A 55192-nucleotide genomic window follows, 5' to 3' on the forward strand; every position below is an offset into this window, starting at 1 on the left:
AGAAATACAAGGTCTCCGCGATGACGATCTCGCAGGACCTTGCCCGCGACGGCGCCGCCGACACGATCTTGCATGAGTTGAAGGAAGCGGGCCGCCATGTCGATGCACTGGTGAACAATGCGGGTTACGGCTTGCCGGGCACCTTCTTCAATACGAGCTGGAAGGAGCAGGCAGACTTCATCCGCGTGCTCTACACCGTGCCGATCGAGCTGACGCACAAGCTTTTGCCCGGCATGGCAGAGCGTGATTTTGGCCGTATTATCAATGTGGCGTCCCTTGCGGGCTATGCGCCAGGGTCGAGCGGCCACACCCTCTATGCCAGCGTGAAGGCGGGCCTGATCAAATTCTCCGAGAGCGTGCATGCAGAGGCGGAAACGGCAGGTCATGACATTCACTGCACTGCGCTTTGCCCCGGCTTCACCTGGACCGAATTTCACGATGTGAACGGCACGCGCGAGATGACCAATGAGTCGCCAGAGTGGATGTGGATGGAAGCGGCGCCTGTCGTGAAGGCAGGGCTCGAAGGCGTTGCGCGTGGTCAGCCGGTTGTCGTGCCGGGCATGGTGAACAAAGGTGTCGCGACACTGACGCGGATCCTGCCAGAGCCTGTTGGCCGGGCCATCATGAAAAAGCAGGGCAAACGCTTCCGGAAAGTGGATTAGGGCGAAAGCTCTGCAGCGATCCTGTCAGCGAGCAGGCGGCCTTCTCGGGTAAGCGATACTGTGGGCCCGTTTTGGCGGATCAGACCCGTCTCGATGAGGCTTTGAAGCGTAGTTGCGTCCGTCTCACTGCCTGTGATGCGGGCAATACGTTCCAAATCAAAACCCACATCCGCTCTTAGCCCGAGCGCGAGCAATTCTCGTGCATTGTCCAGTGGTGAAAGTTCGATGAGGGAGGAGCGATCAAGGGGTGTTTGCACGCTCAGCTGATAGTCAGCGGGACGTGCAGCGGCGTGGGTCGCAATGCGCGCGCCATCCACTGTCAGACGGCCATGCGCGCCCGGGCCGATGCCAATCCAGTCACCGCCGCGCCAGTAGGTGAGATTATGGCGTGACTGGTACTGCTTCGATGCCGCGTGATTTGAGACCTCATAGGCCGGCAGGCCATGCGCTTCGCTAATGTCCTGCGTCAGCTCATACAGGTCAGCCTGATCATCATCATCCATGGGGACAAGTTCCCCCCGCTTGGCGCGCTGGCCAAAGGCGGTTCGCTCCTCAATGGTCAGCTCATAGAGCGAAAGGTGAGGCGCGCCGAGCGACAGGGCCTCAGTCAGTTCCGTTTTCCAACTCGTCTGGGGTTGGCCCGGCCGCGCATAGATGAGATCGATCGACAGATTGTCGAAAACGGTGAGGGCTTCAGCGACCGACTGCTTCGCCATCGCCGCATCATGATCGCGACCAAGGAATGTGAGGGCCTCATCTTCGAGGGACTGGATGCCCAGCGAAAGGCGCGTGATGCCCGCCGCCTTCCAGCTTTCCAGAGCTGCGGGGCTGATATCGACCGGGTTCGCCTCCAGCGTGATTTCAACGTCTGCCGCAAGCCCGAAGCACCGGTCCGCCGTCTCGATCAAGGCCGCGATATCTTCAGGCGCCATCAGTGATGGCGTACCCCCACCCAGATAGACTGACCCCAATGCCGGATGCCCCGCGAGCAGGTCGGCATGGCGGCCAAGGTCGGCCAGCAGCGCCGCGTTCAGCGGGCCATTGTCCCGGTCTTTGGCCGCATAGACGTTGAAGTCGCAATAGGGGCAGATGCGCGAGCAATAGGGCCAGTGGATATAGAGCCCGAAACCATGCGCCGGGCCAAAGGGTGGGGCATCAGCCATTAAAGAAGGGAAGCTTTCAGCTTTGCGAAGGCATCGGCGCGGTGGCTCATGGCGTGTTTCTTTGCCGGGTCCATTTCGCCGAATGTCTCGGTCTCACCCTTTGCGACGAAGACCGGGTCAAAGCCGAAGCCTTTATCGCCCCGCGGCGGCCAGACCACCTCACCCTCGACCGTGCCTTCGAAGACTTCCTCATGCCCGTCGGGCCAGACGACGGCGAGCGTTGAGACAAAGCGCGCCGTTCTGTCCGTCGCGCCGCTTTCCTTCAGCAGCGTCTCCACCTTTTTCATGGCGATATAGAAATCGCGCGGTTCCCCCGCCCAGAGCGCCGTGTGCACGCCTGGCATGCCGCCAAGCGCGTCAACTTCGAGGCCGCTATCGTCTGAAAGGGCCGGCGCGCCAGTTGCCTTGCAGGCTGCGCGCGCCTTGATGAGGGCATTGCCTGAAAAGGTCTGTTCGGTCTCTTCCGGTTCGTCGAGTTCAAGCTCGATAGCCGAAACAACTTCCATGCCGACGGGTTCGAAAAGGTCCTTTAGTTCGCGGACCTTACCCTTGTTATGCGTCGCCGCGACGAGGCGGCCTTTCTCAAGTTTGCGAGTCATGCGTGGATGTGGCTCCGATCTTGCTTTCTGTGTGAACACGATTATCGTTTAACGGTAAATTCGCATGTGGCTGCCAGATAATGGTCGTTCAGCGGTATCTGAGGATTTGAAAGAGATATGACAATCCGCCAGCATAACTCCATGGCTGCGTTTCTTTCGGGACTGATGCAGGTCGTGATCTGGATCGCGATTCTGAGCGGCATCATCGCATTCATCCTGATCGGCGTCGGACTGATTGGCAGCCTGAATGGCGGCGTCATGCGCGTGCCCGGCATGGAGGCCTATGTCGAGGGCGTCGCACCGGGCCAGTTCATTGCCGGCCTTGCCGGGCTCGCCGTTTTCGCGCCGGGCATTATCTATGTCTGCATCCAGTTGCGTAGCATCCTCTCAACACTCGCCAATGGCGACCCCTTCGTGCCCGAGAATGGCCCGCGCCTCACGCGTATCGCTCTGGCAATCGGCGCGATCGAACTTGCGCGCTATCTGACCGTTATTCTCCTCAACGCTTTTGTCGACCTTGGCAGCGACCAGCCATTGAGGCTCAGCATCAACCTTGCCGCCTGGGCGGCAGTCATAGCGCTTTTCGTCCTGGCGCAGGTGTTCCGCGAAGGAACACGCCTGCGCGAGGAAGAGAAGATGACGATTTAGGAGGGCCTGACCCTATATGGCCATTCGCGTAACCCTTGACCGCGTTCTCCTTGAGCGCCGCATGTCCCTGACAGAGCTTTCTGACCGTGTTGGCGTGACCCTCGCCAATCTGTCGATCCTGAAGACCGGCAAGGCAAAGGCGGTTCGTTTCTCGACGCTTGAAGCCCTTTGCCGAGAGCTTGGATGCCAGCCCGGCGATATCCTCATCTTCGACGAGGAAGGCGACGGCGCCGCCGAGGACGAGGATGAAGAGGCGGCGTAGGCTCCGGACATGGCGCGGTTCGACCTGATCGCGACTTACATGATGGCGAACCGCAAGACCGGGACGCTTTATACCGGATCGACATCTGACCTGTGGACCCGGATCGGCCAGCACAAATCAGGTAAGGGTTCGGTCTTCACCGCAAAATATGGTTGCGACCGGCTTGTCTGGTGCGAATTCCATCAGGACATCTCAGCAGCTGTGCACCGCTAAAGGCGGCTAAAGGCATGGCCGAGGCAGTTGAAAATCAATCTGATTGAAGAGGTCAATCCGGACTGGAAGGACCTTACGATGACCCTTCCGTTCACGTGATGCTTTCCAGCTTTTGGCTTGCCACGGCTTGTCCGTGGCACCCAGCTTCTGACCTACCGGCTCGCGCAAATCAGAAGATGGACCCCTCGAACAAGCCGTGGGGAGGCAACCAAATTTGATACGACGCATTGCTTGGATCAGCACTATCGGGGACCCCATGATGCAATTTTATAGAGGTGCAGCCGTTCTTCTCACCGCCCTCACCCTCGCTGCATGTGGCGGCGGGGACCGTGAAGTTGGTGAGTTCAAGAATGACTGGCTCGGCAACGAGATCAAGATTGATCGCCTTCAGGACCCGAAAGTGCAGGGCATTACCTGCCATATCGCCTATTTCGACCGCGGCGTCTGGGACCGGATCGGCAAGGGCAACTGGTTCGAGGACCCGTCGAATTCCTCCATTTCCTGCCTGAAGACCGGCCCCGTCACCATCGGCCGGATCGATCTCGATCGCTCGGGCGAGGAAGTCTGGGACCGTGGACGCTCGCTCATCTTCAAGCAACTCGCTGTGCGCCGGATCTATGACCCTGAAAGCGACGCGATGATGTACGTCTCATTCTCACGCAAGCCGGTCGACGGCTCCGCCAAGATGAGCCTCTCCACCGTGCCCCTATGGGACGCCGATGTTACCTGGGAGGGCCGGGAGAAGCCTGTGGTAGAATAGGCAGCTGGTAAGGGCAGGTGCGTATGTATCTCGCCCGGAATTGAAGTTAGCTAGCCCGCATGACCTACCAGACACGCTCTGCTGAGGAGCGACGACGCGATATTCAGGCCCATGCCGCGAGCCTTGGCATCGATGACGCCTTCATCGAGACGCTTGTGGAAACCTTTTATGGGCGCGTGAGAGAGCACGAGCGCCTCGGGCCGATCTTCAATGGTGAGATTGATGACTGGCCGGACCACCTCGCAAAGCTGAAAGACTTCTGGGCGTCGGTGGCGATGAATGCGGGGCGCTATTCCGGCAAGCCCGTCCCAGCGCATATGAAGCTCGAGGGCGTCGGGCGCGAGGACTTCGGCGAATGGCTGGGCCTGTTCAAGCGCACGCTGGAGGAGATCGCGCCGCGGGCCGAGACCGTGGATTACTTCATGGTCCGCGCCGAACGGATCTCGCAAAGTTTGCAATTGGCAATGTTCGGGCTGGAGAGTCTGGAGCGGCGTTAGAGCCCCACCCTATCTTTCCCCTCAAGCGAGGAGGGGACCACGTTTCGCCAAAGGCTGGCGTGGGCAGAGTATCAAAACGCTGCGTGTTGCGCCCCCTCCCCGCAAAGTGGGGAGGGTCGGGGCGGGGTCTTGAGCCTAGCCGATCGCCTTGCGCTGGTGCTCGAAGAGTTCGGTGCAGCCCTTTTCGGCGAGTTCCAGAAGACGCTCGACTTCGGGGCGGGTCATCGGGCGCTCTTCGCCAGTGCCCTGGATCTCGATGAAGCCGCCATCGGAGCTCATCACGACGTTCATGTCGCCTTCGCCGCCGGAGTCTTCAGGGTAGTCGAGGTCGAGAACGGGGTGGTCCTTGAACAGGCCGACAGAGATGGCCGCCGCCTGCTTCTGGATCGGGTCGGTCTTGATGACGCCTTCCTCGCGCAGATACTTCATGGCGAGGGCCATGGCGACGAAGCCGCCGGTGATCGACGCAGTACGCGTGCCGCCGTCGGCTTGTATGACGTCGCAGTCGATGGTGAGCTGGTTTTCGCCAAGCGCGCTCAGATCCACGACAGAGCGCAGCGAGCGACCGATGAGGCGCTGGATTTCCTGCGTGCGGCCGGACTGCTTGCCCGCGGCGGCTTCACGGCGGCCGCGCGTATGCGTGGCGCGCGGTAGCATGCCGTATTCGCCGGTGACCCAGCCTTTGCCCTGACCGCGCAGCCATGGCGGGACATTGTCCTGCCAGCTAGCGGTGCAGAGCACATGCGTGTGGCCGAACTTTGCAAGGCATGAGCCTTCGGCATAGCGGGTCACATTGGTTTCAAGCACGATGTCGCGAAGCTGGTCAGCGGCGCGGCCGGATGGGCGGATAAGGTCAGCCATCAGAGATCTCCTTCTTTCACCGGCGGGTGAAGCGACTCCAGATTGGCTTGTCCACCCCTGTTGATGGCTTCGGCGGTTTCCTGCTGCGATGCGCGCGTGATCGGGTACTTCCAGATGAGCAGCGCGGCGAGGAAGTAGGAGATGACCGGCACCGCGACGAAGACGACCATCAGGCCGGTGACGGTGCCAGCAGAGTTTGCGCCAGACGGGTTAAACCCGACAAGCACGCCAAGCAGGATGTACGGGATGCCGATGGCGAAGCTCGCGCCAGTCTTATAGGCGCCGGACATCAGCGAATAGAACAGCCCCGACCGGTTTGCGCCGCCGCGCACCTCTTCAGCCTCGACCAGGTCTGCCATCATGGAGCGCACCAGGATGAAGGGTGAGCCATAGCCAAAGCCTGAAATCATTGCGGCGATGAAGAGGAGGACCGGGCCGCCGCCCATCAGCGAGAGCGGGAAGTAGGAGATGTAGGTCAGCGCCGACCAGAGGCAGACATAGCGCATGGCGATGTACTTCTCGGTCCGCTTGGACAGCCAGACCCAGAAAGGCATGGCGACAAAGCCCGCAATAAAGTGCGCCATCAGGATGAGCGGCGCGAGATTGACGACGCCAAAGCCCCATTGGGCGGCGAACAGAAAGGTGCCAGCCGTGCCCGCAATAGCGATACCGATGAAGATCTCGGTCGCGAGCAGGCGCCAGAGCGTCTGCTGGCGAAGTGCCTCCAGAATGGCGCTTGGAGCAAAGCTCGCCTTTGGTTGCGACGGGTCTGGCTTCGGGTCCGGCACCATGAGGCAGGCCGCGCCGACAGTCAGCGGCAGCGCAATGACGAGGATCCAGCCCATGATCGCGATCTGGTCGCTACGGTCGACATCACCCGTCTGGGCCAGAAGGGTCGGCAGGCCCAGCATCATCAACATGGTGGAGATGGTGAAAAGCTCTCGCCACATAAAGAGGCGCGAGCGGTCATCATAGGAGCGCGCAACGGACGGCGCCCACGCCTGGTGGGGCGTCGTGATCATCGTCGTGCCGATATAGAAGATGAAGAGGATGATGCCGAGGAAGAGCGGCGAGACCGGCGGTCCAATCGGGTTGTAGAGCAGGTAAACCGCAGGGAGCAGGATCGGCACGGCTATCAGTAGCCAGTGGCGAATCTTTCCGTGCCGGCTTGGCTTGGTGTCGACCAGCCAGCCCATGACGGGGTCTGAAAACAGGTCCCAGAAACGCAGGATCATGAAAATGATGCCGACGGTGGCCGTACCAAGGCCCATCTGGTCTGCGTAAAAGGGAGCGATAAATACGGCCATTGGCAGGCCGACCGCCCCGAAGGGGATTCCGACCGAACCGTAAGCAATCACTTGTGAGGTAGACAGTTTCGCTGGCACACTGGACATGGATCAGACTGAAACCCATTTGCAGCGCGCGTCCAAGAGAAAAACAACCGATTAAACTCACGATTGCAAACCCCGGAAATTCGCGCAAATGACCGAGAATTTCAAACCAACCGGCCTGTTACAGAGCCTCGATGAGCGCTCCCGATCGATCTTTCGGGAGATCGTCGAAACCTATCTGGAAACCGGTGAGCCTGTTGGCTCTCGTACCCTCTCGAAGAGCGGGATTGGCCTGTCGCCAGCCTCCATCCGCAATGTCATGTCGGACCTGACAGAGCTTGGGCTTCTGGACAGTCCCCACATCTCTGCTGGCCGCATGCCGACCCATATCGGACTACGCCTATTCGTCGATGGTTTCCTCGAAATCGGTGAGCCGGTCGAGAATGATCGCGGCGCCATCGAGGATCGCCTGCGCGCCAGTGGCCGCGACTTGCAGGGCGTCCTGAAGGAAGCGTCCTCGCTGCTTTCCGGGCTTGCGGGCGGGGCAGGGCTGGTGACCTCTCCGACACGTGAGCGGCCTGTCCGCCATGTTGAATTCGTGCCGCTGGCGACGGGTGAAGCGCTCTGTATTCTCGTCGACGAGCTGGGCGAAGTGGAGAACCGGCTGGTGCCTGTGCCGAAGGGACTGCCGGTCACGACGCTGATCGAGGCCGGAAACTACCTCGCTGCGCGCATGAAAGGGCGCACCCTTCGTGAAGCTGCAGCAGCGATCCGGAGTGAAATCGCAGAACGACGCGCAGAACTTGATGCCGCGGCGACCTCGCTGGTGGAGAAAGGTCTCGCAGAATGGGGCGGCGAGGTCCCGGGCGAGGAGCGTGCACTGATTGTGCACGGGCGCGCTAATCTCCTCTCTGATTCGCGCGCGGCCGAGGACATGGAGCAGGTCCGCCAGCTTTTCGATATCCTTGACCGCCAAAAAGGCCTTCTGGACGTGCTGGACTCGACCCGCGAGGCTGAAGGCGTTCGCCTTTTCATCGGGGCTGAAAACAGGCTTTTTCCGTTATCGGGTTCAAGCCTGATTGTTGCCCCCTATATGAACGCCTCAAGACAGGTTATCGGCGCACTCGGCGTGATCGGTCCGACCCGGCTTAATTATGCAAGGGTTATCCCGATGGTTGACTATACCGCGCGTATGGTCAGCCAGATACTCGGCGAGCGTCAGAAGTGAAGAACAAACGGAAGCGAACATGACTGAAGATCAGAAGCGTCCACCAGAAGCGGTAGAAACTGAAAACCTCGATGCAGGCTCCCCGGAGTCAGAGGTGCTGGAAGAGGCTGCAGAAGCCCAGAACCGTGAACCGGACGCTGAAACCCGAATTGCTGAGCTGGAAGGCGAGGTCACGGCCCTGAAGGACCAGGTGCTGCGCGCCCATGCGGAAATGGAAAACGTCCGCAAGCGGTCCCAGAAGGAAATCGTCGATGCACGCACCTATGCGGTCGAAAAGTTCGCAGGCGACCTTCTCAGCGTGTCTGACAATCTTGCGCGCGCGCTGGCGGCCCTGCCGGATGACGAACGCGAAGCGCTGACCGAGGCAGGGCAGAACCTGCTGGGCGGTGTGGAGATGACGCAGAAGGAGCTGCACGCAAAGCTCGCCAAACATGGTGTGACTGCGATTGACGCAGAGCCGGGCGCCACCTTCGACCCGAACAAGCACGAAGCCGTCAGCCAGATCCCGTCGCAACACCCATCCGGTACGATTGCCGAAACCTTCCAGTCAGGTTGGAAGATCGGGGACCGCACACTGCGTGCAGCAATTGTAGCGGTTAGCTCGGGCCCGGCGAACTAGGCGTTATAAGGACCGGGTTCGACATTGGAGACCTGGTCCTTGCTTGCCACCCTGCGCCAGGCATCTTCGTGCAGCATATAAGCGACCGTCTGTACGGCAGGCTCTATAAGGCCAATGCCCAGTGAGATGGCGAGGTTGCCTGTCAGTGCATAGGCAACGGACACCGCGACTGTCAGGTGCATGACGCTGTAAGTCATCGTTTTCACGACGGCACGGGGCAAACGGGGCAACAAGCTGGACATGCCAGATGAAATAGGCAGCGCCAGCTAAAGTTCCAGACTATTATTCGTGATGAATGCATAAAGAATTTCAATATCTAGCAGAGGTTGGCTCACTCAAATGTGATCCAGCCTCTTGAGCCAGCAAAAGGCCTTCCCATATCGCAGCGGTAGGACGTGTTTGCCAATGATGGCAGGCACACATCTCAACCCGTAGAGCCGCTGTTTCGGGGTGCTGCCTCGACAGGCCCTGAAAAACGAAATGGCGGCGGCTGAAAGAAGAGAGAGTAGAAATGGGAAAGATTATCGGTATCGACCTCGGCACCACGAACAGCTGTGTTGCCGTCATGGATGGCAAGGAAGCCAAGGTCATTGAGAATGCAGAAGGCGCACGCACGACCCCGTCCGTGGTTGCTTTCACCGAAGGCGGCGAACGCCTCATCGGTATGCCGGCGCGCCGTCAGGCCGTCACCAACCCTGATTTCACCTTCTATGCGATCAAGCGCCTGATCGGCCGTCAATTCGACGACCCGACCGCGCAGAAGGACAAGGCGATTTCGCCATTCGAGATCGTCAAGGGCAAGGGCGGCGACGCCTGGGTGAAGGGCCGCGACAAGGAATACGCGCCGCAGGAAATCTCTGCCTTCATCCTGACCAAGATGAAGGAAACCGCTGAGAACTATCTCGGCGAGACGGTGACCCAGGCGGTCATCACGGTTCCAGCCTACTTCAACGACGCCCAGCGTCAGGCCACCAAAGACGCCGGCAAGATCGCAGGCCTTGAAGTCCTGCGCATCATTAACGAGCCGACGGCTGCAGCGCTCGCTTACGGTCTCGACAAGGAAGAGAACAAGACGATTGCCGTCTATGACCTTGGCGGTGGTACGTTCGACGTGTCGCTCCTCGAGATTGGCGACGGTGTCTTCGAAGTGCTGTCGACCAATGGTGACACCTTCCTCGGCGGTGAAGACTTCGACCTTCGTATCGTCGATTTCCTCGTCAGCGAGTTCAAGAAGGATCAGGGCATTGACCTCTCCAAGGACAAGCTCGCCCTTCAGCGTCTGAAAGAAGAAGCCGAGAAGGCGAAGAAGGAACTGTCGTCTGCATCGCAGTACGAAGTGAACCTGCCATTCATCACGGCCGACCAGTCCGGTCCAAAGCACCTCAACATCAAGCTGAGCCGTGCAAAATATGAGGGCCTCGTCGAGGACCTCGTGAAGCGCACGATCGAGCCTTGTAAGAAGGCGCTGGCCGATGCTGGCAAGTCGACCTCCGACATCGACGAAGTCGTGCTCGTTGGCGGTATGACCCGGATGCCAGCCGTGCAGGCTGCCGTGAAGGACTTCTTCGGCAAGGAGCCACATAAGGGTGTGAACCCTGACGAGGTTGTTGCCATCGGTGCAGCCATTCAGGGCGGCGTCCTTCAGGGCGACGTGAAGGATGTTGTCCTTCTCGACGTGACCCCGCTGTCGCTTGGTATCGAAACTCTGGGCGGTGTCTTCACGCGCCTGATCGACCGCAACACCACGATCCCGACCAAGAAGTCGCAAACCTTCTCGACCGCTGAAGACAATCAGCCGGCCGTGACGATCCGCGTCTTCCAGGGTGAGCGTGAGATGGCTGCCGACAACAAGATCCTTGGCCAGTTCAACCTCGAAGGCCTGCCAGCTGCCCCGCGCGGCGTCCCGCAGATCGAGGTGACGTTCGACATCGACGCCAACGGCATCGTGAACGTGTCCGCCAAGGACAAGGCGACCAACAAAGAGCAGAAGATCACCATTCAGGCGAATGGCGGCCTTTCCGACGACGAAATCAACTCGATGATGAAGGACGCAGAGTCCAACGCCGAGGCTGACAAGAAGCGCCGCGAACTGGTCGAAGCCAAGAACGGCGCCGAAGCTCTGGTCCACCAGACCGAGAAGCAACTCGCTGAGCATGGCGACAAGGTCGGCACCGAGGTGAAGGCTGAAATCGAGAAAGCCTCTGAGGAGCTGAAGAAGGCTGCCGAAGGCGAGAACCTCGAAGACATCCAGGCCAAGCACCAGGCGCTGATGACCGCTGCCATGAAGCTGGGCGAGGCAATCTATGCCAGCCAGCAGGAAGAAGCGGCTGAAAGCGATGCAAAAGCTGATGCAGCTTCGAGCGACGATGACGTCGTCGATGCTGACTTCGAAGAGGTGGACGACGACCGCAAGTCGGCCTAAACCCACCCTCATCTGACACTGAAGCGCCCCGCAAAACACTTGCGGGGCGTTTTGCTATCACAAGACAGGGCGGCACTGCCGAGGCGTATCGTCCCGAGAATGGGAAGCAGCAATGGAACAGCTTACCGAACTTGGTTTTGTCCAGTCACTTCAGGAGTTCTGGGCGCAGGTCGAGAGTGTGCTGAACACAGGGTTTCTGGGACAGCCCATCGGGCGCGGCGTTCTCGCCATTGTCATTCTGCTGATTGCCTTCTTTGCGCGTGGGCTCATCGCAAAGCTTATCGTTGCCACGCTCGGCAAGATGGCGGGCGAAACAAAAACAGAGTTCGACGACAAACTGGTGGAGGCGCTGAAGGCGCCGATCTCTCTGCTTCCTGTCGCGGCCGGTATCTTCTTTGCCGCGCAGGCAATGGGCGCAGAGGGCGACGTCGACACTTTCTTCATCTCGCTGACCCAGTCGGTCATCATCTTTGCGATCTTCTGGGCGCTCTACCGTGTCGTGAAGCCGCTCCTGAAGCTCGCTGGACGCGTGCAGCAGGTGTTGGGCGACACCTTCATTGGCTGGGTGACGCGGATACTGCAGGGCGTCATCGTTTTCATTGGCGGCGCGGCAATCCTGAATGTCTGGGGCATTCCAGTCATTCCATTCCTTGCTTCGCTCTCGCTTCTATCTGTGGCCGTCGCGCTCGGTGCGCAGGACCTCTTCAAGAACCTCATCGCTGGCATGACGATCATCGCAGAGCAGCGCCTTGCCAAGGGCGACTGGGTCTTCGTCGATGGTGTGGTCGAAGGCACAGTGGAGGATGTCGGCTTTCGCTCCACCACGGTGCGCCGTTTCGACAAGGCGCCTGTATATGTGCCGAACGCCAAGCTGGCCGATAATCCGCTGGTCAACTTCTCGCGCATGACGCATCGCCGGATCTACTGGAAGATCGGGCTAGAATACCGCACCGACAGCGAGACGCTGAACAAGATCCGCGGCGCCATCGCTGACTATATCGAGAAGACTGACGATTTTGCACCAGCCTCCGATGTGTCGACGTTCGTGCATGTCGATGAGTTTGGTGATTCCGCCGTGAACCTGATGGTCTATTGTTTTACCAAGACGACGACTTGGGGCGAATGGCTCGCCATCAAGGAACAGCTTGCCTTCTTCATCAAGAAGACGGTCGAGGAGCATGAAGCGAGCTTCGCCTTCCCGAGCCGCTCTCTCTATTTCGAGAAGCTGCCTGACGGCTTCGCGCCCGAAACCTTCAATCCGCCCGGCGAGGATGAAGATGGAGATGGCGAGGATAACAACGATGTCCCGTCCAAGAACCGCAGCAAGAGCGTGAAAGCCTCCGCAAAGGGGCGCTGCCGCTCCACCAGGGGCCCGCAACCGAAAGGAAGGGCTGTCGACGGTGAAGGCGGGGACAAGGGCGCTGAGGCTGGCGATGACGGTGAAGCCGAGTGAGCCTCCCCTCCCTTGAGGCAGACTGCAGCCAGTGCGCCGCGCTCTGCTGCGTGCTGCTTCCTTTCGACAAGTCTGAGGCCTTCGCCTTCGACAAGGCCGGGGGCGAGCCATGCAAACACCTCGACGGGTGCAATGCCTGCCGTATTCATGAGCAGCTATCGGAGCGCGGGTTCAAAGGCTGTGTCGCTTTTGACTGTCACGGCGCCGGTCAGCGCGTTGTTCAGGAGGTATTCGCGGGCAGAAGCTGGCGGGACGATCCAACGCTCATGACGCGGATGGGGCGGGCCTTCCACACGATGCGTCGCATACATGAATTGCTCTTGCTGCTACGTGAAGCTGCCAGGCTGCCCCTGAGCGCGGCTCAGAAAGGCGAACACGCCGCACTGGTGAGTGCGCTCGTTCCGGAAAGTGACTGGACGGAGGAAAGCCTGGAAGCCTTTGACATCCGTACGGTCGAGGAGGAGGTCCGCCAGTTTCTGACTGGCCTTCGGGACATCGCGGCTGCCTAGTCTTGATCGTGGCCGCGTGCAGCGTGTCGCACCAGCGGAACATGTCTGTAGGGCTGGGAATTCTAGCTTCTGTCTGACCTACAGGAGCCCCAAAATGACCGACGCCTATACCGATCTCGACCAGATTTTCCTCGCCGGTAAATGGCGCAAGGGTTCCGGCAAGACGCTGACGAACAAGAACCCTTTCACAGGCGAAACCATCTTCGAGATGAAAGCGGCAACAGCGGATGATGTCGATGAAGCCTGTAAGGCGGCCAAGGCAGCGCAGAAAGAATGGGCCGCGCTGCCGCCGTCCGCGCGGTCGGCCAAGATGTCAGCGCTCGCTGACGCGCTTGAGGCGCGCCGCGAGGAGGTCATGGGCTGGATCACGCGGGAAATTGGCGGCACGCAGGTGAAAGCCGCGCTAGAGGTGCAACTCGTCCTCGGCGTCCTGCGCGAAGCAGCCGTTCTGCCCTTCATGGTCGAAGGCCGCATCCTGCCAGAGGACATCCCCGGCAAAGAGTCCCGGTCCTACCGCCAGCCTGTCGGCGTCATCGCCCTCATCAGCCCTTGGAACTTTCCGCTACAACTTACCGCCCGTACGCTTGCGCCGGCGCTGGCAGTCGGCAATGTCGTGGTGCTGAAACCCGCTAGCGATTCAATTGTCACCGGCGGGACAATCTTCGCCAAGCTGCTGGAAGAAGCTGGGTTTCCAGAAGGCCTCGTCAGCGTCCTTCCCGGCGGTGGCTCTGATGTTGGTACAGCGCTGATCGAGCATGAAATACCGCGTCTTGTTTCCTTCACGGGTTCTACGCCGGTTGGCCGGGGCATCGCTGAAACGGTCGCGAAATCGACCATCCTGAAGCCGCTTGAGCTGGAGCTTGGCGGCAATGGACCGATTGTCGTTCTGGACGACGCAGATATCGGTGCGGCTGTCGATGCCGCGATCTGGGGCAAGTTCATGCATGCCGGACAGATCTGCATGGCGATCAATCGCATTATCGTCGACGACAGCATTTTTGATGAGTTCACGGACAAATTCGTGGCACGCGCCAAGGCGTTGAAGGTCGGCGACCCGTCGAAGCCTGACACTTTTGTTGGGCCGCTCGTAAACGCCGATCAGGCTGATGGCGTCATGGAGCTGATCGAGAAGGCGAAGGCGGAAGGCGCTGGCTGCCGTGTTGGCGGCGCGCGCGATGGCCTCGTCATCCCGCCGCATGTCTTTGTTGATGTGGATGAGAACTCCTGTCTCTGCACCAATGAGATCTTCGGACCTGTAGCTCCGATTGTGCGGGCAAGGGATGAGGCCGATGCACTTCGCCTGGCAAACAAGACCGAATACGGTCTTTCCAGCGCAGTCTTCAGCCGTGACATCGAACGCGGTGTTGCCTTCGCCAAGCAGGTTGAGGCGGGCATGACCCATGTGAACGATCAGCCGGTGAATGACTCGCCCTTTAGCCCGTTCGGAGGCGAGAAGAATTCAGGTATCGGCCGCTTCAATGGCCGCTGGGCGGTCGAGGCTTTCACGACCGATCACTGGATCACCATTCAGCGTGAGCCGCGCCAGTATCCATTCTCACTTGATGATCTCGGCTAGGGCGGGGCAACCGCGACTAAAGAAAAACCCCGGCGCTTGGGCCGGGGCTTCCTGACTGTTCGGTTTGAAGGCGTCCGCTACGCAGCGATCGCGTCTTCTTTCTTCTTCGGGTCGCGCAGGACATAGCCACGGCCCCAGACGGTTTCGATGTAGTGCTCGCCATCCGGATTGTCGGAGGTGGCGGTCGCTTTTGCGAGCTTCTTGCGGAGCTTACAGATGAAAACGTCGATAATCTTGAGTTCAGGCTCGTCCATGCCGCCATAGAGGTGGTTCAGGAACATTTCCTTGGTGAGCGTCACGCCCTTGCGGAGCGAGAGCAGCTCGAACATCTGGTATTCCTTGCCCGTGAGGTGGACGCGGTCGCCTTCGACCTCAACCGTCTTGGAGTCGAGATTGACGACAATCTCGCCGGTGCGGATGACGCTCTCAGCATGGCCCTTGGAGCGGCGGACAATCGCCGTGATGCGGGCAATCAGCTCATCCTTGTTGAATGGCTTGGTGAGATAATCGTCAGCGCCGTAGCCGAGGGTCTTCACCTTGGCTTCGATGTCTGGATTGCCGGAGAGGATGAGGACCGGCGTATTAATGCGGGCCATTCGCAGCTGCTTGAGTACGTCGTAGCCAGAGATGTCTGGCAGGTCGAGGTCGAGCACGATGATGTCGTATTCATACACCTTGCCGAGGTCCACGCCCTCTTCACCGAGGTCGGTGGTGTAGATGTTGAAGCCGGCCGCCTTGAGCATCAGTTCGATGCTGCGTGCGACGGAGCTGTCGTCCTCAATTAGAAGCACTCGCATGTGTCACTCTCCCGAATCAGTCTAGCGACACAGTAGCCGCCCCGTTAACCAATGTGAATCTATGGAGCGAGAATTACCAAGAGTTTAACACTGGTAATAAAACGCCCCATTTTGTTCACACCTCTTAATAATGCAGGTCCCGTCCGCCCGAGCGGCCGATGAATGTCTGTGCGATGGCGATCGCATCCTGGATCGGCTGTGCCGTCGGATCGGTCGAAATCAGCGTCCGCTGGCAGCGCACCGCTTCGCGCACCTTCTCGTCGCGGTGGACTATACCGGCGAGCGGCGGGCGGTAGCCCTGGAACTTGCGGCAGGCCATGGCGATCGCTTCATAGGTCTGCTGACCCATGGCGCGGTTCGCCGCCTGGTTGATCGCGACATGCTGGTCGACATCCGGGGCGTAGCCGCGAAGCACCTTCATGAAGGCATAGCCGTCTGTCATGGAGGACGGGTCGTCCGTGATCACGATCAGCGCCTTGTCGGCCGCGCGCGCAAGGCGCATGCAGTTGGCTTCGATACCGGCACCAAGGTCGAGAACGATCTTGTCATATTGCAGCGACAGCGTCGTCAGGCCAGCGGCGAGGCGGGACACCTCGTCAGTGGAGAGCTCTGCGAGCGCGCCGGAGCCGGACCGGCCCGGAAGGACGTCAAAGCCGCCGTCGCCAGCGCCGCCATCAACCGGCGTCACCGCGTCTTCAAGCTCAACCCAGCCAGCGATCACCGCAGCGATGTCGGTGATCGGCTCGATGCCGAGCTGAACGTCTACGTTTGCAAGACCAAGGTCGCCGTCGACAAGAAGCGTCCTCTGCCCCTGCTGGGCAAAGGCACTGGCCAGTGTGATCGACATGAACGTCTTTCCCACACCGCCTTTCCCGGATGCGACCGCAATGATCGAACCCGGTTCAACACGTCTGTGATGAGACTTGCCTTGCGGCGCTTTTGGTCTGTCCATCGATTTTGGAAGCATGAAGCTCATCTCATGCAGCTCCTCTCAGTGCGAAATCTGCTGAAGCTTCTTCCAGCAGTATCTTTGATAGCCGGGCCGGTGTTGCGGGGGTGAGCCCGCCGCCGATAAACGGGGTGATCCCGAGTTGGGCGAAGGATATGCCAGCGCCGCTCAGCGCTGCGACGATACCGCCGCGCCTGCGCGTCACATCCAGCTTGGAGACGATCGCGCGCTTCACACCGGCATCGGCAAAAGCGTGCGCAGCGTCGGCAAGATCATCGGGGTGGCCCTCGGCCGACATGACGAGAACAGGTTCAGCGTCAATGACGGCAATAAGGTCTTTAAGGCTAGCCATGTCTTCCCGGTCGAAGGGAACGATGGCCGGAAGGTCGATCACGCAGCGGTCACCTTCTTCGCGCGCGGTGCGCAGCAGTTCGAAAAGGTCGTCTGGCGTGCGAGCGACGCGGATCTGGTCCTGCTCAAGCTCGAGATAGGCTGCGAGTTGCGCCCCGCCGGCCGTGGCGTCGAGGTCTGCAGCGACCGGAAGGATGCGCGTGTCAGCGACAGCGGCCCTGCGGGTCAGTTTCGCGGCAGTTGCCGTGCGGCCATGTCCTGGTGGGCCGACAAGGATGATGTCGCGCACCGGGCGGGCTGCAATCGGGTCACAGCTGATGAGCGCGTCGAGGCCGCAGGCCAGGATATCTGCCGGGTCGCTGGACTTGGCGCTCGCCGGGATACCCGCATCTGCAACACGGTCAGCAAAGCGCGGCGGGGCGCCATGCCAGAGCAGCGCGTCGCGCACACGGTTACGCAGTGAATTTTCCTGCGGACGTCCCATGACGCCGGTACGGTCAATACGGGTCACAAAGCGTGGCTCGCTTGGAACCATGCCGCCGCCAAGCTTGTCGGTCGCAGCACGGACTTCAACGCCGCCAGGGACTTCGCGCTCCGAGAGAATGATGGCGTCGTCGCCCATCTCGGCAAAGATCATGGCCTTTGCCGCTTCCAGACTCTCGGCTGCGAACATTTTCATGCGCATGAGCAAATCACTCCATTCTGGAGATCGGTTGTCAGCGAGAAAGGTTAACGAATTCTGTCAATTCGTTAGGACTGGCAGAGTTATCCCCAGTCTTTCTGGTGCGAAAATCATGACCGGAATCCTGAAAGAGGGCTCAGGCGGCCTGCTTTTCGTCAAGGATTTCAGAGAGTTTCACGCCCAGCTGACCATTGCTAATGATCAGACGCCCGCGCGCCAGAAGCTGGTCGGAGACGTAGATGTCCACAGGTTCATTAATAGATTTCTGCAACGCGATGACCTCGCCGCCGCGCATCGCGCTCAGCTTCTCCATCGGGATTCGCGCCTCGCCGAGAATGACGTCGACACGCACAGGCACATCCAGCAGATTTGATCCAGACGCACGCCCGCTCATCGTGTCGCTCCTCCCAGTTTCGGTATCAAGGGTTGGCTGAAATGGTTTCACGCGGGTTACCGCGCGAGCTTGCCCCTCGAATTTTCAGGTTCGAATCACCTCTGGAAGAGATTGCCCTGTCCGTCAACGAGCTCGGATGCAATCTTGCGAATCCGTGTCTTGGCATCCTGGCGAACAGCCTCTGAAATCGACGCTTTTTCGAGGGTATTCGCCAGCTCGACGATCTGCAGCAGGGCAATACGAAGCGCGTCAGACGAACGCTCCATGGCTGCATTGCGTGCCTTGGCCTCGCGGTCACGTACCATGTCCAGCGTGCTGCGCCGCGTATCTTCGAGAAGCGCGGCGAGTTCAGAGATGCTGATGGCGATTTTCTCTGGCCCCATTGGGGCAGGGGCAGGCGCGCTGAAGTCGCTGCGAAACTCGAACGGGGTCACGGTCAACTGGCGGGCGGCGCTCATTCGATCAGCTCATCGTCAATGTCGTCATGCGCGAGGATGTCGCCCCGGCGCGCCAGATGACGGGCAATGTCAGTAATCTCGGTACGGGCCGCTTCGACGCGCGAGCGCTTTACCGGCCCTGTCGCCTCGATTTCAGAGACGAGAAGCTCCCCGGCGCGCTTGGTCATGTTGCGCAGGAAGACGTCCCGCACAGGTTTGCCAGCGCCCTTGAGCGCCAGAGCCAACACAGTGCGATCGATCTGCGAAAGAACCGTCTGGATTGCGGCAGGGTCCAGCGCGGCAAGGTCATCAAAGGTGAACATGTGCGCGCGGATACGCTCGCCGCAGCCGGGGTCTGAGGTTTCCAGCGCCTTGAGGAAAGACGTCTCCAGCCCATTGCTCAGCCGGTCAAAGATGCGGGCAACGCCAACTGCGCCCGCGGCCTTGAGGCGATCGGCGCGCGTCGCCGCCAATCCTTCAAGCTGTCCCTCGATCGTCTTCAGCGTCGCCGGGTGAACCGGGCCAAGCAGCATCAGTCCGCGCATCGCCTTGATTGCAGCGGGCCGGGGCAGGGCGTGGACAAGTTTCGCCGCGCCGGGCGCTGGCATCTGCGACAGGATCAGCGACAGCGTTTGAGGGTGCTCCCCTTCCAGCATGCCGGCCAGTGTGTCTGCGTCGAGGTCACAAAGGCGCTGCCAGATATTCTGCGGCTCACCGGCGGGAAGTTCAGGCTGGCGCGACAGTGCACGGCGAAGCGCCGCGGCGTCTTCTGCCTGCGGCTGAATGGGGCCTGCCGTCATAGCCTGACGAAGGTGAGCTGTTTCACCGGCCGAAAGCTCATTCCAGACACCGGCGGCTGCGGGGCCGAGCAGCCGCATCAGGCGCGCAGCGCGGTTGAGGCCGGGCTGGCCTGTGGCCTGTGGAGCGGCTTCAGTCTGTTGCAGGGCTGGAAGGCTCATTTCTCGCCCTCATCTGATGATAGCCAGCCGCGAACGACGCGCGCCACGGCCTTGGGGTCGCGCAGCGCGGCTTCCTTCACGTCGATAAACTCATCTTCGTTCGCTGGCTCGCCGTGCTCAGCAGGCGCGTGCATCACCTTGCTCGCGGGCTTCAGTTCAAGCGGGCCGTTGGCGCGCGGGAAGGGATCAGAGATCTCTTCGCGGTTCCGCGCTGGAAACAGCATGAAGATCAGGATGAGGACAGCGACTGCGCCAAGCGCGCCCAGCTCATACATCTCGACGGTCTGCAGTCCGCCAGCGGTCCCCGGCGCAAAGGCGAAGGGCTGGATGTGCAGGCTGTCAGCGGCCCGGTCATATCCGGCGGTCGTTTCAAGGATGGTGACAACGCGGTCGAAGACTACCCGGTCGACAGGCACGCTGCGCTCGGTCGAATTTACCAGAAGCAGGAATTGCTGGTTGCCATCGCTGCCCGTGTGCGTTGCGACGCGCACATTCTGCGCACCGAAAACCGGCTCCAGCAGGCTCGTCAGCTGGCGCTGCTCAAAGGTCTGCGCATTGGGCGGTGGGGCGCCGTCGGACAACAGCGTATTGGCGCGCCATGCGAAAAGGCACGCAGTGATGGCGAGCGCAATGAGCGCCACCAGCCGCGTGCCTCCTGGCATGAATGACCTGCCTGCTGTCATGGATCAGCCCCTCGGGAAAACTCCCGCAAGGCTAGGCCTGTCAGCGTAAACGGCGCTTTAACGGATCAAAGCGGCTTAGCAGGGATGATGGAGTGCCAGATCTAGTTGGCGCGGTACTGCTGCAGGCGCGTGGTGCGCAGACCCTTGGTGCCAAATTCGTCATAGAGGCGCGACCAGCCGGCCAGCTCTTCCTCGGACAGGGCGTAGCGTTCACACGCTTCATTCTTTGAAAGCAGACCTCCGCGCACGGCAGCAACCACCTGTGCTTTGCGACGCGTGACCCATCGCCGGATACCTGGCGGCGGCAGATCCTCCCTGGTCATGACCTGGCCATCCGGCCCTTTTATGCTCAGAGTTCTTGCTGCGTGCTGCTGCGCCATGAGATCCACCATTTCTTAGCGGTTGAAGTCCTGAAGGCGCGTTTTGCGCCCCGAACTCTGCTCTAGCGCGGGGGACTTAAATGACCTTTCAGCGAAGCCTGTGAGTTTTCATGAAAATTCGATACGTTCTCGCAGGCCCCATTAAGCAAGGCTTTGCAAATCTGTCCCCGTCTGGGTCAGGTGTGCCGGAACCGGACAACTTCCTTTATTTTTAGGCGCTCAATCGTTCATCTGCGGCGATTGTGGAGGCAATAAAGCCTCCGCCAAGCACGCGACTTTTTGATGAAAAATCGTACAGGACGCAGGCCTGCCCCTTCGCAACCCCTTCTTCCGGGATGTCGAAGAAGACAGCAGGCTCATCGCCCGACCAGCCAAGATGCGCGGGAAGCGGCTCACGGGTAGAGCGAACGCGCGCCAGAACGGGCAAGCCCTTGTCGCAGGCCGCTTCAAGGCTGCCATCGCCCAGCCAGTTCAGTTCTTCCATCGTCAGGCCAGCCGTCAGCAACGCCTCGCGCGGGCCGACAATGACCCGGCGCGTCGCCGCATCGATCTTGACCACGAAGAGAGGCTCACCCGTCGCGACGCCAAGGCCGCGGCGCTGGCCGATCGTATAGTGGATGACGCCGTCATGCTCTCCTAGGACACGGCCATCGAGATGCACGATCTCACCGCCGCGACCGGCCGCTGGACGCAGTTTCTTGACCACATCGGCGTAGGAGCCTTGCGGCACGAAACAGATGTCCTGGCTGTCAGGCTTGGACGCCACGGGCAGGTTGTACTTCTCAGCCAGCTCGCGCACGCGCGTCTTGGGCAGGCCGCCCAGCGGGAAGCGCAGATAGTCGAGCTGCTCGCGGGTCGTCGCAAACAGGAAATAGGACTGGTCGCGTGAGGCATCCTCGGCGCGGTGCAGCTCTGACCCGTCAGGCCCATCGGTGCGGCGGATATAGTGCCCCGTCGCCAGACAGTCGGCGCCAAGCTCCTTCGCGGTGGCGAGGAGGTCCTTGAACTTTACGGTCTGGTTGCAGCGGATACAGGGAATGGGTGTGGAGCCAGCCATATAGGTGTCGGCAAAGTCTTCCATCACCTGTTCCTTGAACCGGCTTTCATAGTCGAGGACATAGTGCGGGATACCGACCTGATCGGCGACATTGCGCGCATCATGAATGTCCTGACCTGCACAGCAGGCGCCCTTCTTCTCAATGGCGGCGCCATGATCATAGAGCTGCAGCGTGATGCCCACGACATCATAGCCTTCATCTGCCAGCATGGCGGCAACGACGGAGCTATCGACACCGCCAGACATGGCGGCCACGACGCGGGTTTCGGACGGGGGTTTTGGCAGCCCAAGCGAGTTGAGCTCGCCCGCAGGGGCGATCTTCGTATCGGTCATCTCATCCTCCAGCGGGTTCAAGGCCCGCAGCAGAAACATCAATTTGAAGCGCGCTACATAGTCGATCCTGGACGCGATGTCAGGGGCGGGGTGTCAGCAAGGTCCGGCAGTGCGCAAAAGCAACAACTGCAAAGATACTGCCGTCATGAGTTTGCCCATCATTCGCATTTGCAGTAGGCGCTTCCGGAACATTTTTTGAGGGGCCCCGAAAACGATGAAAAACCTGCAGAAAACGCTATTGGGCGCGAGCGCGCTGACCCTTCTCTTGGCAGCGCCGGTTGCGGCAGCGCAAGAGAATGAGAAAGATCAGGTTCTCGATTCAATTCTGGTGACCGGCCAGTATCTCTACACCGACGAAGTGAACGCGCTTAAATCGCCGACGCCAATCATCGACGTGCCGCAGAGCCTCTCCATCATCACGGCTGACCAGATAGAGCAGCAGGGCTTCAACAGCATCGGCGATATCATCGACTACACGCCCGGCGTGAACACCTCGCAGGGCGAAGGCCACCGCGATGCAGTCGTCTTCCGCGGCGTGCGTTCGACGGCTGACTTCTTCATCGATGGCGTGCGCGATGACGTGCAGTATTACCGCCCGCTCTATAACCTCGAGCAGATCGAGATCCTGCGCGGCCCGAATGCGCTTCTCTTCGGCCGGGGCGGCACGGGCGGCATCCTCAACCGTGTCACCAAGAAGGGTGTCGTCGGCGAGACCTTCACAGGCTATCAGGCCAGCGTCGATACGTTTGGCGGCTTTGGCGCACAGATCGACCAGAACGTCGCCCTGAATGACACTTCCGCCCTCCGCATCAATGCGATGTATGAGAGCCTCGACAATCACCGTGACTTCTATGACGGCGAGCGGATCGGCATCAATCCGACCGCGCGTTTTGAACTGAGCCCTGCGACGACGCTCGACCTCTCCTATGAGTATCTCGATCATGAGCGCTTTGTGGACCGGGGTATTCCAACCGGCGCCGATGGCCGCCCGGTCGAAGCCTTCCGCAAGATTGTGTTTGGCGATCCGGAGCTGAACCGTACTTTCCTTGAGGCGCACCTGCTGCGCTCATCGCTCCAGCATCGCTTCTCCGAAGCGCTGAAGGCCAATGTCAGCCTGTTCTATGGTGACTATGACAAGCGCTACATGAACTTCTACGCGTCTGGCTATAATGAGGCGGCGACGCCGAACCTTGTCACGCTGGACGGCTATGAGGACTCCACCAAGCGTCAGAACACCATCCTGTCAGGCAATCTCGTCTGGGAGCCAGCGACCTGGGGCTTTGAGCACACCATCATTCTCGGCGGCGAGTATATCGACACGTCGAATGACAATGACCGCTTCAACGCCTTCTGGGACACAACGGCTGATGACAATGAAGTCTTCGACATCCGCCGACCGCTCACCCTGCGCGGCGGCGTCGGCATCAACGCTGCTGGCCAGCTGACGACCAATGACTACAGCGTCGACATCAATGACTTCACAAAGGCCGAAGTCGATGTCTTCTCCGCCTATATCCAGGATGAGATCGAGATTTCAGACAAGCTCGACGTGATCCTCGGTCTGCGCTTCGACAGTTTCGACATCGAAGTCCTGAACGTCATCGCCAATGAGACCCGCAGCCGCAAGGATGAAGAGATTTCTCCGCGCCTCGGCCTCGTCTACAAGCCGCAGGAGAACATCTCCCTCTATGCGAGCTATAGCGAGACCTTCCTGCCGCGCAGCGGTGAGCAATTCTCCGACATCAATGGCGCAGCAAACCAGCTTGACCCCGATGAGTTCACCAATCTGGAAGCGGGCCTCAAATGGGATCTCATCGGCGGGGTCAGCCTGACCGCGGCCATCTTCGAGATTGAACAGCGCTCCCCGCAGGTCGCCGACAATGACCCGTCCACGCTGGAAGTGATCGAGTCCGAAACGCAGGGCTTTGAGGTCCAGGTGCAGGGTGAGGTCAGCGACCGCTGGTTCATCTCGGCGGGCTATTCCTATCTCGACGGCGAGATCGTCAACCGCACCGGCCCGACCGGCAACCGCCCGCGTGAGCTGCCAGAACACATGGCCTCGCTCTGGAATACCTACCGCCTTACAGACCGGTTCGGCATCGGCCTTGGCGTGACCTATCAGGATGAGAGCTTCATCGACAATGGTAATACGGCGATCCTGCCGGCCTACACGCGCGTTGATGCAGCGGCCTTCTATGATGTTTCAGACGCTGTCCGCGTGCAGCTCAACATCGAGAACGTCACCGATGAGCTCTACTTCCCGAACGCCCACGCGACCCATCAGGCAAGCGTCGGCGCGCCGCTCAATGCAAGGCTGACCATTAGCGGGCGTTTCTGACGCGCTCAGGGCGCCAGTTGGCCCTGAGCCGGCTGGCGCCTAGCCTTCGCTAAGCCCAAGCTTTGCTGCCAGCGCGTCATGGCAACCCGGCACGAAATGAAACGCGTCCCAGCCATGCTGGCGGGCCGCTTCGACATTCTCAGCCATGTCATCGACCAGGATCACGTCCTTGCCGCCATGCCCCAGCGCGTTTTCGATGTGCGCAAAGTAGGCAAGGTCCGGCTTGGCGAGGCGCATGCGGCCGGCGGCGAACACGGTGTGCATGTGCTCACCAAACCCCATCTCCTCGATCCAGTCGGCGCGGTAGACCTCATTATTAGTCGCGATGACATTGGTGATGCCCGCCCGGCGCGCCCGCTGGACGATATCCAGCGTCTTCTCATCGGGGATGTGATCCTTGTCGAACCAGTAGTCGATGACCTCTCCCGCCCGGTGCGGCACGCCATGCTCTGCGGCCCAGCTCCCGACCAGCTCGTGCAGGTCCGCCTCGCCGACCATGGCCTGCTGGAACCGGCCAGAGAAGAGATAGTTCGCCAGCGAGTCGATCGGCAGGCCCGTATCCTCTTCAAACGTCGTCATCCATTTGAAGACGCCGTTCTGGACATTGGCATTGAGGACCCCGTCAAAGTCCCAGGCGATCAGTTTGTAGCGTGGTTCGGTCATTGCGTGCTCGTATCCGGGTCGAAAGCTGTGCCTTTCAGGCGCGTCGGCAGCGGATTGCCCGGCGTCCTCGGCCATTGGCCCAGTATCTCTTCAGGCTCATAGAGTTCCTGGAAGAAGACGAATGTATCGTGGCTGTAGTTTGCGCGGATCGCTTCTTCCATCGGCTCATCGAGGAGGAGCAGCGTCCAGACAAGGTCGGGCGAGAAGACGGTGCGCACAGTCGAAAGGTCCACCGCGCCGCCAGCGTGCAGGCGTTTCATCTTGTGAAAGACGTGCACAAAGCGCCGGCGCGCAGAATCAAAGCGCTGATACTCGGCCTCTTCCTCAGGCGTGCGGTCCGTTTTGTGCCGCAGGACGCCATAGCGTCCCAGCGCGCCCGCCCGCTCATACTCAAACAGGACGCCGGAAGCCTGCCGGAACTCATCGGCGGCGATATCGTCCATGAAGGCCAGAATGATCTGGAGATTTAGCGCCTTGCGTTGATTATCGGCGACTTCCTCCAGCTCCTGTTTCTGAAGCTCCAGCGCTTTCTTCTGTGCGCTATTGGTCAGCATGATGCCAATCAGGGCAAAGCCGGAAAAGAACGCGCTCGCGGCCCCGAACATCGCGCCATATTGAGAGACCCTCGTGGCCGCGAGGTCTTCCAGCCGGAACAGCTGCATCAGCGCGATCGGCACCAGCCCGAAGACCAGCCAGAGGGCAATCGCGATGATCGACCACTGATAGATATTGAGCCGCTCATGAAGCGGATCTTTTTCTTTTGGCGCGTCGGTGGGGGAGGGTTTTGGCTTGGACATGCGCAACCTCATGGACCAGAACGCCGCCCCCGTCACCCCCGCGCTATCCTGCCGCGCGTCAGGATGCGCGCCTGTTCATCACACTGACATCTGGATATGGTCTGCCCCATCAATCCGCGCTGAGGAGTGCTCCGATGGAACTAGACGCCCTGATCCTGTCCCGGCTCCAGTTCGCATTCGTGATTGCCTTCCACATCATTTTTCCAGCTTTCACGATTGGTCTCGCCGCTTTCCTTGCGGTCTGTGAAGGCCTCTGGCTCTGGACCAAGCGGGACGTGTTCAAGCGTCTCTACCTGCACTGGATCAAGATTTTCGCGCTCGCCTTCGCCATGGGCGTCGTCTCCGGCGTTGTGATGTCATACCAGTTCGGCACGAACTGGTCGGTCTTTGCAGACAAGACCGGCAGCGTGATCGGCCCGCTGCTTGGCTATGAAGTGCTCACCGCCTTCTTCCTTGAGGCGACCTTCCTCGGTGTGATGCTGTTTGGCTGGAAGCGGGTCGGCAACAAGCTCCACTTCATCGCGACCTCTGCGGTTGCCGTCGGCACGACGATTTCGGCCTTCTGGATCCTCTCGGCAAACAGCTGGATGCAGACACCGGCTGGCTTCGCCATCGACGCAGAGACCGGCAATTTCTACGCGACGAACTTCTGGGACGTCGTTTTCAATCCGAGCTTCCCGTCGCGCTATGTCCACATGATGCTGGCGGCCTTCATCACGACGGCTGCGGTCATCCTTGCGGCGGGTGCCTGGCAGGTTGTCCGCCACCATGAGGAAGAGCCGACACGCTGGCAGATGCGCATGGCGGTCGGCACGCTGGCAGTGCTGATGCCGCTGCAGATCTGGGCTGGTCACTGGTCGGGCGAAGTCGCCCATGAGTATCAGCCTGCAAAGGTCGCCGCGATTGAAGGCTGGTGGGAGACGAGTGAGGTCCAGCCCACCATCCTGTTCGGTTTCCCGGATGAAGAAAATGAGCGCAACATTGCGGAGATCGCCATTCCGGGCACCAGCCCATACCTCTTCCCCCATGCGGAAGGGGAGCTGGAAGGCCTCGACGCGTTTGCTGAGGAAGACCGCCCGCCGGTCGCCATCGTGTTCTGGGCCTTCCGCATCATGGTTGGTGCGGGCATGGCGATGCTGGCCCTCGGCATCTGGGGCTGTTTCCTCTGGTGGCGCAAACGTATCGACAAGCCAGGCTTGTTCCACCTGCTCGCCATACCGGGCGGTGCGCTGGGCTTCATCGCGGTGATCACCGGCTGGGTCGTTGCCGAGGTTGGCCGCCAGCCCTTCACCGTCTATGGGCAGCTGCGCACCGAAGACAGCCTTGCGCCGGTCTCGACCGAACAGGTCGCCACCTCGCTGATCATCTTCATGGTCGTCTATGCGATCATCTTTACAGCAGGCACCGTCTACATGGCGCGCATCGCGACACGTGGCTTCCAGGACGACGCGCCAGAGCCGCCAGAGCGCGAACACCGCGCACCAGGTACGCCGATGGGCGCTGTCGATGATCCGGCTGAAACCGGGCCGCGCGGCCGCCATCCGGATGAATAGAAAGAGAGGGCAGGGCTATGGAACTTGATCTTCCACTGATCTGGGGCTTGCTGATCGCGGCTGCGGTCATGCTCTACGTCCTTCTCGATGGCATGGACCTCGGCATCGGTATGCTGACCGGCTTTGCCAAGGACGATGACGAACGCAATCTGATGACCGCCACGATCGAGCCTGTCTGGGACGGGAACGAGACCTGGTTGATCCTCGGTGGCGGCGGCCTCTTCGCAGCCTTCCCACTCGCCTATGCCATCCTGATGCCCGCCTTTTACCTGCCCGTCCTGCTCATGCTGGCGGCACTCATCTTTCGCGGCGTGGCCTTTGAGTTCCGGCACAAGGCGGTGCGCAAACCGACCAAGCTCTTCTGGAACGGGGCCTTCTTCTATGGCTCGCTGACCGCCGCACTGGCGCAAGGGCTCATCCTCGGCGGTTTCATTCAGGGCGTCACGGTTGAGGGCCGCAGCTTTGCTGGCGGCGCCTTCGATTGGCTCACCCCGTTCTCGCTGCTCGTCGCTGTCTCTGTTGCGATCGGCTACATCCTGCTCGGCGCTTGCTGGCTAGTGCTCAAGACTGAAGGCGACGTCCAGCGCCGCGCACGCAATCGCGGCAAGATCGCGCTCGTCGGTGTTGCGGTCTGTTTCGCCGCCGTCAGCCTCGCCACACTGTCTATCGATCCGCGCGTAACAGAGCGCTGGGGCTTCTCCATGGCAGAGGTTGAGTTCGCCAAGATCCTCCCGCTTTCGCCAATCCCGCTCATCGGTCTGGTCCTGACCGTGCTTGTCTGGCGTGACCTCTCCGGCAAGGTTTCGGCGCCTGACTGGCGTCCCTATGTCCTGTCGGCAGGCATCTTTCTGTCCGGCTATCTCGGCCTCGCTGTCAGCCTGTTTCCGAATATCGTGCCATTCGAGATCGACATCTGGCAGGCCGCTGCCCGCGACAATGCCCTGATGCTGATGTTCGTCGGTGCAGCCGTGATGCTGCCGGTCATCCTGATCTATACCGGATATGTCTACTCGCTCTTCTGGGGCAAGGTGGACCCGGACGAGGCCTATCATGACTGACCTGATTGAACCTCAAGGCCCCGATGAGACGGGCGGCTCTGCTGGCCCGCTCTGGAAAAGGCTCGCCTGGTTCTGGGGCATCGCGATTGTCAGCGTCACCGTTGTGGCCGCGACGGCCTATATCCTGCGCGGCTTTCTGTTCATCGGTTGAGGACGACGTCTCGGCCGGGTTGAACCTGCTTGACCCCACGCGGCGCTGCGGCCACGCTTTAAGGCACCATCAACCGACCGATTCCCAATGGAAAGGAGCGCCAAATGGCTGGCAAATTCGAACTCTACACCGACAAGGCAGGCGAATTCCGCTTCAGGCTCAAAGCCGGCAATGGCGAGATCATTCTGGCGAGCGAAGGCTACAAGCAGAAAGCCAGCGCGACGAACGGAATTGAATCGGTCAAGAAGAACGCATCTGACGATGCGCGTTATGAGCGCAAGGAAACGGACGCGGGCAATTTCCGCTTTAATCTGAAGTCCACCAACGGCCAGGTTATCGGCACGTCTGAAAGCTACAAGAGCGCTTCGGGCCGCGACAATGGCATCGAGTCGGTCAAGAAGAACGCGCCAGACGCCCGCGTTGAAGACATGACGGCGTAAGGCTTTTCAGCTTTAAAGAATTCCGGAAGGGCGCGCGCAGGTCTCACTGCGGGCGCCTTTTTCCGTTAGAGCGACAGTTTGAGATGCTGGAGCAGGAGGACCGTCTTGGCGTCTGTGATCTCGCCAGTCGCGATGCGGCCATAGGCATCTTCGAAGGGAAGCTCGACGACTTCGATGTCTTCGCCCTCATCGCTCGCGCCGCCGCCGCTCGCGACCTTGTCTGAGGGTTTGTAGCTCGCCGTGTAGCACCAGACCCGCTCCCCAAAGCTTGCGGGACTTGCATACATCGCCGTCACCAGGTGAAGGTCGTGCACTTGGTAGCCAAGCTCTTCCATGGCTTCGCGGCGCGTGGCTTCTTGCGGGTCCTCGTCTTCGATAACGCCCGCGCAGGCCTCCCACATCGGCTCTTCATCGCCTTTCATGAAGACGGGCAGGCGTAGCTGGCGGATGAGGAGGACGGTGCCGCGCGCGCTGTCATAGGGAAGCACCGCGCAGGCGTCGGGGCGGTTATAGACCTCGCGGGTCAGGCGCTCCCGGCGACCGTCGCGGCGCTCATAGTCAATCGTATGCTTGACCAGCGGGACCCAGTCATCCGCGAGCACTTCGCTGGAGACAAGGGTCACGCGGTCCTTGAGCGGTTTGACGCTCATGCGAAGCGAGGGGCGATCTTCAGTCCTTTGACCCAGCCAAGCTTCTCATAGATCAGCAGCATGGTGCCATTATAGTCGACGATACGATTCCAGACGCCCTTGCGCGGACGGTGCAGCGCCGAGACAGGCTCATCATGGTGATGGTCGTGGAAGGCTTCACCGCCGGTCAGAAGCGCCATGGCATGGTCAGCCCAGGCCGGGGTCTTGAGGTGACCAAGCACATTGATGCCATAGGTCGTCGCGTGGAACTGGATCGCCCGGCCGATGACGACGCTTGCATGGATGATCCCGGTCAGCACGAGCGAGCCACCGGCTGCCCAGACGACCAGATAGATCGCAGCCGGGATGAAGAGGTGGATGACCAGCGAGATCGAATTGTAGAAGCCATCCATCCAGACAATGACTGGGTGGTTCTTCAGCCACATTGGCATTGGACGCATCGTATCTTTCGGGTCGCGGAACAGGATCCAGCCAACCCAGGCCCAGCGCTTGCTCTCGAACGGGTTGTGCGGGTCGCCCGGACCGTCGGCGAAGCGGTGATGCTGGGAGTGGTAGTTCACCCAGTCTTTCACATTCCCCTGCATGGCGATCATCAGATTGACCATGGTCAGGACCTGCGCTGGCCAGGCCAGTTCGCCTGCCCGGTGCTGCATGATGCGGTGAAGCGGGCCGATGCCTGCATTGCAGACGAAAATCGTGAAGGCGATGACGCCCAGTGAGAGCGGAACGTACCAGAGCTTGAGCTCGATCTGTGTCAGCGCAAATCCCAGCGCGACCATCGTGGTCAGCAGCGCGATGCCGAGCGCTGGATAGATGAAGGCCGAAAACAGGCTCGGCATATCGATTGTCTTCCAGGATTTTGGAATGGCAAGCGAGCGAGGAATTTTGGTCATTCAGGGCTCCGGTGTCGGCAGGCGATTGCGTACAGTCTGAACCAGACTGCCTGACGCGATGTTAAGAACCAATCGCATTTTGGCAAAGGAAAAATCGCCGCGGATTACTGCATTGCAATCTGTGTTTGCGCACACCGTCAGAAACACCACCCATGCACCGTCACTGCACCCTGTTTTTGGCGCTATTTCCACTCATAGACGAGTGCACTTTCCCGATGTGCAAACCGGTCAAGATGACGCTCAATGACGTCGCAAAGTTGGTCCAGAGAATCTGGGGAGTCAGAGGTTACCTCCAGGCCAAGCGCGCTCTCGCTTGCCTGCATATTCAGTTCGCCAAGCGGCAGATTGATCCGGCTTTTCGTCTCTGAATAGTCGACGTCGAACTTGTGTGCCCAGTGTTTGCTGAGCTGTTGCAGGTAGCGGCTGGCATTCTCTGTCGCCACGAGGGTCGTTCTTTTCATTGCATTTTCTCCGGTATGATCCCGAAGACGTAAATGCGATGCACTCGCAACTGAGGGCGCTCATGCGGAATGGTTGTTATGCGAGGCGCGGATGAGAACGGTGTCGTTGGTCAGGTAGCCGCCCTAGACCGATACCACCCGGCCGGGGTTCATGATGCCGAGCGGATCAAGCGCCAGCTTTATGGCCCGCATCGTCTCTGTAGCTGCTTTCGGCCTGATCTCGGCGAGCTCATCGCGCTTCAAACGGCCAACCCCGTGCTCTGCGCTGATCGACCCACCAAACTTCATCGCATGCGCATGTACGATGCGGGTAACCTCTTCGGCATTGTCAGAAAGCGCTGAGTTTTCAGGGTTCTTGGGCGCGCAGGCCGAATAGTGGAGATTGCCGTCGCCGACATGACCGAAGGCGACGATCTCCGCTTCCGGCACCAGTTTCTGGATCGCTTCTTCAGTTGCGGTGAGAAAATCCGGAATGGCAGAAACCGGGACGGACACATCATGGTTGAGGGCCGTGCCATAGGCACGCTTGGACAGGGGGATCGTCTCGCGGATGTGCCAGAAGCTCGATGCCTGCTGGCCGCTCTCAGCGATGAGAACGTCGGCGGCAAGTTCTCGCTCCATCCCGTCGGCGAGGGCCGCCATCAGCGTCTCCCGCGCCTGATCTTCCCGCGACATTGAAACCTCAACCAGAACCCTCCAGGGCAGGTCGGACGGGGCCGGGTCGCGGGTGTCAGGCACGTCGGCCTTCACCATCTCGATGGCATTGGCCGGGATGATCTCGAAGCTGGTCACCGTGTCGCCGGCATGGTCGCGGACCAGCGCCAGAAGATCGACGACATTGGCAGGTGTCTCGCAGGTCACCCAGGCAGTCGCCTTTGAAACCTTTGGAAAAAGTTTGAGCGTCGCCGCAGTGATAAGGCCCAGCGTGCCTTCAGCACCCGCGAAAAGATGCTTCAGATCATAGCCGGTATTGTTCTTTCGAAGGCCAGACAGCCCGTCCCAGATCTCGCCAGAGGGCAGAACAACTTCGAGCCCAAGAATAAGGTCGCGCATCATCCCATATCGCAGCACGGCGACACCGCCCGCATTGGTCGAGATCAGCCCGCCAATGCTTGCCTGACCCTCAGAGCCAAGCGACAGCGGGAAAAAGCGACCAGCCTCTTCAGCGGCCTGCTGCGCGCTCACAAGCGTCGCGCCAGCCTCAATGGTCATTGAGTTGTTGCGGGTATCGACGCCGCGAAGCTTGGTCATCCGGCGCATGGAAACGGTGATCTCACCATGCGGCGTGCCACCGTCGACAAGGCCCGTATTGCCGCCCTGCGGGACCAGCGCGACGCGATGTTCAGCGCAGAGTTTGACGAGGCTCGCAGCTTCTTCGGTAGAGGCTGGCATCGCCAGAAACGGCGTCTCGCCATTATTGGTACCGCGCCATGGAGAGGCGACCTCTTCAAGCTTGTCGGGGTCTTCGCTCCAGCCAGACGGGCCTAGCAAGCCCTTGGCAGCGTTCAGGAATTCTTCGTTCGGGCGGTTCATGAGCGGCGCTCCATCATGGTCGCAATGGTTGGGTCGCCGCCTGCAGCTTTCAAGGCCTGACCGGCCCGGATGCGCGCCTCTTCAGGCTTGTTCTGCCCGACCTTGGTTATCCCTTCGAGCCGTTGCGGCGTAAGTTTGAAGGTCACGATCGAGGTCAGCATCCGCTTTAACTGAGCCCGGTCCATCGATGCGACGGTCCATGCCGGCTTCGGTGAAAGACCCGCTTCGAAGCGGGCTGAGAGGTCTTCGAGAAACTGCTCGGCCTCAGCTTCATCACAAATGCTGACAGTGCCTTCAGCTTCGACGGAGAGGTAGTTCCAGGTCGGCACCTGCTTCTCCATGCCATACCAGTCGGGCGAGATATAATCGTGAGGGCCAGAGAAGACGATGAGCGCGTGGCCGATGTTCGCTATGCCCCGCGCGGCGGGGTTCGCCTTCGACAGGTGAAACCGCAGCGTGCCGTCCGCCTCTGCCAGCACAGGCGTATGCGCGGCGCGAGGGCGCCCTTCGAGGAGGCCAATTGCCAGCGCAAAAGGCCAGTCGCCGATGCGCTTCAGGAGGGTGGCGCGGTCTGTTTCGAGATAGGCGGGAGCGGGGTGCATCCTGCCTGTCTAGCCGCGATCAGCGGCGCGAACCAGCCGGTCATTGATCGCTGCCCCAAGGCCATTGACCGGGATCGGGGCGACGGCGATACGGTCATGCGTTTCGTCGAGCTGACGCATCATGGAGAAGAGGTTCGCAGCGGCCTCAATGAGGCTCTCACGCGACGACAGGTTCAGGGTCGCTTCGCCTGGCCCGAAGCCCAGAAAGGCCTCGCCAGGTTCTGGCGTCTCTACGTTCAGCCGCAGGCGCGCATTCGGAGCATAGTGGCGCAGGAGCTGTCCAGGCGATGTCGGCTTGTCGGCGCTGCCGCCCATCTCAATGCCGGGCCAGACGGCTTCGATTGCCTCCGGCAGGACTGTGCCCTGACGCAAAAGGACAGGCGTCTCGCCGCGCGCATCGATGACCGTCGACTCGATACCTTCGCTGCACGGCCCCCCATCAAGAATGAGGTCGACCTTGTCTCCCATATCGCCGGAGACATGCTGTGCGGTCGTTGGGCTGATACGCCCTGACGGATTGGCGGATGGCGCGACCAGCGGGCCACCGAACGCCTCCAGCAATGCGCGCGCTGCCGGGTGAACTGGTACACGCAGGGCCAGCGTATCGAGACCGGCGCGGGCCAGCGAGCAGACTGTCGTGGTGTCGACGGCATCGACCACAAAGGTGAGCGGGCCCGGCCAGAATTCGGCGGCAAGCGCCCGTGCTTTTTCGGAAAACCGCCCCTGCGCAAACGCCGCCTCTGCAGAGGCGCAATGCGCGATCAGCGGGTTGAATGCTGGCCGGCCCTTGGCGGCGTAAAGGCGCGCGACGGCGTCAGCGTTTGCCGCGTCTGCTGCGAGCCCATAGACCGTCTCTGTCGGCATAGCGACGAGGCCGCCTTCTTTGAGAATGCGTGCCGCCCGATCAAGGGCGGCGGAATCCGGTTTCAGGACTGGGGCCGTCATGGCTCAGTCGCCTAGCACTCAATCAGCCGGCAGGCGAGGCCACGACTCGCACATCGATGCGCACAGATTCCGATACATAGGAAGCGCTCGCGTCAGACGTCTGGCCGAGATCGAGCGGCGTGCGCTCCACGGTCGTGTCGCCCGTCATCACTGTAGAGGCGCCATCCTCTTCAAGCGTGAAGGCGAATGGCACCGTGACCGATCCATCCTTGATTTGAAGCGTGGCATCGGCACTGTAGAGTGTGCCGGTCTGCTGGAAGCCTGTCAGGTGGACGGTCGCTTGCGGGAAGGATGACACGCCAAACCATTCGGCGGATTTGAGGCTGTCGGTGTAGAGCTTCTTCGGTGTCGCGGCTGAGCCCGTATTCACCGTGACAAGCACCTCTGAGGCAGCAAGGTTGTCCGCGTCGAAGTCGATATCGGCGCTCCAGTCGCCGAAGCTGCCCTCATAGGTCTGGCCTTCATGGGTGAAGGTGAAAGCGATTGAGGACTGGTCATAATCGACGGTCCAGTTCGGCTCGACTGAAATTTCGCTCACATCTGCCGGGGCGTCGCCCGAGCTATTTTCGCCGCCGCTGCTGGAGAAGAGCTGTGGGACGAAGGCAATGATCAGGAAAAGCGCGATGGCTGCGCCGAAAGCGGCGAGGAAGCCGCGTGGCGGCGGGCTTGGCTTATCCGTCTTGCCAAAGAGGCCCGGCAGCATGCGTTTCAGCACGCCTTCTTCATGCCCGAACTCATGTTTCAGGGCACCGCCAAGATGCAGGGCAAGAAGGGCAAGCGCGACCCAGGCGAGTTTTGAGTGAATGTTTGAAACGAGGCCAAAGCCGGTCTCATTTGCGAGAAAACCGACACCCGGAATATCTGGCCAGCTGAACAGGCCGAAGATCACAGTCGGAATGTCGAAATCATAGGAAATCGAAACCGTGAGCCACCCGGTCAACGGCATGATGACCATCAGGGCATAGAAGCCGATATGGACAGCATGGCTGGCCTTGCTCTCCCACGGTTTCATGCCCGTGGGCAATGGGGGCGGCGGGTTCATCACCCGCCAGATGATCCGCGCGACTGTCAGGATCAGGATCGTGATGCCGACCGATTTGTGGAACTGGAACCAGGATTCCTTGCCGTCCATGTTCCAGCCAAGCCAGATCATGAACAGGATGCCGAATGCAATCGCCCAGTGAAGGGCGATTGCAACGGCGGAGTAGCGCGGTGATCGTGTCATGAAGACTTAATTGCCGTCTGTTTCGGCATCCGTCTCTGCGGCTTCCTGCTGCAGGAATTCGCCTGAGAACTCGACGACGACTTCATCAGAGATCATGCCCTGAAGAGCATCCTGACCGAACTCGGAGCGATTGATCGTCGTGCCAGCATCGAAACCGATAAGGTCCCGGGTGCCGAACCAGGGCACATTGGCGACACCGTTGAAGGTGACGTCGAGCGTGACAGGCTGGGTCTGGCCGAGGAAGGTGAGGTCGCCCGTCACCGTTCCCGTCGTGTCGCCCGTGCGCGTCACTTCGGTGGAGGTGAAGGTGATCTCAGGATAGGCGCCCGCATTCATGAAGCCCTCATCCTGGGCCAGCGCTTCGGTCCAGCTGTCATGCGGGCTGTCCGGGTGGCCTGCCTTGTAGTCACCGGGAAAGTGCGTCCAGACCGAAGTCGGGTCGATGGTGAGCGTGAGGCTGGAGCTTGCTGGATCTGCAGCGTTGAAATCAAGCGTGCCGTCAAAGCTCGTGAAGCTGAGCGTGTATTCCGAGAGGCCCTGGTGCATGACCTTGGCGGTCAGGAAGGCGTGCGTCGGTTCGATGGAATAGGTCGCGGAGGCGACTTCGGCCAGAACGCCTTCGCCAGCAGCGGCGTCGGCTTCGATCTCTACGGTTTCAGTCGCATCTGTTTCGGCGGTGCCGGACGTGTCCGTCTCGGCGCCGGAGCATGCCGCCAGAACCAGGAGGCTCGAAGCAGCTAGAAAGGTCGTTGTGAGTTTCATCTTGTATCAGCCCTGATTGTCTGGAGGTCTATTCGTTCTCGATGAATTCGCCGGAGAACTCGATCGCGACGTCGTTCGAGATCACGCCCTGAAGCGCATCCATGCCGAATTCAGTCCGGTCGATAATGGTGCTCGCGGTAAAGCCGATCGTGTCGCGTTCGCCCATCCATGGTGGGTTGGCGACGCCATTGTAGGTGACATCCAGCGTGACCGGGCGGGTCTCACCGCGGAAGCTGAGATCGCCTGTCACCGTGCCGGTGAAGTCGCCGGTCATTTCGGCGCTGGTCGAGGTAAAGGTGATTTCGCCAAACTCGTCGGCCTGAAGGAAGCGGTCGTCATTGGCGAGCGCGTCGTTCCAGTTTTCGAATTCGCTGTCCGGGTGGCCGGCCTTGTAATCGGCAGGGTAGTTGGCTTCCAGAGCAGCTGGATTGATGGTCAGATTCAGCGTCGACGCGGTCGGGTCTTCGGAGTTGAAGTCGAGCGTCGCGTCAAAGTCGGTGAAGTAGACCGTATAGGTCGAAATACCGTTATGGGTGACGTTGAAGGTCAGGAAGGAATGGTTCGGGTCGAGCTGGTAGGTGGCATTGGCGACACCTTCCAGGGTTTGTTCGGCGAGTGCAGGTGCAGCGGTAAGCGCTGCGAGCACTGCTGTTGTTACGATACGGCGCATGGACGGACCTCCTCATACATGGTCAAGAATGCGTGCAAACTAAATATACTAGCCGTTCAACCTGACCAGTCCGGCTTTAGACCCTGTAGAGAATAGTACTTATCCGGGAGATGCATCATATGAGCTATCGGGCACCCGTTGAGGACATGGCTTTCGCCTTGAGACAGCTTGCCGGAATTGGCCGCCTGTCGGGCGAGCATTTCGAAGCTTTCGACGATGAGCTGATCGATCCGATCCTCGAAGAGGCGGGAAAACTCGCCAGTGATGTGCTGGCGCCGCTGAACCAGACAGGCGATGAGCAGGGCGCTCAGCTGACCGGTGACGGGGTCGTCGCGCCGCATGGCTTTGCCGACGCTTACCGCCAGTTCGCAGAAGGTGGCTGGATGGGGCTCGCCGCGCCTGTCGAATGGGGCGGGCAGGGCCTGCCGCGCACGCTGTCGAATGCGGTGCTCGAAATGCTGCATGGGTCAAATATGAGCTTCGGTCTCTGCCCGATGCTGAGCGCAGGTGCGATCGAGGCGCTGCTGGCGCATGGCGGCGAGGCAGAGAAGAAGAAATACCTGCCCAAGCTGATCTCTGGCGAGTGGACGGGCACAATGAACCTGACAGAGCCTCAGGCAGGCTCTGATGTCGGCGCGCTGAAGACCAAGGCCGTGCCGCAGGAAGATGGCTCCTACAAGATCTCAGGCCAGAAGATCTACATCACCTGGGGCGACCACGACATGACGGATAATATCATCCATCTTGTCCTCGCCCGCCTGCCGGATGCGCCGGAAGGCTCGCGCGGTATTTCACTCTTCGTCGTGCCGAAAGTGATGGTGAATGAGGATGGCTCGCTCGGTGAGCGCAACGCTGTCCAGTGTATCGGGCTTGAGAAGAAGATCGGCATTCATGCGAGCCCGACCTGCGTCATGGAATATGACGGCGCGACCGGCTGGCTGGTCGGTGAGGAGAATAAGGGCCTCGCCTGCATGTTCACGATGATGAACGCGGCGCGCCTTAATGTCGGGCTTGAAGGGGTCGGCGTTTCAGAAGCAGCCTACCAGACCGCCTATGCCTATGCGAATGAGCGCAAGCAGGGCAAAGTGGACGGCGTCGATGGGCCTGCGCCCATCCTGCACCATGCCGACATTCGCCGCACGCTGACGACGATGCGCGCGCATACGATGGCGGCGCGCGCCATCTGCTATGCTTGCGGTGTGGCGGCTGACCTTTCGGACGCCGCAGAAGACGAGGCGACCCGTGAGGCTGCGCGCCTTCGCGAAGAACTCCTGACGCCAATCGCAAAGGCGTGGTCGACTGATACCGGCGTTGAGATGGCCAGCCTTGGTGTGCAGATCCATGGCGGCATGGGCTTCATGAATGAGACGCTGGCCGCGCAGCTTTACCGCGATGCGCGGATCGCCCCGATCTATGAAGGTACGAACGGCATTCAGGCCATCGACCTTGTCGGGCGCAAACTCTCCATGGCGGGCGGACGTGCGATGAGCGACATGATCGATGAAGTGCGTGAAACCGCGCGCGCGGCGCGTGAGACCAATGACCCGCAGCTGGGGCAGATCGCCGACAGGCTGGTTGCGGCCGCTGATGCACTTGGCGAAGCCACCGACTGGATGAAAGCCGCCATGAAGGATGAGCGCGAGAAAGGCCTTTCAGGTGCGACGGCCTATCTGGAGCTTGCAGGCGACGTGATCGGCGGTCACTTCCTGACAAGGGGCGCGCTATCGGCGCGGGCGGACAATTCCGCGCTGCGGGGCCGGATGACGGCGCTTGCAGGCTTTTTCGCTGAAACCTCGCTCGCCGAAGCGCCGGGCCGCGTTTCGGGCATCACCCGAGGCGGCGACAGCTTCCTTGCCGAGAGTGAGGCCCTGTTCGGGCTGAGCTAGTGCCTGGCAAAGTGCGATGAGCTGGGGCTGCCCGCAGGATTGGCGCGGACAAGCTCAATCGGCTTCGGGCCTTCCTGCAGGCCAAGCATCTCCGGCGTGAAACCGAAGGGAAGCTCGTTCACGCCGACGATGAAGCACTGCTCCATGAAGCGTTTGGCGTCAGGGAGGGTAAACAGCGCATAGTCCCGGTGGTTCTCGTGGTCGGCAACCGGAACATTCTTGAACAGGTACCGGAAGGTGCGTTCCCACTTTTCGGTGTCTTCGAACTCAATTGCGCCAAGGACGCCGTGCGGACACTCATGGCTGCCTGTGGTGCGCACGCGAATGACCGGCATGAAGCCGTCCTTCTCGAACACGTTGAGGTGCCAGGAATTGAGTTTGGAGTAGCGGCCCTCGGTGAACTGCTGGAGGTCAGACTCCAGGCGTTCGCGCTTTAACTCGTGTGTCGCGGTCTTGAGCTCGCGCTCCATCAGCCGTTTCAGCCGACCATTGAGGTCTTCCTGCAGTTTGATGAGCGGCTGCATGGCGTCGATCAGCGGGGCGAACTCCTCTTCCTGACGCGCCTGCCATTCCTGACGTTTACGGGCGTCTTTCTTCGCGGTGGATTCCCTGAAGAAGAGGAGCTTGAGGACAATGAGCCCGAGAATGGCACCGCCGGTCCAGACCAGCCATTCCGGGACGTCCTGCCCGCCTATGGAGTATGCTCTCGCCACGATGGGTTGTGGCAGGTCCAGTGCTGCGAACATCGATCTATCCCCCTGATATACCCGAAACTGTAGCCGTTATTATGGCTCACGCCGGACATGTACAGGCTGGCGCGGGCGATCCCTGAACCAGCGCCAGGTGGCTCACGCAGAATCGGGAGGCGGTAGGGCGATCGACCGCCCTCCATAGCTAAGATGCTAGGATATCGCGGTCATGGGATTCGGGAAGTTCAGCCCTGCCAGCGGGAAATCAGTTCGGCTGGATCGGGGCGTGCGCGTTCCTGCGGGTCTGCTGTCGCCTTGCCGAGGTAGAAATAGCCGGCAATGCGCTCACGGCTTGAGAGGCCGAGTACCTGGTCAATGCCCTTGGAAAAGCTGACCCATTCGGTCAGCCAGACACCGGCATAGCCAGCTGCATTGGCGCTGAGGAGCAGATTGTGGCCGAGGGCCCCTGCTGACAACTCCTGTTCCCAGACGGGCGTTCTGTTGTCGTCTTTCGGGCTGGACACGAGGATCACGACGCAGGGCGCACGGAGTGGGAGGGCCTTTGTGGCTTCGAGATCTGCATCCGAAGCAAATTCGTTTTCCTGCTTGTGAACCTCCGCCGCCTTCTCACCGAAAGCTTGCCGCGCGTCGCCTTCGAGAATGATGAACCGCCAGGGCGAAAGGCGCCGGTGATCCGGGACACGCGTTGCCGCCGTGAGAATGGCATCGAGCGTGTCGGGGTCCGGTCCCGGGCCGCCGATGAAAGCCTTGTTGGCTGACCTGCGCAGCGCAAGAAAGTCGCGTACCGTCTCGCTTTCGCGCGTCGCCTGCATAGTGGTTCCGACGGCGGGGGCATCAGGGAAGAGTTTCGTCATGCCCAAGAAATAGGATCGCGGCGACCAATTCAAACCTCGCAGGACGCAAATAATAGCGCACTTTGCAGATTGAGTGAACGGTGTTCACAAATTGAACGGCTATTGCTTAGTGACGCGGGTTCGGCTAGGTTCCCATGGGTGCAGCTGAGGGTGGCGCGACATGCAGGACAGCGAGATTTCGCCAGCAGAGCGGCGCCGCTTGCGCGTGCGCGGGGCGATACTGGACGCGGCCGAAAAAGTGTTCGCCGAAGAGGGAGAGGCTGGTCTCTCCATTCGCCGGATTGCCGATGAGATCGACTATTCCCCGGCGGCCATCTACAAATATTTCAGCTCCAAGGACGACCTTGTCGATGAGCTGAAGGAGTCCTTTTTCGGGCGGCTTCTGGGAGCGGTTCACGAGATCGCAGACCGGCGCGACCCGTTCAGCGTCCGGGCGCGTCGTTGCATGACGGGTTATGTCCGCGTCGCTATAGAGAAACCTCATCATTATGTGGCGGCCTTCTCCGGCGTTCGGGCGGATGATGAGACATCGTTTGATGCGGATGGGTTCGATGGCACGAATAAGGGGCAAGCCTTCAGCGTGCTGACTGACATGGTCACTGAGGGCGTCGAGGGCGGGCATTTCCGCGCTGAACTCGACCCGGTCAACACAGCCAAGTCCGTCTGGGCCTCCATACACGGACTTGCCATGATGATCGCCCACCTGCCTGATTTTCCCGCCACAGCGTCCATGCCCGGCGGAATGCAGCAGGCTGAGTTCATCGAATTTCATTCCGACCTGATCGTCCGCAGCCTCGAGAAAACAAGTGGAGGTGCCGCATGAGCGACTATGACCGCACGCCCCGGCCAAGCTTTCTGAAGGGCCTGCTCTTCATTGCCGTGATCGCCGTCGGCGTCGCGCTGCTTGCGATGTTCGTCCTCAGTCAACGCTCCAGCGAAGGCCCGCTCGTCATCAGCGAGGAGCCGACGCCGCTCGCCGTTGATGTCGTCGTGGCGGATGTGCAGTCATCGCTCGCGCTTGATGAGAAGTTCACCGGCATTGTTCAGCCGCGTCGGTCCAGTGACCTTGGTTTTGCCGATGGCGGGCGCATTGCTGCGCTGAATGTCGATGTTGGTGACCGAGTTACCGATGGGCAGATCCTGGCCGTGCTGGATACGAGGGCGCTTCGCTCGCAGCTCGCCTCCGCTGAGGCACGGGTAAATGAGGCGCGTGCTTCGCATGCGCTGGCGATGAATACGGTCGAGCGTCAGCAGACATTGATGGCGCGTGGCCATGTCTCCCAGCAGCGGGTTGATGAAGCGCTGGCGCAGGCTGCGACGGCCGATGCACGTATCGAAGCAGCGAAAGCGCAGGCCGATACGCTGCGCGTGCAGATCGACCTTGCGAGCATCACCGCGCCTTATCCCGGTGTGATTACCGCCCGCAATTTTGATGAGGGCGCAATTGCCCCGCAGGGCGCGCCAGTCTTCGCGCTGGTGGAGACTGGGTCGCTCGAGGCGCGGATCGGTTTGCCCGCAAACCTCGCCTCCACGCTGGAGCCGGGGCAGGTCTATACGCTGCAAAGCGACAATGGCCCGATCGATGCGCGCCTACGCTCTGTCACAGGTGTCATCGAGGCCGGGCAGCGCAGTGTCACGACGGTGTTCGATATTACTGATGCGACGACGGTTTCGGCAGGGGCGGTCGTGCGCCTCTCCCTCTCACGCGATGTAGAAGAGAATGGCTTGTGGCTGCCGGTGTCTGCGCTTGCGGAAGGCCAGCGGGGGCTTTGGTCGCTCTATATTGCCGTGCCGCAGGACGGTGGTTGGGTGGCACGTCCGGGACTGGTCGAAGTGGTCCAGAGCGATGGCGAACGCGCATTCGTTCGCGGTGCGATTTCCGATGGTGATCGGATCATCATTGACGGCCTGCAGCGTGTCGCGCCTGGACAGGCCGTTGCGCCGCGACCCGCGCCGATGGCTGCGTCCTATTCGAGCGAAGGCTAGGGAAAGGGGAAACACGCAATGCGTACGCTTTTCTACCGACTGCCGCGGCTCAGCATACTCGCCATTCTTGTTATTCTGGCGGGTGCGATCGGCTCTCTCCTGACGCTTGGTCGTCAGGAAGACCCAACGCTTGTTGAGCGGTTCGGTTATGTGCTGACCACACTGCCGGGCGCCGATGCCGAGCGTATTGAAGCGACGATTACCGACCCGATCGAGAGCGCGATCCGGGAACTGCCTGAGGTCGACGAGGTCCGGTCGAGCTCACGTCAGAATGTCTCCCAGATCACGATCACCATGGACGAGGGCCTTAGCGAAGCTGAGGTCGACGATGCCTGGACGCTGGTCCGGGCGAAGGTCGATGGCGCGCGCGCAAACCTGCCGCCGGGGACAAGTTTCCCACGGATCGAGCGTCAGTATGTCGGCGCGTCGACCATGCTGGTCTCACTGGTCTGGACCGGTGAGAGCGACCCGGAACTCGCGGTGATGTCGCGCTTTGCGCGCAACCTGTCAGACCGGTTCCAGAATCTGGCAGGCACAGAAGAAACTGAAATATATGGGCTCCCGCGTGAAGAGGTCCGCGTTGTTATCGACCCGGATGCACTGTCTGCCGCTGGCCTGAGCATGAGCGATGCGGCCCAGCTGGTCGCCGCATCGGATGCCAAGGCCCCCGCCGGTCAGGTGCGCGGCGACCGCGCAGATGTTGGCGTGGAGATTGGCGGCTCATTTGACGGGATTGCGCGCATCCGATCTGTGCCGCTGGTCCAGCGCCCGGACGGTAGCGCCCTGCGGGTCGGTGATATTGCAGACGTCCGAAAGGGCATCGAGGACCCGGCCACGGTGATGAACTTTACCAATGGCCAGCGCTCCATCGTGGTCAGCGCGTTCATCCAGCCCAACCAGCGCGTGGATCAGTGGGCAGAGCGTGCGCGCGCCCTTGTAGCAGAGTTCGATGCGGCGTCACCCGCCGCGATCGATGTTCAGCTCGTTTTCGATCAAAGCGTTTACACCAATGATCGTCTCAACGGTCTTGCGCAGAACCTCGCTTTCTCGTCTGTGATCGTCTTTGTGGCGCTGTTCCTGGTGATGGGGTGGCGGGCGGCTTTCGTTGTTGGCGCCGCGCTGCCGTTGACTATCGCGCTGGTCCTCATCCTGTTCAACGTCTTCGGCTATCCGCTGCACCAGATGTCGGTTACCGGGCTCGTCATCTCGCTCGGCCTTCTGATCGACAATGCGATTGTGGTCTTCGATGAGTATGATCAGGAACGCGCGCGCGGTCACAGCGTCGTCGAAGCAATCGACATCGCTCTGTCCAAACTTTTTGGACCGCTCTTTGCCTCGACGCTGACCACGGCGCTCGCCTTCGCGCCGATTGCGCTCATGCCGGGGGCGGCGGGTGAGTTCATCGGCATGCTTGGCGTGTCGGTGATCTTCTCAGTGATCGCATCCTTCGTCCTGTCGATGACGATCATTCCGTTTCTCGCAGGCCGGTTTGACCGCAAGAGGGTCATTGGGGAACGGAATAACTGGTTTCGCGACGGCATTTCCATTGATGCCGTGACTGACGGCTATCGCTGGACGGTGGGCGCGGTTCTGCGGTTTCCGCCGCTGGGTCTCGCTATTGGCCTCGTGCCCGCTTTGATTGGCTTTTCTCTCGGCGGCAGCCTGCCGCTCCAGTTTTTTCCTCAGACCGAACGCGACCAATTTCAGGTCGAGATCAGCTTGCCGCCGACCGCGACCATCTTTGAAGCCGAGAGGGCGGCGATGCGAGCGACGCAGTTACTGCGTGAGTATTCCGAGGTCGAACTTGTCAATTTCACGCTCGGGGAGTCCGCCCCGCGGGTCTATTATAATGCTTTCAACAATACCCAGGGCGTGCCGGGCTTTGCGGCGGGCTGGGTGCAGCTGACGGATAATCTGTCGACGCGTCGTCTCGTTCGCCAGATACAGGACGATCTGCGGATGGAGTTTCCCGGCGCGCAGTTCCTGGCGCTGCCGTTTGAGCAGGGACCGCCCGTGCCGGCACCGATCGAGTTCTATATTCGCGGCGACAGCCTCGAGACGCTGAACCGCCTTGGCAATGAAACGCGGCGGGTCCTGTCTGCGACGCCGGGGGTGACCTATACGCAGGCGAGCCTGCAGCTCGGTGCCCCAACGGTTACCATCCGTGCCGATGAAGCCGCGACGGCGATGACAGGGGAGCGGCTGGCAGGTCTCGCGCAGGATGTTCGCGCAGAGCTGGAAGGCGTGCCAGCCGGATCGATCCTGGAAGGTATTGAGGAAATTCCGGTCCGCGTGATTGCGCCGCAAGCACGTCGGTCACAGCTTTCAGACCTTCGCGCCATGTCGGTCGGTACCGTCAATGGCCGTGAAGGGGCGCCGCTCGCGACGCTCGGTGAGATGACGCTAGATCCGCAGACCGCGGTGATTACGCGGTTTGACGGGCGGCGGGTAAACCAGATTTTCGGCTTTACCGAACCTTTCTCTTTGCCGTCCCCTGTGCTGGAGCGCTTTCAGGCGCTGCTGGAGGCTTCCGGATTTGAGACGCCGCCGGGATACGACATCCTCATAGGCGGTGAGGCGGAAACCCGCGCCGAGGCAATGACAAACCTCCTATCGCTGGCTGTGCCGCTCATCATCATCATGGCAGGCGCCGTGACGCTGGTTTTCAATTCCTTCCGGCTTTCGTTGCTTATTCTGCTGACCGGCTTTCTATCGGTCGGGCTGGCTTTTGGTGGGGTCTGGATGTTCAACCTGCCGCTCGGCTTCAACGCGATTGTCGGCTCGCTGGGCCTGCTCGGGATATCGATCAACAGCTCGATCGTCGTTCTGTCCCTGCTGCAGGGGAACGCTGCCGCACGCGCGGATGATGTCCTCGCCCAGCGAGAGATCGTCGTCGATGCGACCCGCCATATCGTGGCAACCACCCTGACGACGATGGGCGGTTTCATCCCTATCATCCTGACGGGCGATGTTTTCTGGCTGCCTCTGGCGACAGCGATTGCCGGCGGGGTGGCAGGGTCTGCGCTGCTGGCGCTTTACTTCACGCCGGCGGCCTACAGGCTGATGACGATGAAGCCCGGACGGCGCCTGTTTGCGCGGCTGCGGGGGCGGCGCTACGACCCTTCATTGCAGGCTTCCCAAGCTGAGTGAGTGCATCACGCGTAACCCGCTGCTTACCTTTGCAGGGATAATCGCGATCTGAATCGAGCTTACGGCTCCAATGAAACTGAGCGCTGCACGTATGTCATCAGAACAGGCCCTCGATCTTTCTGAAATGGACCCGGCCGAATGGCGGGTGCTGGTGAATGAGGTTGTCTATGGCCCGTACACGCTGGGCCAGATGGTCGGCTTCATCGCTGAGAAGCGCGTTGGCCCGGGCACGCAGGTCGCCGAAGGTGATGGCGGAGCGTTCCTGCCAGCCCAGCAGCACCATCCGCTTGTCGCCCATCTGAAAGATGCGCTTCGCCCGTCCGTCCAGAAGGAAGGAGTGGAGGACGTCTCCAACTACCTCATCATCGCCAAGCTTACCGGCACAGGTGAAATCCAACTCGTCAGCACGCTGAACCGGCTCGGCAAGTTTGCCCAGATCATGCCAGGCGTCTGGGCGCTACGGTCGAGTGTGAGGCAGGCGCGGTTGCGCGACCAGCTAAACCAGACGGTGACCTCTGCCGATCAGGTTATGATCGCCAATGCCACCACGGGCAGGCTTGCCTGGCTCAATCTCGGGCTTGAGGCCGACGTCCACATCCGCAGGGTGTGGAGCGCCGATCTGGACTAGGCTGGTTCTGCGACCTCAGCTGGCGCCGGGGCGGAGAGGCCCCGGATCATGTCAGCCGCCTTTTCCGCGACCATGATGGTCGGCGCATTCGTATTCCCGCTGACCAGCGTTGGCATCACGGACGCATCGACGACGCGGAGGCCCTCGATACCGCGCACGCGCAGGTCTCCGTCTAGCGGGGCCGCATCATCGACACCCATGCGAACCGTGCCGACAGGGTGATAGATCGTCTCGCCGGTCTTGCGGATAAAGGCGTCGATCTCTGCATCGGTGCGCACATCCTGACCAGGCATGATCTCGTCGCCGCGCAGGGCGTCGAACGCATTCTGGCCTGCAATCTCGCGGCAGATCTTGACGCCCTCGCGCATAGCGCGGCGGTCTTCTTCGGTCGCGAGATAGTTCGGGTCGATCAGCGGATGATCGAACGGGTCGGCGCTGGCGAGCGTGATACTGCCACGGCTTTCAGGGCGCAGCTGGCAGGCATGGATGGTAAAGCCATCCGCTTTCACCTGCGTGCGGGCATGATCGATCATGATCGCGTTGACGAAGTGCAGCTGGAGGTCGGGCCGGTCGAGTCCTTCGCGCGATTTCAGGAAGCCGCCTGCCTGCAGGAAGTTGTCGCGGCCAGCGCCCTGCTTGCGCAGGAGGTAGTTGAGACCGACAGCAATCTTCTTGAGGCCCGCCTGACGCGAATAGGCAGACAGTTTCTGGGTCATCTTGTGAATGACGGTGACGTCGAGATGGTCCTGCAGGTTCTCACCGATGCCGGGCATGTCCTGCACAACGTCGATGGAATGTTTGCGAAGTTCGGCGGCCGGGCCGAGGCCCGAAAGCTTCAGGATCTGCGGCGACTGGACGGCGCCTGCGCAGATGAGAACTTCGCGGTCTGCGCGCACCAGTTTCGGTTCAGCGCCGCGACCGGACAGCGTTTCGACGCCGATGGCGCGTTTGCCCTCAAACCGGATCTTCGAGACGAGCGCGGTCGACATGACGGTCAGGTTTGGTCTGTCTTTCAAGACAGGATGGAGGAAGGCACGCGCTGTGCTCCAGCGTTCGCCGTCATTGATGGTGCGCTGATATGGGCCGACGCCTTCCTGCTGCGCGCCGTTGAAGTCTGGCGTGTAGGGGTAGCCTGCCTGCTCGCCGGATTTGATGAAGCTGTCATAGGCCACGGAGTCGAGCGGGCTATCCTCTACGACGAGCGGGCCGTCTTGGCCGTGGAAGGTCTCATCCTTGCCGCGATAGCCTTCAGAGCGGCGGAAATAGGGGAGAACGTCAGCATAGCTCCAACCGGTGAGGCCGGACTGGCGCCACTGGTCATAGTCGCGCGCATGCCCGCGAATATAGACCATGCCATTGATGGAAGAGGAGCCGCCCCAGCCTTTGCCACGCGGCCACCAGAGTTTGCGCCCGTCCATGTGCTTCTGGGCTTCTGTGTAGAAACCCCAATTGTGCGGGCCTGCATCCTTGATCAGGCCGCCGACGCCTGCCGGCATGCGGATCATCAGGCTCTTGTCCTGCCCGCCGGCCTCGACGAGGCAGACTTTCACGTCCGGGTCGGCGCTCAGACGGTTCGCGAGCACGCAGCCGGCGCTGCCTGCGCCAACGATCACATAGTCGAAGTTTGCAGTCTCTGGCATTTTGTTTTCTCCCTTGGCAGGGAGGTTTCGTAATTGTTGACGGCGGTGTCAACTTTTGATCGGCCATCAACCTTTTGTGAATATAGATTTCTTAGCATTCGGCGTGGACCGGCAATTGATCACTGCAAGGGTCCGTCAGGCAGGAGGCCGCATGGAAGCCGTCAAACCAAGGGCAGCAGGACTGCGCCCAGCGCTCGACCTTCGCAAGGACAGGCGCCGCAACAGGCGCGTCAACGTCCAGCTGAACGGCCGCTTCCTTGCTGAGAGCGGCGAAGACCACACGCTCCTGACAGAGAATATTTCGTGCGGCGGCGCTGCCTTCATGTCTCGCCAGAAGCCCGCGATCGGTAGCCGCGTTGTCTGTTACCTTGATGATCTCGGCCGCATCGAAACCGATGTCGTGCGCCACACGGATGCGGGATTTGCCGTCCAGTTCAGCGTGACCATGCGCAAGAAGGAAAAGATCGCCGACCGGCTGACCTGGCTCGCGAACGTCAAGGCGCTGGGGCTGACAGATGAGCGCGAGGCACCGCGCTATGCCTCAGGCGGCCCGGCGCTCGTGACCCGCGCGGATGGCCGTGTCCTGCAATGCCGGACGATTGATATATCTCTCTCGGGGGCCGCCTTCGAGACCGATGGCCCCGCGCCTTTCGTGGGCGAGCGGGTAACGGTAGGCAATCTCGTTGGAGAGGTCGTGCGTACGCTGAGAAACGGCTTTGCCATTCGCTATGTCGGCAAGCAGGACGCCAGCTGAACGCTGCGAGAGCCTTGAAGCATCAGCTCAGGCGATCCATCTGCACTGAAAGACGCAAGGCTTGAAGGATAAGGCCCATGGTCGACAATCCAGACATCGGCGCACCGCCGCCACCATGGCGCAGACTGCGCTTCGAAGCGAAAGCTGCGGCTGCCGATGAGCCGACGCTTGCAAGCTATATCGATGCAGCGATCCTGTCGCATGACACGATCTGTCAGGCGCTCTCATTCCATTTGGCAGAGAAGCTGGCCGGGCCCGAGATCGGTGCGCAGCAGGTACGCCACGTCATCGCGCATTGCTATGATGAGAACCACTGGATGATCGAAGCGGCAGAGCGCGACCTTCAGGCCGTGCTCGAGCGCGACCCGGCCTGCCGCGGCCTGCTCCAGCCTTTCCTGTTCTTCAAAGGCTTTCTGGCCCTGCAGACACAGCGTGTTGCCAATCGGCTCTGGCGCGATGGTCGCGAGACGCTGGCCTTCCACTTCCAGTCACGCGCCAGCGAGCGTTTCGGCGTCGACATCCACCCCGGTGTGAAGATGGGCACCGGTGTCATGCTGGACCATGCAACGAACATCACCATCGGTGAGACGGCTGTGGTCGGTGACGATTGCTCTATTCTTCAGGGCGTCACGCTCGGCGGCACCGGCAAGGAAGTCGGCGACCGGCATCCGAAAATCGGCCGGGGCGTTCTGGTCTCTGTCGGTGCGAAGGTCCTTGGCAATATACACGTCGGTGACGAAGCCAAGATTGCAGCCGGTAGCGTCGTCCTGAAAGACGTTGCGCCGCGCACGACGGTCGCTGGTGTCCCGGCGCGCGTTGTTGGCGGCGGCGGCGAAGCGCCAGCACGGAATATGGACCAGACTCTCCCTGAATCCTCCTAGCCTTCTGGATATCGGCACAAGACTCGCATAGAACATCCTGTAAGGGCACAGGGGTAGTTTCTCATGCTTAGATTGCTTGGCGGGTTTTCGATCGCCTCCACGAAGATTGTCGCGACCTTCTTCATGGTCATCATATTGATGCTGCTGGGCATCGTTTTCTTCCCGCGCCAGCTCAATCAGATCAATGACGTCGCCAACTGGATCGCCAATCTCGACTTTGTGCGCAATCCTGACATTCCCCAGACGGCGGTCGCCGTTTTCCGCAATTTCGTGAATGAAACCACGATCTTCGGCATCCTGATGACGCTGATTGCGCGTGCCTTTGTCGAGTTCATTTTCTGGCTCTGCGCTATTCTCTGGCGGGTCGCGAACCCGCGCGAAGATGAGGATGGGTTCAAGCGCCGCAGCTTCGACCCCAGCGAAGACGTTCCACCGACCTATTCGCGCAACTGAAGAAAAGGCACGTTCAGCCGTTTCGGCGCTTCGCCAATTGATATAGCTCTCTGCGCGAATACAGGAGACGATGATGAGCGAAGATCTGAAGAAGAACGAAACCCAGCTGCTCGAAGCCTATCTCAAAGGCAAGCTGAACCCGGATATCCGCCTTGTTAGCCGGTCGCAGACCGATGATTCCGTCGAAGTCTATCTCGGCTCGGAATTCATCGCCGTGATCTACAAGGACGTCGATGAGGGCGAGACGTCCTACCAGTTCCAGATGACGGTCCTTTCAGAGGATCTGGGCGACTGAGCGCCCCGCTGCTATCTGCCGACCGCCTCAGCAAGAGATTTGGTGAGACGGTCGTGGTGGATGGCGTCAGCCTCGATCTGGCCGCAGGCGAAACACTCGCCCTGATCGGCCATTCGGGGTGCGGAAAGACCACGACACTGAAAATGCTGAACCGGCTGGTAGAGCCGGACGCGGGCGAAGTCTGGCTCGGCGGAACACGCGCCCATGACATGCCTGCGCATGAATGGCGCCGCCGGATCGGCTTCGTCATACAGAGTGCAGGGCTGTTCCCGCATCGCAGCGTGGCAGAGAATGTTCTCGTTACGCCCCGCCTCCTCGGCTGGGATGAGGCTTGTCAGGAGAAGAAGCTCGACGAGCTTCTCTCAATGGTGGGCCTGCCTGCCGAGCGATATGCAGAACGCTATCCGACGGCGCTGTCGGGCGGTGAGCGTCAGCGGGTAGGTCTGGCGCGCGCCCTTGCCGGGGAGCCTGAAATCATCCTGATGGATGAGCCCTTTGCCGCCCTCGACCCGATCACGCGCACCAGCCTCATCGACGATATGGTGCGCCTGAAGAAAGAGCTCGGCTTTGCTTCGGTTCTGGTAACGCACGACTTCGCTGAAGCATTGCGCCTCAGCGACCGCGTGGCCGTCATGGATGGTGGGCAGATTGTGCAGAAGGGCACGCCTGCAGAACTGATAGCAAATCCTGCGACGGATACGGTTCGCGACCTGTTGGCTGCGCCGCGCCGGCTGGCTGAAACGGTCGGGCGGGCCTTTGCCGGGCAAGAGACATGAGCGGCTTTCTGGCAGAAGAGTTTGCCGCCTTCCCGGCCAACTATTCGGGCCACCTGAAGCTTGCTCTTGGCGCTCTCGCAACGGGGCTTCTGGTGTCCATACCGGCAGGTATTCTGGCTGCCCGTCAGAAATATGTGGCAGGGCCCGCGCTCGCCACGGCGAGCGTCATCCAGACGATACCGGGCATCGCGCTTCTCGCGCTCATGGTGCCCCTGATGGGCGGGATGATCGGCTTCTGGCCAGCTTTCGTCGCGCTATCGCTTTATTCCATCCTTCCAATGCTCCGGAACACGATTGTTGGGCTGCGCGGTGTGGATGAAGACGTGCGAGAGGCAGCCTTGGCGGTCGGGATGACGGCGCGCCAGCGCCTGCGCGAAGTGGATCTGCCTTTGGCGGCGCCGGTAATTGTTGCAGGTTTGCGCACCGCGTCAGCCTGGGTGGTCGGGACGGCGACTCTGTCGACCCCGGTCGGGGCGCGCAGCCTCGGCAATTATATCTTTCAGGGGCTTCAGACCCGTAACTGGACAGCGGTGCTGTTCGGGTGCCTCGTCTCAGCGGCGCTGGCGCTCGCGCTGGATCAGATCATCGCGCAGTTCGAGAAATCAGCCAGCGAGCGCAAGCGCTCACATGCGATTGCCGGGGTCGTGGGCCTGGTCCTCATCATCCTTCCGACGCTGCTTGTCTTCAGTCCGCAGCGGGCTGGGCCAGCTACATCCCCTTCGTCTGGTGCCGAGGTCGCTGACAGCGGCAACGCCCTGCCGCTTGAGGGCCAGACCGTAACCGTCGCCAGCAAGGGCTTCACCGAGCAGTACATCCTCGCCGATATCTTGCGCCGGACCCTTGAGGCGCAGGGCGCTGAGGTCCGTATCCGGGAGGGACTTGGGACAACGGTGGCCTTTGACGCGCTCGCGGCCAACTCGGTCGATATCTATGTCGACTATACCGGGACAGTCTGGGCCAGCCTGATGGAGCGGGAAGAACCCGCCCAGCGCGCCGACATGTATGCACAGGTTTCAGCCTGGCTGCTGGAAGAGCACGGCGTTCTCAGCGCCGGAAAGCTGGGATTTGAGAATGCCTACGCGTTTGCGACCAGTCCTGAGACGGCCGAGGCGTATGATCTTGAGACAATCGGCGACTTGCCGGGCACGCCGCTATCGATAGCGAGTGATCCAGAATTCTTTGGCCGTCCTGAATGGACGCGGACGCGGGACACATACGGGCTTGAGAGCCTCTCTCCGCGAAGCATGGATTCGGCGTTCATGTATGATGCGGTGCGTCGCGGGGAGGTCGGTCTGATCACGGCGTACACGACGGATGGCCGTATCGACGCGTTCAATCTTGTCCTGCTGGAGGACACTCTTTCGGTGCTTCCGCCTTATGACGCCTTCATGCTGGTCGGGCCTGATGCGCGTGAGAATACGGCGCTTCTGAATGTTCTCGGCTCGCTGGAAGGTGAGATATCGACAGAGCGAATGCGCAAGGCAAACTCGCGTGTCGATCTGGAACGCCAGAGCACGACAGAGGCTGGCGCCTGGCTGTACGAGCAGATATTTCCTGCGGACTAACGGCGCACAAGAAAACAGGCGGCCCGCATGGACCGCCTGTCTTTATTCTCTGATCTTCTGACCGTTAAAGAACGCCGAGCATTTCCGCGACGAGCGGATGGCGCACGATGTCCTGGCCCTCAAGATAGATGACTTCGGCGTCTGACAGTCCAGCCAGCTTTTCGGCTGCCTGGGCGAGACCCGAAAGTGATGGCAGGAGGTCCGACTGTTGCGGATCGCCCGTCACGGCCATGGTCGAATGCCAGCCAAGCCGCGTCAGCAGCATCTTGAGCTGTGTGTAGGTGCAGTTCTGGGCTTCATCGATGACGACAAAGGCATTGTTTAGCGTGCGCCCGCGCATGAAGCCAATCGGGGCAATCTCGATCAGGCCTTCGCTCATCATGTGTTTCAGCTGCTGCGGCGAAAGCCTGTCGGCGAGGGCATCATAGAGTGGGCGCAGGTATGGGGCGAGCTTGTCTTCCATGGCGCCGGGCAGAAAGCCGATCTGCTCCCCGGCTTCGACGGCGGGGCGGGAGAGAATGATGCGCGCGACCTTGCCGGACTGGAGCGCTTCGACGGCCTTGCAGATCGCGAGATAGGTCTTGCCAGTACCTGCCGGGCCGAGTGCGCAGACAAGCGATTTGGTTTCGAGCGCCTTCATCAGGCGTGCCTGGTTTTCAGAACGGGGCTTTACATTCTTCTGATAGCGCTGATCGCGCGGCGTGTTGGAATTGCGAACCTTCTCCGCATCGTCGGGGTGCCATCCGCCATTGATTGCGTAGAGGCGTGCTTCCTGTCTGGACTTGCCGCCCATCTCTTCGAGGAAGCCCATGGCTTCAATCTCGTTCCTGGCTTTCTGACGCTTGGACACAGCACGCTTACCCATGAGGATCTCCTTTTCGGGCACAAAAAAACCGCCGGGCGGAATGCCGGGCGGCGACGAAGAACGGGGAGTGACTGGCTCCGGACCCGAGAGAGGGGCCGGGCGGGGTGGGTGTCAGGAATGGTCTCTGGACCATCAGCACTTGCCTCGCGAATCTCAACACCATTAGAGATTACCAGTATTAAGGCCCGGTTAACCAGTCGGTTCGGGCCAATAAAGTTTTATGACAAGGGAGCCCTCCAATATGGCACTTTTCGACCTCGATGGCGTGAAACCGGTCACACCGGACAGCGGCAACTACTGGGTAGCCGAGAATGCGACCGTTCTTGGCCGTGTGATTCTGAAAGAGAATGCCAGCGTCTGGTTCAATGCTGTCCTGCGGGGGGACAATGACCCGATCGAGATCGGCGAGAATTCCAACATTCAGGATGGCAGCGTCCTGCACACCGATCACGGCGTGCCGCTGACCGTCGGCAAGAGCGTCACTGTCGGCCATATGGTCATGCTTCATGGCTGCACGATTGGCGACGGGACCCTGATCGGGATTGGCTCAACGATCCTCAACCGCGCAAAAATCGGCAAGAATTGCATCATCGGGGCACATTCGCTCATCCCCGAAGGCAAGGAGATCCCGGACAATTCGCTGGTCATGGGTGCGCCCGGCAAGGTTGTGCGCGAGCTGGACGACGGCGCTGCGCAAATGATCGCTGCGTCCGCCAAGGTCTATGTCGAAAACTGGAAGCGGTTCAAATCAGGACTGACCCGCATAGACGGTTAGTCGCTTAGTCGTTGCTGGCCACGAGTTTGAGGCGTGGTTCCTTGGTGCGCGCGTCTGGCGGGTAGATTGCCGTCAGGCGGTGACGCCAGACAGGACGACCGCGCAGGAAGGTCTCCCCGCCGAGGGCCTGATAGAGGCCAAGGATGCGCGCGCCTGTCTCGATATGAGGCGGTTTTGCCAGCGGTGCGAGTGTCATTTCGATATCAACGCGCTCACCGGTGAGAGATTCGCCTCGCGCGCGAACGATGCCGGGCAGCTTTTCGCGAGAGATGATCTTCAGAAGGCTCGACAGCATATCGCGGTCATGCCCGGTCCATACGCCGAGGAAGTCGTGGTCTGCCAGTTCGCGGCCGAGACAGGACTGGAGTTGGACACCAGCGGTCCGGAAGAGCCACTGGTCGTCGCCTTCCTGTTGTATCACGAAAAGTCGCTCGATCAGGTCTGGATGGTCCTTGGTTGTTGGCCCAGCCGGGACGTCCGATGCAGCAATAGACATGCGCTGCCAGGCAGACAGCAGGGTCTGGCTGTTCGGATGTAGGGTTCTGTCGAGCATTTTGACCTGCTTCTATATTCTGGCGTTTTCTCTAAAGCGTGTGACGACCCGAAGGCTGTCACCCATCCCTCATCGCAAGGCGCGGGCCAGTTTTGTCCGGTGACCTGCCGATCGAATCTTCCGCCTTCGAAACAGTTTTCGCGGATGAGGCGAGAACTGGCACGGCTTGTGCTTCTCCTCAGGGGAAGAGCCACGGAGACCCCCTATGCGCGTTTCATCACGACACACCCTGTTTGCCGGCGCTGGTGCAGCAGTCATCATTACCCTGTCAGGCCTTGCCTGGGCTGGCGGCGGAAATGGCGGAAATGGCGGTTGCAATACGTGTACCGCAAAGCCGGTCTCCCCTCCGACTTATAATGGCGGTCGTTCCGGCTGCTGCGACGGTGGCAAGCAGCACGCTCTGCGCGTGCCGGGCGTGAACGTGGCAGGCCCGAACATCTCCATCGGTGGCACCAATGTGAACGTGCACGGCGGCAGCCTGAATGTATCGGCGCAGAGCTATCTTAATGTCACCGCGGGCGCGTCGTCTTCCAGCGAAGTTATCGCTTACGCAGGTGGCGGCGGCGGTTTTGGCGGCCCGGCTCCGGTTGGCGTGACCTCGATCGGCCAGCTCAATGTGAGCGGCGCTGAAGAAACCTATACCGACACCGTGACCGAGCAGGTCCCTGAGACCGAAGAATACTGTGTCGACCAGGTCAGCTATCGCATGGCTTTCCGTGCTGTTCAGGCTGTCTGCATCGACGATACCGGCTCACCGCACCCGGCTTCGCAGGTTGATGGCGGCCGCGATATCGCAGGCAATTATAGCGGCGAAGTTTTCCGCTGTGTCGCTGGTTCGCGTCTTCAGGTCACGCT

Annotated in this window: 60 protein-coding genes (2 of these 60 running past the window's edge); 30 read left to right on the top strand and 30 right to left on the bottom strand. The window is 60.6% G+C overall.

The features are described 5' to 3' along the window. On the top strand, positions 1–662 hold the 3' portion of the coding sequence (locus D1222_RS14810; RefSeq protein WP_119455028.1) for an SDR family NAD(P)-dependent oxidoreductase. 148 nt of this gene lie to the left of the window's left edge; only the last 662 of its 810 coding nucleotides appear in the window; its start codon lies off the left edge, out of view; the stop codon is at positions 660–662. Here the strand turns inward: D1222_RS14810 and hemW are convergent. After that, positions 659–1825, bottom strand: coding sequence for a radical SAM family heme chaperone HemW (gene hemW / locus D1222_RS14815; protein WP_119455029.1), 1167 nt, complete (start codon positions 1823–1825; stop codon positions 659–661). The genes D1222_RS14810 and hemW overlap by 4 nt on opposite strands. Beyond that, a complete protein-coding gene (gene rdgB, locus D1222_RS14820; protein WP_119455030.1) occupies positions 1825–2424 on the bottom strand; it encodes an RdgB/HAM1 family non-canonical purine NTP pyrophosphatase in 600 nt (199 codons plus the stop codon). The genes hemW and rdgB overlap by 1 nt, the downstream gene beginning before the upstream one ends. A 141-nt stretch (positions 2425–2565) precedes the next feature. Here rdgB and D1222_RS14825 point away from each other — a divergent pair, with 141 nt between their 5' ends. The 5 genes from D1222_RS14825 to D1222_RS14845 all read left to right on the top strand — a co-directional run bounded on the left by D1222_RS14825 (position 2566) and on the right by D1222_RS14845 (position 4804). Then, positions 2566–3072, top strand: a complete 507-nt coding sequence (locus tag D1222_RS14825; protein WP_233348807.1) for a DUF2975 domain-containing protein — start codon at positions 2566–2568, stop codon at positions 3070–3072. Between the two features lie 16 nt (positions 3073–3088). Beyond that, a complete protein-coding gene (locus tag D1222_RS14830; RefSeq protein ID WP_119455032.1) occupies positions 3089–3334 on the top strand; it encodes a helix-turn-helix domain-containing protein in 246 nt (81 codons plus the stop codon). Positions 3335–3343: 9 nt separating this feature from the next. Next, entirely contained in the window at positions 3344–3547 is a 204-nt protein-coding gene (locus D1222_RS14835; protein WP_233348809.1) for a GIY-YIG nuclease family protein, read from the top strand. 256 nt (positions 3548–3803) lie between these two features. Beyond that, positions 3804–4307, top strand: a complete 504-nt coding sequence (locus tag D1222_RS14840; RefSeq protein ID WP_233348812.1) for a CreA family protein — start codon at positions 3804–3806, stop codon at positions 4305–4307. A gap of 59 nt (positions 4308–4366) precedes the next feature. Then, entirely contained in the window at positions 4367–4804 is a 438-nt protein-coding gene (locus D1222_RS14845) for a group III truncated hemoglobin (RefSeq protein WP_119455033.1), read from the top strand. A gap of 135 nt (positions 4805–4939) precedes the next feature. Here the strand turns inward: D1222_RS14845 and rph are convergent, their stop codons facing one another. Both rph and D1222_RS14855 read right to left on the bottom strand, forming a co-directional pair. After that, positions 4940–5665, bottom strand: coding sequence for a ribonuclease PH (gene rph / locus D1222_RS14850; protein ID WP_119455034.1), 726 nt, complete (start codon positions 5663–5665; stop codon positions 4940–4942). Next, the gene (locus tag D1222_RS14855; protein WP_119455035.1) at positions 5665–7059 is read right to left on the bottom strand and encodes an MFS transporter; all 1395 of its coding nucleotides are present in this window, start codon (positions 7057–7059) and stop codon (positions 5665–5667) included. The genes rph and D1222_RS14855 overlap by 1 nt, the downstream gene beginning before the upstream one ends. Positions 7060–7147: 88 nt before the next feature. Between D1222_RS14855 and hrcA the strand changes: the two genes are divergently transcribed. Further along, entirely contained in the window at positions 7148–8224 is a 1077-nt protein-coding gene (hrcA, locus tag D1222_RS14860) for a heat-inducible transcriptional repressor HrcA (RefSeq protein WP_119455036.1), read from the top strand. A 19-nt stretch (positions 8225–8243) separates the two neighbouring features. Beyond that, positions 8244–8843, top strand: coding sequence for a nucleotide exchange factor GrpE (locus tag D1222_RS14865; protein WP_119455037.1), 600 nt, complete (start codon positions 8244–8246; stop codon positions 8841–8843). On the opposite strand, the gene D1222_RS14870 is transcribed toward D1222_RS14865, so the two are convergent. Further along, positions 8840–9085, bottom strand: coding sequence for a DUF2061 domain-containing protein (locus D1222_RS14870; RefSeq protein ID WP_119455038.1), 246 nt, complete (start codon positions 9083–9085; stop codon positions 8840–8842). The genes D1222_RS14865 and D1222_RS14870 overlap by 4 nt on opposite strands. Before the next feature lie 269 nt (positions 9086–9354). On the opposite strand from D1222_RS14870, the gene dnaK reads away from it, so the two are divergent. From dnaK to D1222_RS14890, 4 genes are all read left to right on the top strand, one after another. Then, on the top strand, positions 9355–11265 hold the full coding sequence (dnaK, locus tag D1222_RS14875; protein ID WP_119455039.1) for a molecular chaperone DnaK: 1911 nt from the start codon (positions 9355–9357) through the stop codon (positions 11263–11265). Positions 11266–11377: 112 nt separating this feature from the next. Next, positions 11378–12718, top strand: coding sequence for a mechanosensitive ion channel family protein (locus D1222_RS14880; RefSeq protein ID WP_119455040.1), 1341 nt, complete (start codon positions 11378–11380; stop codon positions 12716–12718). After that, on the top strand, positions 12715–13227 hold the full coding sequence (locus D1222_RS14885) for a hypothetical protein (protein WP_147371896.1): 513 nt from the start codon (positions 12715–12717) through the stop codon (positions 13225–13227). The genes D1222_RS14880 and D1222_RS14885 overlap by 4 nt, the downstream gene beginning before the upstream one ends. Positions 13228–13321: 94 nt before the next feature. Then, complete coding sequence (locus D1222_RS14890; RefSeq protein WP_119455042.1) at positions 13322–14803, top strand: aldehyde dehydrogenase family protein; 1482 nt, start codon at positions 13322–13324, stop codon at positions 14801–14803. A 77-nt stretch (positions 14804–14880) separates the two neighbouring features. Here D1222_RS14890 and ctrA read toward each other — a convergent pair whose 3' ends face one another. The 9 genes from ctrA to mnmA all read right to left on the bottom strand — a co-directional run bounded on the left by ctrA (position 14881) and on the right by mnmA (position 21825). After that, on the bottom strand, positions 14881–15600 hold the full coding sequence (gene ctrA / locus D1222_RS14895; protein ID WP_119378568.1) for a response regulator transcription factor CtrA: 720 nt from the start codon (positions 15598–15600) through the stop codon (positions 14881–14883). Positions 15601–15724: 124 nt separating this feature from the next. After that, the gene (locus D1222_RS14900) at positions 15725–16576 is read right to left on the bottom strand and encodes a nucleotide-binding protein (RefSeq protein WP_119455043.1); all 852 of its coding nucleotides are present in this window, start codon (positions 16574–16576) and stop codon (positions 15725–15727) included. Between the two features lies 1 nt (position 16577). Next, positions 16578–17585, bottom strand: coding sequence for a flagellar biosynthesis protein FlhF (locus tag D1222_RS14905; RefSeq protein ID WP_233348816.1), 1008 nt, complete (start codon positions 17583–17585; stop codon positions 16578–16580). Between the two features lie 133 nt (positions 17586–17718). Further along, positions 17719–17976: a FliM/FliN family flagellar motor switch protein gene (locus D1222_RS14910; RefSeq protein ID WP_119455045.1), complete on the bottom strand. Its 258-nt coding sequence runs from the start codon at positions 17974–17976 to the stop codon at positions 17719–17721. A gap of 95 nt (positions 17977–18071) precedes the next feature. After that, positions 18072–18434 carry a hypothetical protein gene (locus D1222_RS14915; protein WP_119455046.1) on the bottom strand — a complete coding sequence of 121 codons (363 nt, stop codon included), beginning with the start codon at positions 18432–18434 and terminating at the stop codon, positions 18072–18074. Further along, entirely contained in the window at positions 18431–19372 is a 942-nt protein-coding gene (locus D1222_RS14920; RefSeq protein WP_119455047.1) for a FliG C-terminal domain-containing protein, read from the bottom strand. Before D1222_RS14920 ends, D1222_RS14915 begins: the two co-directional genes overlap by 4 nt. After that, positions 19369–20034, bottom strand: coding sequence for a hypothetical protein (locus D1222_RS14925; protein ID WP_119455048.1), 666 nt, complete (start codon positions 20032–20034; stop codon positions 19369–19371). The genes D1222_RS14920 and D1222_RS14925 overlap by 4 nt, the downstream gene beginning before the upstream one ends. Before the next feature lie 122 nt (positions 20035–20156). Further along, positions 20157–20435, bottom strand: a complete 279-nt coding sequence (gene sciP / locus D1222_RS14930; RefSeq protein WP_119455198.1) for a CtrA inhibitor SciP — start codon at positions 20433–20435, stop codon at positions 20157–20159. A gap of 211 nt (positions 20436–20646) precedes the next feature. Beyond that, the gene (mnmA, locus tag D1222_RS14935; protein ID WP_119455199.1) at positions 20647–21825 is read right to left on the bottom strand and encodes a tRNA 2-thiouridine(34) synthase MnmA; all 1179 of its coding nucleotides are present in this window, start codon (positions 21823–21825) and stop codon (positions 20647–20649) included. Positions 21826–22039: 214 nt separating this feature from the next. On the opposite strand from mnmA, the gene D1222_RS14940 reads away from it, so the two are divergent. Further along, positions 22040–24163 carry a TonB-dependent receptor gene (locus D1222_RS14940; protein WP_119455049.1) on the top strand — a complete coding sequence of 708 codons (2124 nt, stop codon included), beginning with the start codon at positions 22040–22042 and terminating at the stop codon, positions 24161–24163. A 39-nt stretch (positions 24164–24202) separates the two neighbouring features. On the opposite strand, the gene D1222_RS14945 is transcribed toward D1222_RS14940, so the two are convergent. Both D1222_RS14945 and D1222_RS14950 read right to left on the bottom strand, forming a co-directional pair. Next, a complete protein-coding gene (locus D1222_RS14945) occupies positions 24203–24826 on the bottom strand; it encodes an HAD family hydrolase (RefSeq protein ID WP_119455050.1) in 624 nt (207 codons plus the stop codon). Next, positions 24823–25623: a hypothetical protein gene (locus D1222_RS14950; RefSeq protein WP_119455051.1), complete on the bottom strand. Its 801-nt coding sequence runs from the start codon at positions 25621–25623 to the stop codon at positions 24823–24825. The genes D1222_RS14945 and D1222_RS14950 overlap by 4 nt, the downstream gene beginning before the upstream one ends. Positions 25624–25757: 134 nt before the next feature. On the opposite strand from D1222_RS14950, the gene D1222_RS14955 reads away from it, so the two are divergent. From D1222_RS14955 to D1222_RS14970, 4 genes are all read left to right on the top strand, one after another. Then, positions 25758–27176: a cytochrome ubiquinol oxidase subunit I gene (locus D1222_RS14955; RefSeq protein ID WP_119455052.1), complete on the top strand. Its 1419-nt coding sequence runs from the start codon at positions 25758–25760 to the stop codon at positions 27174–27176. 17 nt (positions 27177–27193) lie between these two features. After that, positions 27194–28234, top strand: coding sequence for a cytochrome d ubiquinol oxidase subunit II (cydB, locus tag D1222_RS14960; RefSeq protein WP_119455053.1), 1041 nt, complete (start codon positions 27194–27196; stop codon positions 28232–28234). After that, entirely contained in the window at positions 28227–28385 is a 159-nt protein-coding gene (locus D1222_RS14965) for a DUF2474 domain-containing protein (protein ID WP_119455054.1), read from the top strand. The genes cydB and D1222_RS14965 overlap by 8 nt, the downstream gene beginning before the upstream one ends. Before the next feature lie 104 nt (positions 28386–28489). Further along, complete coding sequence (locus tag D1222_RS14970; protein WP_119455055.1) at positions 28490–28825, top strand: YegP family protein; 336 nt, start codon at positions 28490–28492, stop codon at positions 28823–28825. 65 nt (positions 28826–28890) lie between these two features. Here the strand turns inward: D1222_RS14970 and D1222_RS14975 are convergent, their stop codons facing one another. The 9 genes from D1222_RS14975 to D1222_RS15015 all read right to left on the bottom strand — a co-directional run bounded on the left by D1222_RS14975 (position 28891) and on the right by D1222_RS15015 (position 36566). Then, complete coding sequence (locus D1222_RS14975; protein ID WP_119455056.1) at positions 28891–29475, bottom strand: NUDIX domain-containing protein; 585 nt, start codon at positions 29473–29475, stop codon at positions 28891–28893. Next, on the bottom strand, positions 29472–30368 hold the full coding sequence (locus D1222_RS14980; protein WP_233348817.1) for an acyl-CoA desaturase: 897 nt from the start codon (positions 30366–30368) through the stop codon (positions 29472–29474). The genes D1222_RS14975 and D1222_RS14980 overlap by 4 nt, the downstream gene beginning before the upstream one ends. A 182-nt stretch (positions 30369–30550) precedes the next feature. After that, positions 30551–30829, bottom strand: coding sequence for a DUF2218 domain-containing protein (locus tag D1222_RS14985; RefSeq protein ID WP_119455057.1), 279 nt, complete (start codon positions 30827–30829; stop codon positions 30551–30553). Between the two features lie 123 nt (positions 30830–30952). Beyond that, a complete protein-coding gene (locus D1222_RS14990) occupies positions 30953–32362 on the bottom strand; it encodes an FAD-binding oxidoreductase (RefSeq protein ID WP_119455058.1) in 1410 nt (469 codons plus the stop codon). Further along, the gene (locus D1222_RS14995) at positions 32359–32964 is read right to left on the bottom strand and encodes an FMN-binding negative transcriptional regulator (RefSeq protein ID WP_119455059.1); all 606 of its coding nucleotides are present in this window, start codon (positions 32962–32964) and stop codon (positions 32359–32361) included. Before D1222_RS14995 ends, D1222_RS14990 begins: the two co-directional genes overlap by 4 nt. A gap of 9 nt (positions 32965–32973) precedes the next feature. Continuing rightward, complete coding sequence (locus D1222_RS15000) at positions 32974–33909, bottom strand: L-threonylcarbamoyladenylate synthase (protein WP_119455060.1); 936 nt, start codon at positions 33907–33909, stop codon at positions 32974–32976. A gap of 22 nt (positions 33910–33931) precedes the next feature. Continuing rightward, positions 33932–35134 (bottom strand): cytochrome b/b6 domain-containing protein, encoded by a 1203-nt coding sequence (locus tag D1222_RS15005; RefSeq protein ID WP_119455061.1) that lies wholly within the window; start codon positions 35132–35134, stop codon positions 33932–33934. Positions 35135–35140: 6 nt separating this feature from the next. Beyond that, positions 35141–35896, bottom strand: a complete 756-nt coding sequence (locus D1222_RS15010; RefSeq protein ID WP_119455062.1) for a YceI family protein — start codon at positions 35894–35896, stop codon at positions 35141–35143. A 28-nt stretch (positions 35897–35924) separates the two neighbouring features. Continuing rightward, on the bottom strand, positions 35925–36566 hold the full coding sequence (locus D1222_RS15015; RefSeq protein ID WP_119455063.1) for a YceI family protein: 642 nt from the start codon (positions 36564–36566) through the stop codon (positions 35925–35927). 119 nt (positions 36567–36685) lie between these two features. Between D1222_RS15015 and D1222_RS15020 the strand changes: the two genes are divergently transcribed. Beyond that, complete coding sequence (locus tag D1222_RS15020) at positions 36686–38452, top strand: acyl-CoA dehydrogenase (RefSeq protein WP_119455064.1); 1767 nt, start codon at positions 36686–36688, stop codon at positions 38450–38452. On the opposite strand, the gene D1222_RS15025 is transcribed toward D1222_RS15020, so the two are convergent. After that, positions 38449–39198 (bottom strand): hypothetical protein, encoded by a 750-nt coding sequence (locus D1222_RS15025; protein ID WP_119455065.1) that lies wholly within the window; start codon positions 39196–39198, stop codon positions 38449–38451. The genes D1222_RS15020 and D1222_RS15025 overlap by 4 nt on opposite strands. A 188-nt stretch (positions 39199–39386) precedes the next feature. Beyond that, positions 39387–40016, bottom strand: coding sequence for a nitroreductase family protein (locus tag D1222_RS15030; protein ID WP_119455201.1), 630 nt, complete (start codon positions 40014–40016; stop codon positions 39387–39389). A gap of 160 nt (positions 40017–40176) precedes the next feature. Between D1222_RS15030 and D1222_RS15035 the strand changes: the two genes are divergently transcribed. The 4 genes from D1222_RS15035 (at position 40177) to D1222_RS15050 (ending at position 45780) form a co-directional block, all read left to right on the top strand. Then, positions 40177–40839 (top strand): TetR/AcrR family transcriptional regulator, encoded by a 663-nt coding sequence (locus D1222_RS15035; protein ID WP_119455066.1) that lies wholly within the window; start codon positions 40177–40179, stop codon positions 40837–40839. Beyond that, positions 40836–42002 (top strand): efflux RND transporter periplasmic adaptor subunit, encoded by a 1167-nt coding sequence (locus tag D1222_RS15040; RefSeq protein ID WP_119455067.1) that lies wholly within the window; start codon positions 40836–40838, stop codon positions 42000–42002. Before D1222_RS15035 ends, D1222_RS15040 begins: the two co-directional genes overlap by 4 nt. 18 nt (positions 42003–42020) lie before the next feature. Next, positions 42021–45152 (top strand): efflux RND transporter permease subunit, encoded by a 3132-nt coding sequence (locus D1222_RS15045; RefSeq protein ID WP_119455068.1) that lies wholly within the window; start codon positions 42021–42023, stop codon positions 45150–45152. A gap of 91 nt (positions 45153–45243) precedes the next feature. Then, complete coding sequence (locus tag D1222_RS15050; protein ID WP_119455069.1) at positions 45244–45780, top strand: DUF4339 domain-containing protein; 537 nt, start codon at positions 45244–45246, stop codon at positions 45778–45780. On the opposite strand, the gene D1222_RS15055 is transcribed toward D1222_RS15050, so the two are convergent. Next, entirely contained in the window at positions 45777–47420 is a 1644-nt protein-coding gene (locus D1222_RS15055; RefSeq protein WP_119455070.1) for a choline dehydrogenase, read from the bottom strand. The genes D1222_RS15050 and D1222_RS15055 overlap by 4 nt on opposite strands. Positions 47421–47571: 151 nt before the next feature. On the opposite strand from D1222_RS15055, the gene D1222_RS15060 reads away from it, so the two are divergent. The 6 genes from D1222_RS15060 (at position 47572) to D1222_RS15085 (ending at position 52144) form a co-directional block, all read left to right on the top strand. Continuing rightward, positions 47572–48174 (top strand): PilZ domain-containing protein, encoded by a 603-nt coding sequence (locus tag D1222_RS15060; RefSeq protein WP_119455071.1) that lies wholly within the window; start codon positions 47572–47574, stop codon positions 48172–48174. A gap of 77 nt (positions 48175–48251) precedes the next feature. Beyond that, positions 48252–49055, top strand: a complete 804-nt coding sequence (cysE, locus tag D1222_RS15065) for a serine O-acetyltransferase (RefSeq protein ID WP_119455072.1) — start codon at positions 48252–48254, stop codon at positions 49053–49055. 63 nt (positions 49056–49118) lie between these two features. After that, positions 49119–49508 carry a hypothetical protein gene (locus tag D1222_RS15070; protein ID WP_147371897.1) on the top strand — a complete coding sequence of 130 codons (390 nt, stop codon included), beginning with the start codon at positions 49119–49121 and terminating at the stop codon, positions 49506–49508. 73 nt (positions 49509–49581) lie between these two features. After that, positions 49582–49803, top strand: coding sequence for a DUF3126 family protein (locus D1222_RS15075; RefSeq protein WP_119455074.1), 222 nt, complete (start codon positions 49582–49584; stop codon positions 49801–49803). A 53-nt stretch (positions 49804–49856) separates the two neighbouring features. Continuing rightward, entirely contained in the window at positions 49857–50579 is a 723-nt protein-coding gene (locus tag D1222_RS15080) for an ATP-binding cassette domain-containing protein (RefSeq protein WP_233348819.1), read from the top strand. Beyond that, positions 50576–52144, top strand: coding sequence for an ABC transporter permease/substrate-binding protein (locus D1222_RS15085; protein WP_119455076.1), 1569 nt, complete (start codon positions 50576–50578; stop codon positions 52142–52144). Before D1222_RS15080 ends, D1222_RS15085 begins: the two co-directional genes overlap by 4 nt. Before the next feature lie 64 nt (positions 52145–52208). Here D1222_RS15085 and D1222_RS15090 read toward each other — a convergent pair whose 3' ends face one another. Continuing rightward, entirely contained in the window at positions 52209–53009 is an 801-nt protein-coding gene (locus D1222_RS15090; protein WP_119455077.1) for a PhoH family protein, read from the bottom strand. A gap of 241 nt (positions 53010–53250) precedes the next feature. On the opposite strand from D1222_RS15090, the gene D1222_RS15095 reads away from it, so the two are divergent. Continuing rightward, the gene (locus tag D1222_RS15095; RefSeq protein WP_119455078.1) at positions 53251–53784 is read left to right on the top strand and encodes a gamma carbonic anhydrase family protein; all 534 of its coding nucleotides are present in this window, start codon (positions 53251–53253) and stop codon (positions 53782–53784) included. Positions 53785–53788: 4 nt separating this feature from the next. On the opposite strand, the gene D1222_RS15100 is transcribed toward D1222_RS15095, so the two are convergent. Continuing rightward, positions 53789–54337 carry a PAS domain-containing protein gene (locus tag D1222_RS15100; RefSeq protein ID WP_119455079.1) on the bottom strand — a complete coding sequence of 183 codons (549 nt, stop codon included), beginning with the start codon at positions 54335–54337 and terminating at the stop codon, positions 53789–53791. 205 nt (positions 54338–54542) lie between these two features. Here D1222_RS15100 and D1222_RS15105 point away from each other — a divergent pair, with 205 nt between their 5' ends. Continuing rightward, a protein-coding gene (locus D1222_RS15105) for a hypothetical protein (RefSeq protein ID WP_119455080.1) crosses the window boundary here: on the top strand, positions 54543–55192 show its 5' portion. The gene runs 319 nt beyond the window's last position; the window shows 650 of its 969 coding nt (coding positions 1–650); the start codon lies at positions 54543–54545; its stop codon lies beyond the right edge, outside the window.

The organism is Henriciella algicola (assembly GCF_003576245.1).
Classification (GTDB): domain Bacteria; phylum Pseudomonadota; class Alphaproteobacteria; order Caulobacterales; family Hyphomonadaceae; genus Henriciella; species Henriciella algicola.

Excerpts from the sequence above, each read along its gene's own strand:
- D1222_RS14835 (WP_233348809.1), top strand. The coding sequence starts at position 3,344 with ATGGCGCGGTTCGACCTGATCGCGACTTACATGATGGCGAACCGCAAG.
- D1222_RS15005 (WP_119455061.1), bottom strand. The coding sequence starts at position 35,134 with ATGACACGATCACCGCGCTACTCCGCCGTTGCAATCGCCCTTCACTGG.
- D1222_RS15020 (WP_119455064.1), top strand. The coding sequence starts at position 36,686 with ATGAGCTATCGGGCACCCGTTGAGGACATGGCTTTCGCCTTGAGACAG.
- rph (WP_119455034.1), bottom strand. The coding sequence starts at position 5,665 with ATGGCTGACCTTATCCGCCCATCCGGCCGCGCCGCTGACCAGCTTCGC.
- cydB (WP_119455053.1), top strand. The coding sequence starts at position 27,194 with ATGGAACTTGATCTTCCACTGATCTGGGGCTTGCTGATCGCGGCTGCG.
- D1222_RS14975 (WP_119455056.1), bottom strand. The coding sequence starts at position 29,475 with ATGAGCGTCAAACCGCTCAAGGACCGCGTGACCCTTGTCTCCAGCGAA.
- D1222_RS14970 (WP_119455055.1), top strand. The coding sequence starts at position 28,490 with ATGGCTGGCAAATTCGAACTCTACACCGACAAGGCAGGCGAATTCCGC.
- D1222_RS14950 (WP_119455051.1), bottom strand. The coding sequence starts at position 25,623 with ATGTCCAAGCCAAAACCCTCCCCCACCGACGCGCCAAAAGAAAAAGAT.
- hemW (WP_119455029.1), bottom strand. The coding sequence starts at position 1,825 with ATGGCTGATGCCCCACCCTTTGGCCCGGCGCATGGTTTCGGGCTCTAT.
- D1222_RS15025 (WP_119455065.1), bottom strand. The coding sequence starts at position 39,198 with ATGTTCGCAGCACTGGACCTGCCACAACCCATCGTGGCGAGAGCATAC.
- hrcA (WP_119455036.1), top strand. The coding sequence starts at position 7,148 with ATGACCGAGAATTTCAAACCAACCGGCCTGTTACAGAGCCTCGATGAG.
- D1222_RS15050 (WP_119455069.1), top strand. The coding sequence starts at position 45,244 with ATGTCATCAGAACAGGCCCTCGATCTTTCTGAAATGGACCCGGCCGAA.
- D1222_RS14890 (WP_119455042.1), top strand. The coding sequence starts at position 13,322 with ATGACCGACGCCTATACCGATCTCGACCAGATTTTCCTCGCCGGTAAA.
- sciP (WP_119455198.1), bottom strand. The coding sequence starts at position 20,435 with ATGGCGCAGCAGCACGCAGCAAGAACTCTGAGCATAAAAGGGCCGGAT.
- D1222_RS14925 (WP_119455048.1), bottom strand. The coding sequence starts at position 20,034 with ATGCCAGGAGGCACGCGGCTGGTGGCGCTCATTGCGCTCGCCATCACT.
- D1222_RS14940 (WP_119455049.1), top strand. The coding sequence starts at position 22,040 with ATGAAAAACCTGCAGAAAACGCTATTGGGCGCGAGCGCGCTGACCCTT.
- D1222_RS14915 (WP_119455046.1), bottom strand. The coding sequence starts at position 18,434 with ATGAGCGCCGCCCGCCAGTTGACCGTGACCCCGTTCGAGTTTCGCAGC.
- D1222_RS15060 (WP_119455071.1), top strand. The coding sequence starts at position 47,572 with ATGGAAGCCGTCAAACCAAGGGCAGCAGGACTGCGCCCAGCGCTCGAC.
- D1222_RS14910 (WP_119455045.1), bottom strand. The coding sequence starts at position 17,976 with ATGAGCGGGCGTGCGTCTGGATCAAATCTGCTGGATGTGCCTGTGCGT.
- D1222_RS15090 (WP_119455077.1), bottom strand. The coding sequence starts at position 53,009 with ATGGGTAAGCGTGCTGTGTCCAAGCGTCAGAAAGCCAGGAACGAGATT.
- D1222_RS14870 (WP_119455038.1), bottom strand. The coding sequence starts at position 9,085 with ATGTCCAGCTTGTTGCCCCGTTTGCCCCGTGCCGTCGTGAAAACGATG.
- D1222_RS14980 (WP_233348817.1), bottom strand. The coding sequence starts at position 30,368 with ATGACCAAAATTCCTCGCTCGCTTGCCATTCCAAAATCCTGGAAGACA.
- D1222_RS14985 (WP_119455057.1), bottom strand. The coding sequence starts at position 30,829 with ATGAAAAGAACGACCCTCGTGGCGACAGAGAATGCCAGCCGCTACCTG.
- D1222_RS14865 (WP_119455037.1), top strand. The coding sequence starts at position 8,244 with ATGACTGAAGATCAGAAGCGTCCACCAGAAGCGGTAGAAACTGAAAAC.
- D1222_RS15055 (WP_119455070.1), bottom strand. The coding sequence starts at position 47,420 with ATGCCAGAGACTGCAAACTTCGACTATGTGATCGTTGGCGCAGGCAGC.
- D1222_RS15070 (WP_147371897.1), top strand. The coding sequence starts at position 49,119 with ATGCTTAGATTGCTTGGCGGGTTTTCGATCGCCTCCACGAAGATTGTC.
- D1222_RS14990 (WP_119455058.1), bottom strand. The coding sequence starts at position 32,362 with ATGAACCGCCCGAACGAAGAATTCCTGAACGCTGCCAAGGGCTTGCTA.
- D1222_RS14880 (WP_119455040.1), top strand. The coding sequence starts at position 11,378 with ATGGAACAGCTTACCGAACTTGGTTTTGTCCAGTCACTTCAGGAGTTC.
- D1222_RS14995 (WP_119455059.1), bottom strand. The coding sequence starts at position 32,964 with ATGCACCCCGCTCCCGCCTATCTCGAAACAGACCGCGCCACCCTCCTG.
- D1222_RS14945 (WP_119455050.1), bottom strand. The coding sequence starts at position 24,826 with ATGACCGAACCACGCTACAAACTGATCGCCTGGGACTTTGACGGGGTC.
- D1222_RS15040 (WP_119455067.1), top strand. The coding sequence starts at position 40,836 with ATGAGCGACTATGACCGCACGCCCCGGCCAAGCTTTCTGAAGGGCCTG.
- D1222_RS15030 (WP_119455201.1), bottom strand. The coding sequence starts at position 40,016 with ATGACGAAACTCTTCCCTGATGCCCCCGCCGTCGGAACCACTATGCAG.
- D1222_RS15010 (WP_119455062.1), bottom strand. The coding sequence starts at position 35,896 with ATGAAACTCACAACGACCTTTCTAGCTGCTTCGAGCCTCCTGGTTCTG.
- D1222_RS14920 (WP_119455047.1), bottom strand. The coding sequence starts at position 19,372 with ATGAGCCTTCCAGCCCTGCAACAGACTGAAGCCGCTCCACAGGCCACA.
- ctrA (WP_119378568.1), bottom strand. The coding sequence starts at position 15,600 with ATGCGAGTGCTTCTAATTGAGGACGACAGCTCCGTCGCACGCAGCATC.
- D1222_RS14905 (WP_233348816.1), bottom strand. The coding sequence starts at position 17,585 with ATGCGCATGAAAATGTTCGCAGCCGAGAGTCTGGAAGCGGCAAAGGCC.
- D1222_RS14955 (WP_119455052.1), top strand. The coding sequence starts at position 25,758 with ATGGAACTAGACGCCCTGATCCTGTCCCGGCTCCAGTTCGCATTCGTG.
- D1222_RS14900 (WP_119455043.1), bottom strand. The coding sequence starts at position 16,576 with ATGAGCTTCATGCTTCCAAAATCGATGGACAGACCAAAAGCGCCGCAA.
- D1222_RS14845 (WP_119455033.1), top strand. The coding sequence starts at position 4,367 with ATGACCTACCAGACACGCTCTGCTGAGGAGCGACGACGCGATATTCAG.
- D1222_RS14830 (WP_119455032.1), top strand. The coding sequence starts at position 3,089 with ATGGCCATTCGCGTAACCCTTGACCGCGTTCTCCTTGAGCGCCGCATG.
- D1222_RS15075 (WP_119455074.1), top strand. The coding sequence starts at position 49,582 with ATGAGCGAAGATCTGAAGAAGAACGAAACCCAGCTGCTCGAAGCCTAT.
- D1222_RS15035 (WP_119455066.1), top strand. The coding sequence starts at position 40,177 with ATGCAGGACAGCGAGATTTCGCCAGCAGAGCGGCGCCGCTTGCGCGTG.
- D1222_RS15000 (WP_119455060.1), bottom strand. The coding sequence starts at position 33,909 with ATGACGGCCCCAGTCCTGAAACCGGATTCCGCCGCCCTTGATCGGGCG.
- cysE (WP_119455072.1), top strand. The coding sequence starts at position 48,252 with ATGGTCGACAATCCAGACATCGGCGCACCGCCGCCACCATGGCGCAGA.
- rdgB (WP_119455030.1), bottom strand. The coding sequence starts at position 2,424 with ATGACTCGCAAACTTGAGAAAGGCCGCCTCGTCGCGGCGACGCATAAC.
- D1222_RS14855 (WP_119455035.1), bottom strand. The coding sequence starts at position 7,059 with ATGTCCAGTGTGCCAGCGAAACTGTCTACCTCACAAGTGATTGCTTAC.
- D1222_RS15100 (WP_119455079.1), bottom strand. The coding sequence starts at position 54,337 with ATGCTCGACAGAACCCTACATCCGAACAGCCAGACCCTGCTGTCTGCC.
- D1222_RS14825 (WP_233348807.1), top strand. The coding sequence starts at position 2,566 with ATGGCTGCGTTTCTTTCGGGACTGATGCAGGTCGTGATCTGGATCGCG.
- D1222_RS15045 (WP_119455068.1), top strand. The coding sequence starts at position 42,021 with ATGCGTACGCTTTTCTACCGACTGCCGCGGCTCAGCATACTCGCCATT.
- D1222_RS14965 (WP_119455054.1), top strand. The coding sequence starts at position 28,227 with ATGACTGACCTGATTGAACCTCAAGGCCCCGATGAGACGGGCGGCTCT.
- D1222_RS15015 (WP_119455063.1), bottom strand. The coding sequence starts at position 36,566 with ATGCGCCGTATCGTAACAACAGCAGTGCTCGCAGCGCTTACCGCTGCA.
- D1222_RS15085 (WP_119455076.1), top strand. The coding sequence starts at position 50,576 with ATGAGCGGCTTTCTGGCAGAAGAGTTTGCCGCCTTCCCGGCCAACTAT.
- D1222_RS15095 (WP_119455078.1), top strand. The coding sequence starts at position 53,251 with ATGGCACTTTTCGACCTCGATGGCGTGAAACCGGTCACACCGGACAGC.
- D1222_RS14840 (WP_233348812.1), top strand. The coding sequence starts at position 3,804 with ATGATGCAATTTTATAGAGGTGCAGCCGTTCTTCTCACCGCCCTCACC.
- dnaK (WP_119455039.1), top strand. The coding sequence starts at position 9,355 with ATGGGAAAGATTATCGGTATCGACCTCGGCACCACGAACAGCTGTGTT.
- mnmA (WP_119455199.1), bottom strand. The coding sequence starts at position 21,825 with ATGACCGATACGAAGATCGCCCCTGCGGGCGAGCTCAACTCGCTTGGG.